Annotated in this window: 35 protein-coding genes and 2 pseudogenes (1 of these 37 running past the window's edge); 20 read left to right on the top strand and 17 right to left on the bottom strand. The window is 61.3% G+C overall.

Going from position 1 to position 41,648, the window contains the following annotated elements:
* Positions 1-190 (top strand): hypothetical protein (locus CAF79_RS29330; RefSeq protein WP_218191880.1); only part of this gene is annotated, 190 nt, incomplete at its 5' end.
* On the opposite strand, the gene CAF79_RS17170 is transcribed toward CAF79_RS29330, so the two are convergent.
* Positions 180-1,136 carry a threonine dehydratase gene (locus CAF79_RS17170; RefSeq protein WP_085698902.1) on the bottom strand — a complete coding sequence of 319 codons (957 nt, stop codon included), beginning with the start codon at positions 1,134-1,136 and terminating at the stop codon, positions 180-182. The genes CAF79_RS29330 and CAF79_RS17170 overlap by 11 nt on opposite strands.
* A 106-nt stretch (positions 1,137-1,242) precedes the next feature.
* Between CAF79_RS17170 and CAF79_RS17165 the strand changes: the two genes are divergently transcribed.
* From CAF79_RS17165 to CAF79_RS17125, 9 genes and pseudogenes are all read left to right on the top strand, one after another.
* On the top strand, positions 1,243-2,085 hold the full coding sequence (locus tag CAF79_RS17165) for an AraC family transcriptional regulator (RefSeq protein WP_139832608.1): 843 nt from the start codon (positions 1,243-1,245) through the stop codon (positions 2,083-2,085).
* Positions 2,086-2,255: 170 nt separating this feature from the next.
* Entirely contained in the window at positions 2,256-3,095 is an 840-nt protein-coding gene (gene yghU / locus CAF79_RS17160; protein WP_085698898.1) for a glutathione-dependent disulfide-bond oxidoreductase, read from the top strand.
* A gap of 230 nt (positions 3,096-3,325) precedes the next feature.
* Positions 3,326-4,825: a glycolate oxidase subunit GlcD gene (gene glcD, locus CAF79_RS17155; protein ID WP_085698896.1), complete on the top strand. Its 1,500-nt coding sequence runs from the start codon at positions 3,326-3,328 to the stop codon at positions 4,823-4,825.
* Entirely contained in the window at positions 4,825-5,889 is a 1,065-nt protein-coding gene (glcE, locus tag CAF79_RS17150; protein WP_085698894.1) for a glycolate oxidase subunit GlcE, read from the top strand. Before glcD ends, glcE begins: the two co-directional genes overlap by 1 nt.
* A gap of 3 nt (positions 5,890-5,892) precedes the next feature.
* On the top strand, positions 5,893-7,125 hold the full coding sequence (gene glcF / locus CAF79_RS17145; protein WP_085698892.1) for a glycolate oxidase subunit GlcF: 1,233 nt from the start codon (positions 5,893-5,895) through the stop codon (positions 7,123-7,125).
* 75 nt (positions 7,126-7,200) lie between these two features.
* A pseudogene (locus CAF79_RS17140) lies at positions 7,201-7,404 on the top strand (helix-turn-helix transcriptional regulator); the annotation flags it as partial.
* Between the two features lie 60 nt (positions 7,405-7,464).
* A pseudogene (locus CAF79_RS17135) lies at positions 7,465-7,719 on the top strand (multidrug transporter); the annotation flags it as partial.
* A 327-nt stretch (positions 7,720-8,046) separates the two neighbouring features.
* On the top strand, positions 8,047-8,652 hold the full coding sequence (locus CAF79_RS17130) for an SCO family protein (RefSeq protein WP_039770777.1): 606 nt from the start codon (positions 8,047-8,049) through the stop codon (positions 8,650-8,652).
* A complete protein-coding gene (locus CAF79_RS17125; RefSeq protein ID WP_085698890.1) occupies positions 8,652-9,128 on the top strand; it encodes a copper chaperone PCu(A)C in 477 nt (158 codons plus the stop codon). Before CAF79_RS17130 ends, CAF79_RS17125 begins: the two co-directional genes overlap by 1 nt.
* An 81-nt stretch (positions 9,129-9,209) precedes the next feature.
* On the opposite strand, the gene CAF79_RS17120 is transcribed toward CAF79_RS17125, so the two are convergent.
* The gene (locus CAF79_RS17120; RefSeq protein ID WP_007956881.1) at positions 9,210-9,626 is read right to left on the bottom strand and encodes an organic hydroperoxide resistance protein; all 417 of its coding nucleotides are present in this window, start codon (positions 9,624-9,626) and stop codon (positions 9,210-9,212) included.
* Between the two features lie 157 nt (positions 9,627-9,783).
* Positions 9,784-10,830: a sterol desaturase family protein gene (locus CAF79_RS17115; RefSeq protein WP_371917930.1), complete on the bottom strand. Its 1,047-nt coding sequence runs from the start codon at positions 10,828-10,830 to the stop codon at positions 9,784-9,786.
* 272 nt (positions 10,831-11,102) lie between these two features.
* On the opposite strand from CAF79_RS17115, the gene CAF79_RS17110 reads away from it, so the two are divergent.
* Positions 11,103-13,313, top strand: a complete 2,211-nt coding sequence (locus tag CAF79_RS17110; RefSeq protein WP_085698888.1) for an LTA synthase family protein — start codon at positions 11,103-11,105, stop codon at positions 13,311-13,313.
* A 49-nt stretch (positions 13,314-13,362) separates the two neighbouring features.
* Here CAF79_RS17110 and CAF79_RS17105 read toward each other — a convergent pair whose 3' ends face one another.
* On the bottom strand, positions 13,363-15,399 hold the full coding sequence (locus tag CAF79_RS17105; protein ID WP_085698886.1) for a TonB-dependent receptor: 2,037 nt from the start codon (positions 15,397-15,399) through the stop codon (positions 13,363-13,365).
* 332 nt (positions 15,400-15,731) lie between these two features.
* Between CAF79_RS17105 and katG the strand changes: the two genes are divergently transcribed.
* Positions 15,732-17,996 carry a catalase/peroxidase HPI gene (gene katG / locus CAF79_RS17100; RefSeq protein WP_085698884.1) on the top strand — a complete coding sequence of 755 codons (2,265 nt, stop codon included), beginning with the start codon at positions 15,732-15,734 and terminating at the stop codon, positions 17,994-17,996.
* Between the two features lie 147 nt (positions 17,997-18,143).
* On the opposite strand, the gene pepN is transcribed toward katG, so the two are convergent.
* From pepN to CAF79_RS17070, 6 genes are read right to left on the bottom strand one after another with little or no spacing between them, the layout of a single operon-like run.
* Positions 18,144-20,801 carry an aminopeptidase N gene (pepN, locus tag CAF79_RS17095; protein WP_085698882.1) on the bottom strand — a complete coding sequence of 886 codons (2,658 nt, stop codon included), beginning with the start codon at positions 20,799-20,801 and terminating at the stop codon, positions 18,144-18,146.
* A gap of 10 nt (positions 20,802-20,811) precedes the next feature.
* Entirely contained in the window at positions 20,812-21,642 is an 831-nt protein-coding gene (locus CAF79_RS17090) for a DUF2797 domain-containing protein (protein ID WP_085698880.1), read from the bottom strand.
* Positions 21,639-21,899, bottom strand: coding sequence for a YeaC family protein (locus CAF79_RS17085; protein WP_085698878.1), 261 nt, complete (start codon positions 21,897-21,899; stop codon positions 21,639-21,641). The genes CAF79_RS17090 and CAF79_RS17085 overlap by 4 nt, the downstream gene beginning before the upstream one ends.
* Positions 21,900-21,929: 30 nt before the next feature.
* Positions 21,930-22,799 carry a rhomboid family intramembrane serine protease gene (locus CAF79_RS17080; protein ID WP_085698876.1) on the bottom strand — a complete coding sequence of 290 codons (870 nt, stop codon included), beginning with the start codon at positions 22,797-22,799 and terminating at the stop codon, positions 21,930-21,932.
* Entirely contained in the window at positions 22,796-23,770 is a 975-nt protein-coding gene (locus CAF79_RS17075) for a metallophosphoesterase (RefSeq protein ID WP_371917933.1), read from the bottom strand. Before CAF79_RS17075 ends, CAF79_RS17080 begins: the two co-directional genes overlap by 4 nt.
* Positions 23,767-24,657: an NAD(+) kinase gene (locus CAF79_RS17070; RefSeq protein ID WP_007956919.1), complete on the bottom strand. Its 891-nt coding sequence runs from the start codon at positions 24,655-24,657 to the stop codon at positions 23,767-23,769. The genes CAF79_RS17075 and CAF79_RS17070 overlap by 4 nt, the downstream gene beginning before the upstream one ends.
* 115 nt (positions 24,658-24,772) lie before the next feature.
* Between CAF79_RS17070 and CAF79_RS17065 the strand changes: the two genes are divergently transcribed.
* Positions 24,773-25,723, top strand: coding sequence for a DUF1853 family protein (locus CAF79_RS17065; protein ID WP_085698872.1), 951 nt, complete (start codon positions 24,773-24,775; stop codon positions 25,721-25,723).
* A gap of 111 nt (positions 25,724-25,834) precedes the next feature.
* On the opposite strand, the gene CAF79_RS17060 is transcribed toward CAF79_RS17065, so the two are convergent.
* Together CAF79_RS17060 and CAF79_RS17055 are read right to left on the bottom strand one after the other, a co-directional pair.
* Positions 25,835-27,118: an arsenic transporter gene (locus tag CAF79_RS17060; protein ID WP_085698870.1), complete on the bottom strand. Its 1,284-nt coding sequence runs from the start codon at positions 27,116-27,118 to the stop codon at positions 25,835-25,837.
* A 174-nt stretch (positions 27,119-27,292) separates the two neighbouring features.
* Positions 27,293-27,850, bottom strand: a complete 558-nt coding sequence (locus CAF79_RS17055) for an NADPH-dependent FMN reductase (RefSeq protein ID WP_007956924.1) — start codon at positions 27,848-27,850, stop codon at positions 27,293-27,295.
* 185 nt (positions 27,851-28,035) lie between these two features.
* On the opposite strand from CAF79_RS17055, the gene CAF79_RS17050 reads away from it, so the two are divergent.
* Both CAF79_RS17050 and CAF79_RS17045 read left to right on the top strand, forming a co-directional pair.
* Positions 28,036-28,272 (top strand): hypothetical protein, encoded by a 237-nt coding sequence (locus CAF79_RS17050; protein WP_007956926.1) that lies wholly within the window; start codon positions 28,036-28,038, stop codon positions 28,270-28,272.
* An 85-nt stretch (positions 28,273-28,357) separates the two neighbouring features.
* The gene (locus tag CAF79_RS17045) at positions 28,358-29,251 is read left to right on the top strand and encodes a LysR family transcriptional regulator (RefSeq protein WP_085698868.1); all 894 of its coding nucleotides are present in this window, start codon (positions 28,358-28,360) and stop codon (positions 29,249-29,251) included.
* On the opposite strand, the gene CAF79_RS17040 is transcribed toward CAF79_RS17045, so the two are convergent.
* The 5 genes from CAF79_RS17040 to CAF79_RS17020 form a co-directional block, all read right to left on the bottom strand.
* Complete coding sequence (locus tag CAF79_RS17040) at positions 29,217-29,831, bottom strand: GNAT family N-acetyltransferase (protein WP_085698866.1); 615 nt, start codon at positions 29,829-29,831, stop codon at positions 29,217-29,219. The genes CAF79_RS17045 and CAF79_RS17040 overlap by 35 nt on opposite strands.
* 14 nt (positions 29,832-29,845) lie before the next feature.
* Positions 29,846-32,101: an Orn/Lys/Arg decarboxylase N-terminal domain-containing protein gene (locus CAF79_RS17035; protein WP_085698864.1), complete on the bottom strand. Its 2,256-nt coding sequence runs from the start codon at positions 32,099-32,101 to the stop codon at positions 29,846-29,848.
* Between the two features lie 154 nt (positions 32,102-32,255).
* The gene (dnaQ, locus tag CAF79_RS17030) at positions 32,256-33,014 is read right to left on the bottom strand and encodes a DNA polymerase III subunit epsilon (RefSeq protein WP_085698862.1); all 759 of its coding nucleotides are present in this window, start codon (positions 33,012-33,014) and stop codon (positions 32,256-32,258) included.
* Between the two features lie 82 nt (positions 33,015-33,096).
* Positions 33,097-33,558: a ribonuclease HI gene (gene rnhA / locus CAF79_RS17025; protein ID WP_003224162.1), complete on the bottom strand. Its 462-nt coding sequence runs from the start codon at positions 33,556-33,558 to the stop codon at positions 33,097-33,099.
* Positions 33,559-33,648: 90 nt separating this feature from the next.
* Positions 33,649-34,407, bottom strand: coding sequence for a methyltransferase domain-containing protein (locus CAF79_RS17020; RefSeq protein WP_085698860.1), 759 nt, complete (start codon positions 34,405-34,407; stop codon positions 33,649-33,651).
* 65 nt (positions 34,408-34,472) lie between these two features.
* On the opposite strand from CAF79_RS17020, the gene gloB reads away from it, so the two are divergent.
* The 5 genes from gloB to CAF79_RS16995 form a co-directional block, all read left to right on the top strand.
* The gene (gloB, locus tag CAF79_RS17015; protein WP_085698857.1) at positions 34,473-35,240 is read left to right on the top strand and encodes a hydroxyacylglutathione hydrolase; all 768 of its coding nucleotides are present in this window, start codon (positions 34,473-34,475) and stop codon (positions 35,238-35,240) included.
* A 99-nt stretch (positions 35,241-35,339) separates the two neighbouring features.
* Positions 35,340-36,815: a transglycosylase SLT domain-containing protein gene (locus CAF79_RS17010; RefSeq protein ID WP_085698855.1), complete on the top strand. Its 1,476-nt coding sequence runs from the start codon at positions 35,340-35,342 to the stop codon at positions 36,813-36,815.
* Between the two features lie 176 nt (positions 36,816-36,991).
* The gene (locus tag CAF79_RS17005) at positions 36,992-38,824 is read left to right on the top strand and encodes an extracellular solute-binding protein (RefSeq protein WP_085698853.1); all 1,833 of its coding nucleotides are present in this window, start codon (positions 36,992-36,994) and stop codon (positions 38,822-38,824) included.
* Positions 38,821-40,662 (top strand): extracellular solute-binding protein, encoded by a 1,842-nt coding sequence (locus CAF79_RS17000; RefSeq protein WP_085698851.1) that lies wholly within the window; start codon positions 38,821-38,823, stop codon positions 40,660-40,662. Before CAF79_RS17005 ends, CAF79_RS17000 begins: the two co-directional genes overlap by 4 nt.
* A gap of 4 nt (positions 40,663-40,666) precedes the next feature.
* A protein-coding gene (locus CAF79_RS16995; protein WP_085686478.1) for a microcin C ABC transporter permease YejB crosses the window boundary here: on the top strand, positions 40,667-41,648 show its 5' portion. It continues 92 nt past the right edge of the window; the window shows 982 of its 1,074 coding nt (coding positions 1-982); its start codon is at positions 40,667-40,669; the stop codon falls past the right edge of the window.

The following is a 41,648-nucleotide window of genomic DNA, read 5'->3' as shown; positions in this document are numbered from 1 at the left end:
CCTACTTAACTCATTGAATCTCAAGGAGTTTTCCGTTTCGACTGCGCCGGAAGTGGGGCGAATTATAGAGACTCAGAATCTGCCGTCAACACTTAATTTGAGTTTTCTATCAACCTTAGGAAAACGCCGCTTCTATATAGACGCGAACGCGATGAGTGCATCCACCGGCAAGTCAGCACTCAACCAATAACCCTCGCATACACCGATCGGTCAATATTCCCCCCGGACAGAATCACCCCGACCTTTTTCCCCTGCATCCTTCCACGCTCCTGCATCAACGCTGCCAGCGCTGAGGCACCCGCGCCCTCTGCAAGGTTGTGAGTGTCGGTGTAATACACGCGCATGGCCTCGGCGATCTCGCCTTCGCTGACCGAAACGATCCTCGCCGCTCCTTCCTTATAGATGTCGAACGCCTGGGCAATCGGCTTGCGCACAGCCAGGCCATCCGCGAACGTATTCGCCGAAGCGGTTTCGCAGATCATGTTCGCGTCGAACGACAGCTTGGCGGCCGCGGCCTCTGTCGATACAACCCCCACCACTTCAGTATTCAGTCCCAGCGCGTCACGGGCAGCGATCACACCACAGATCCCCGATCCGCAACCAATGGGCACGTAAATCGTATCCAGATCCGATGCAGCACCAAACAGCTCCAGCGCATAAGTCGCCACGCCCTTGACCAGTTCAACGTGAAAAGGCGGCACCAGAAAAAGGTCATGTTCCTGCGCCAAACGCGCCGCCTCTTCACGCGCCTCGTCGAAATCGCGCCCGTACTCGACCACTTCACCACCGAAGCCGCGCATGGCGTTGTTCTTTTCCAGCGAATTGCCCTGCGGCACCACGATCAATGCTTTCAGGCCCACCGCCTGCGCTGCCAGCGCCAGGCTCTGACCGTGATTGCCACGCGTCGCAGAGACAATGCCTTTGACAGTGGGATGTTCGCGACGCAGCCAGTGCATGAACGTGATACCGCCACGCACCTTAAAGGCACCGGTCGGCGTGTGGTTTTCATGCTTGACCCAAACTGTGCAGCCCAGCCGTTCTGCCAGCAGCGGCCAACGGTATTGGGCGGTAGCCGGCATCACTTGATAAACCTGGCGGGCAGCGTTCTCGATGTCGTCGCGAGTGAGTGCGTGCATATAAGTGGCTCCTTGGACTTTGGCCCAGTCTAGGCACAGACGCTTCACATCGGCTTTCAAAAAACAGACCTGACTTTTATGCACGCCCTTCACTACTATGGCGTTCATGAGCCATCGAAACCGTCGTCCCGCCATAACCGTCGCCGAGCCGATACGTCGTGTCGAAGCCGGCCCATGGGTGATCGAGTTGCTGCCGGGCGCAGCCTACTCGGCACGATACGTGGCGCCCCAGTCGGCAATCGGCTTTGCCTTCGACAGCCAGCGCGGCGTGCACGCCATTGGTAGTGACCGGATACGCCCCTTCGATGCAATGCCCAATGGCCTGGCGTTTGTTCCGGCTGGCTGTGACGTGTTCTCCGAGTCGCCCATGGGCGGCGAATATCTGCGGGTGATACGCACCGACGGCACAGCATTGGCCGGCGACGAGGCGTTCAACAATCGCATCGACCCGCAAGCGATCTACCTCGCGTCGCGAATGCGCAGCGCACTGCTGAAAACCTCTCTGGAAGATGACTGGGAAAGCTGGGCGCTCAACCTGGCAGAACGGGTTGAAGGTCATGCGACCGCAACGCAGCAAGGTTCAATCACCGGCAGCCGCATGCGCCTGCTGGATGAATTCATCGACGCCGGCCTCGGCAACCCTCTCGGCGTTCCGGCTATGGCGCAACTGCTGGAGTTGTCCGAGGGCTATTTCATGCGCGCTTTCAAACAGGCGACCGGCAAAAGTCCCCACAGTTACCTGATCGACAGACGACTGGCCAAAGCCCGAGCATCGATGCGCGATACAACCGACAGTCTTTCGCAGATCGCCCTCGCCTGTGGCTTTAACTCACAGGCGCATATGACCACAGCCTTCAGGCAGCGTCTGGGCGTGAGTCCGGCGCAACTGCGGACAGATTCGCGCAAAAGCCCTGCCCGCTCTTCTATTAAAGAAGAAGCGGCCACCTGAGACGTCTTGAATGACAAAAGCCCGGCAATGCGTCTGCAGCCGATCAACGTTTTTCAGCGAACCACCAGTGGCATTCAAACGCCCTTGCATGGTGTTCTGTTCGACAAGAGTCTGGCACGCTCGCTGTCCGGCTCAAGTCATTGCGGCATACAACCGATGAGGTCCGTTTCATGAGCAAGGCGCCCTACGCTCCACCCAAGGTCTGGAAACACATCGCTCCGTCCGGCGGCCAGTTCGCCAGCATCAATCGCCCGATTGCCGGGCCGACGCATGAAAAGACGCTGCCGATCGGCCAACATCCGTTGCAGTTGTATTCACTGGCCACGCCCAACGGCGTGAAAGTGACCATTCTGCTTGAGGAGTTGCTGGCGCTCGGACATTCCGGCGCCGAGTACGACGCCTGGCTGATCCGCATCAACGAGGGCGACCAGTTCTCCAGCGGCTTTGTCGATATCAACCCCAATTCGAAAATCCCGGCGCTGCTGGATCGCAGCGTAGAACCGGCCATTCGCGTATTCGAATCCGGTTCGATCCTGCTCTATCTGGCAGAAAAATTTGGCGCCTTCCTGCCCACCGACCTGGCGGCACGCACCGAAACCCTGAACTGGCTGTTCTGGCAGATGGGATCAGCACCTTACCTGGGCGGCGGTTTCGGTCATTTCTATGCGTATGCGCCGGAAAAGCTCGAATACCCGATCAACCGATTCACCATGGAAACCAAGCGGCAGCTGGATGTTCTCGACCGCCGCCTGAGCGAAAGCGCCTTCCTCGCCGGCAACGACTACACCATCGCCGACATCGCGGTCTGGCCGTGGTACGGGCAATTGGTGCGCAACAACGTGTACTCCGCCGCCGAGTTTCTTTCCGCTCACGAATACACCCACGTGCAACGCTGGGCGCAAGAGATTGCTGACCGGCCTGCGGTAATTCGCGGCCAGCGCGTCAACCGGACGTGGGGCGATGAAGCCGGCCAGATTCCGGAGCGGCATCAAGCAAGCGATCTGGACTGAAGTTCGCTGACACCACCCAACGCCCGCACTGCTCGGGCGTTGGGTGGTGTCCCACCCTTCTCAGGCCGTCTGCCGACGCATCGTCGCAATCGCAGTCCTGAAGTAGCGGCATACAGAAGCGCGAGACAACGGACCTCCGGCCGCTACGCTTTACTTCTCGGTATCAGCAGCCCAATGATGGAAAACGGCACCGACCTCGAATAACGACAACGGAGGGTCGTCCAGCGATCATGAACATTCTCTATGACGAACAGGTCGACGGCGTTTTGCCCGATGTCGACAAAGCCGCGCTGTTGCAAGCCCTGCACCACCAATGGCCGGATCTTGAAGTCCTGCATCAGCTTGAAGAACTGAAGCCGTATGAATGCGATGGCCTCTCGGCCTATCGCACTACGCCCCTGCTGGTGGTGCTGCCACGGCACATCGATGAAGTTCAGGGCGTGTTGCGAATCTGCCACGAACGGCGGGTACCGGTGGTGGCACGGGGCGCCGGGACCGGCTTGTCCGGCGGTGCCCTGCCACTGGAAAAAGGCGTGCTGCTGGTGATGGCGCGCTTCAACAATATTCTGCGGATCGACCCCGAAGCACGCACCGCACGGGTTCAACCCGGCGTGCGCAACCTGGCGATTTCCCAGGCCGCTGCGCCGTTCGGGCTGTATTACGCGCCTGATCCTTCCTCGCAAATCGCCTGCTCCATCGGTGGCAATGTGGCGGAAAACGCCGGCGGCGTGCATTGCCTCAAGTACGGCCTGACCGTTCACAACCTGCTCAAGATCGAGATTCTTACCGTGGATGGCGAGCGCCTGACGCTGGGGTCCGATGCGCTGGATTCTCCCGGCTTCGACCTGTTGGCGCTGTTCACCGGCTCCGAAGGACTGCTCGGGGTGATCACCGAAGTCACGGTCAAACTCTTGCCCAAGCCGCAAACCGCCAAAGTGCTGCTGGCGGCGTTCGACTCCGTGGAAAAAGCCGGCCGTGCAGTAGCCGACATCATCGCGGCCGGCATCATTCCCGGCGGCCTGGAGATGATGGACAACCTGGCGATCCGCGCCGCCGAAGACTTCATACACGCCGGTTATCCAGTAGACGCCGAGGCGATTCTGCTCTGTGAACTCGATGGTGTTGAAGCGGATGTCCACGATGATTGCGCGCGGGTTCGCCAAGTGCTCGAACAGGCCGGCGCCACCGAACTGCGCCAGGCCCGGGACGAAGCCGAGCGCGTACGGTTCTGGGCCGGACGCAAGAATGCCTTCCCCGCCGTAGGTCGGTTGTCGCCGGACTATTACTGCATGGACGGCACCATCCCGCGCCGCGAGTTGCCCGGCGTACTGCACGCGATAGCGCAGCTTTCAGCCGAATATGGCTTGCGGGTCGCCAACGTATTCCACGCCGGCGACGGCAACATGCATCCATTGATTCTGTTCGATGCCAATCAGCCCGGCGAACTGGAACGAGCCGAAGCGCTGGGTGGCAAGATCCTCGAATTGTGCGTGAAGGTCGGCGGCAGCATCACCGGCGAACATGGCGTGGGCCGGGAAAAAATCAATCAGATGTGCGCGCAGTTCAACCGCGATGAGTTGACCCTTTTCCATGCCGCGAAAGCAGCCTTCGACCCCGGTGGACTGCTCAATCCCGGCAAAAATATTCCGACCCTGCATCGCTGCGCCGAATTCGGTGCCCTGCACGTACACCACGGGCAATTGCCCTTCCCCGAACTGGAGCGGTTCTGATGGGTGACACCAAAGATTTCGATGACAGCGCCGCACTGCTCGAACAGGTCAACCGGGCACTGGTAAACGCTACGCCGCTGCGCATTCAGGGAGCCAACAGCAAAGCGTTTCTCGGACGCATCGTCGGAGGGGAAATTCTCGATACCCGCGCCCATCGCGGCATCGTCAGATACGACCCGACCGAATTGGTGATCACCGCGCGCTGCGGCACTCCGCTGGCAAAGTTGCTGGCCGTGCTGGACGCCTCGCAACAAATGCTGGCGTGCGAGCCCCCCGCCTTCGCCGACGACGCAACGGTCGGCGGCATGATCGCCACTGGGCTGTCCGGGCCGCGTCGGCCCTGGTCGGGATCGGTGCGCGATTTCGTGCTGGGCACGCGGATCATCACCGGTCATGGCAAACACCTGCGTTTCGGTGGCGAAGTCATGAAGAACGTCGCCGGCTACGATCTGTCGCGCCTGATGGCTGGCAGTTACGGGTCGCTGGGTGTCATCACTGAAGTGTCGCTCAAAGTGCTGCCCAAACCGCGCGCGTGCCTTAGCCTGCGTCTGGAAATGACCAGCGAACATGCTCTGCTGCGCCTGGCCGAATGGGGCCAGCAGCCGTTGCCGATCAGCGCCGCGTGTCACGATGGCCGGCAATTGCACTTGCGCCTGGAGGGTGGTGAAGGTTCAGTGGCGGCCGCCCGTGATCGCCTTGGCGGCGAGCTGATCGACAATTCGTTCTGGGCCGACCTCAACGAACAACGCCTGGACTTCTTCGATGAAGACCAACCGCTCTGGCGCCTGTCCGTACCACTCAACACACCGCCGCTGGACCTGCCCGGCAAGCAGTGGCTCGACTGGGGCGGAGCGCAACGCTGGCTCAAATCGACGGCCGAAGCGTCGGTCATTCGCAAAGCGGTCGGCGACGTCGGCGGCCATGCGACCTGTTATAGCCACGGTTTGATCGACGAACCGTTCCATCCCCTGGCGCCCGCCTTGCTTCACTATCACCGTCAACTCAAACGACAACTCGACCCCCGGGGCATTTTCAACCCCGGCCTTCTGTACGCGGAGCTTTGAGCCATGCAGACCACCCTCAGCCCGCAAGCCCGACAACTGCCCCGCGCCGAAGAGGCCGAAAGCATCCTGCGCACGTGCGTTCATTGCGGATTCTGCAACGCGACCTGCCCGACTTATCAATTGCTCGGCGATGAACTGGACGGCCCGCGCGGGCGCATCTACTTGATCAAGCAGGTGCTCGAAGGCAACGAAGTCACGGCGAAAACCCAGCAACACCTGGACCGCTGCCTGTCGTGCCGCAACTGTGAAACCACCTGCCCTTCCGGCGTGGATTATCACAACCTGCTCGACATAGGGCGGGCGGTAGTCGACGCCGCCGTCCCGCGACCGCCCGGACAGCGCCTTCTGCGAGAAGGACTTCGAAGTGTCGTACCCAATCCACGGTTGTTCAAAGGATTGGTCAATGGCGGGCAGATGTTCCGGTCGCTACTGCCCGATACCTTGCAAGACAAACTGCCACGCAATGCGTTGACGCCTGCATCACGTCCAGTCATCCGCCATGCACGGCAAGTGTTGATGCTGGAGGGTTGCGTGCAACCGGGTTTGTCACCCAATACCAATGCAGCAGCGGCACGGGTGCTGGATCGTCTGGGCGTCAGCGTGATTCCCGTCCGTGAGGCTGGCTGTTGCGGCGCCGTGGATTATCACCTCGACGCCCAGATCACCGGCCTTGACCGCGCCCGCCACAACATTGATGCGTGGTGGCCGGCCATCGAACGGGGGGCCGAGGCGATCGTGCAGACCGCCAGCGGTTGCGGTGCGTTCATCAAGGATTACGGGCATTTGCTCGGCGCCGATCCGGTATACGCCGAGAAGGCAAGACGTGTCAGCACGCTGGCTCGGGATCTCGTTGAGGTGCTGCGCGAAGAACCGCTCGAATCCCTGGGCATCCACGCTGATCAGCGTCTGGCTTTCCACTGCCCTTGCACCCTGCAGCACGCACAGAAACTCGGCGGCGCGGTGGAGTCGGTGCTGAACCGGCTGGGCTTCAACCTCACGACCGTACCGGACGCACATCTGTGCTGTGGCTCGGCAGGCACCTACTCGCTGACCCAGCCAACACTGGCCCGGCAACTGCGCGACCAAAAACTCAACGCCCTGGAGAGCGGCCATCCTGACGTCATCGCAACCGCCAATATCGGTTGTCAGGCTCACCTCGACGGTGCAGGGCGTACGCCAGTCAGGCACTGGATCGAGCTGGTGGATGCCGCATTACCTTCGCTGAACGCGGCATAGACACGGTGACGACGCAAACGACAGGCGGAAAAAATCGCCTTTGCGGGGCTTTTTTTCGGCAAGACTCAGTGTGCGGAGGGTATGGCACTGGGCGACATCACGTTGTCGGTACGAGAAAAAGAAGTCTGCCTGGGCTTGCTGACCGGCGGCACCGTACCGCAGATGGCCGAGAAGCTGAGGGTCAAAAACAGCTCGATCGATACCTACCTCAAGCATGCGGCCGCCAAGCTCGGTGTCAGCGGACGACACGGTCTGGCCAGATGGATGGCCGGCGCCTGATCCGCGCTTCCTTTTATCGGACGCCCGGCCTCCGCTCTTATTCGTGAACAAGGCTGTTTGATGTCCAGGCTCCCGATCTCCCTCCTGTCCGTGGCACTGCTGCTGGGCGGTTGCTCGTTGACTCCCGACTACCAGCGACCGGCATCGCCGAGCGCTGCGCAGTATCCACAAGGTCCGGCGTATGCCGCGCAATCCCCGCGCACACCCCGGGTCGAAGACTGGCGCGCGCTGTTCAATGACCCGGCGTTGCAGCAATTGATCGAAAGCGCGCTGATCAACAATCGTGATCTGCGGGTAGCCGCGCTGAACGTCGATCAGGAGTTGCTGACGCTGGCCCGGGAAACGCTGGCCGCCGACGAGCGAAGCCTGCACCTGACCATCCGCAACCGCGAGGCCGGCAAGGGTTGGCGCAACTGGTCGCGCAAGTGAACCTGTACACCGCGCTGGGCGGTGGCTGGAGCCCGCCCGAGCCGCCTTCGCCATCACCTTGAGTCATTTTTTCTTACACCTTTTGTCGCCCGCTCCGACATTGACGGGTGATCAAAAACCGACCTGCCGGATCATTTTGGTATCATGCGCCGCTTTTACGGTTAACCCGCCCGCCTGTCCTGCCGACTGGCGGGCTCCAAAGGGCGGTATGAAATGACGGCTTTGTTGACTCGCCGCAAGGTGCTTGCGGGAATGGGCGTACTCGGTCTCGGCCTGCTCGCCGGCTGCGACACCCGCGGCGAACTGTCGTACAAGTACGGCAAGGATCTGAGCGACAAGATCCTCGGACGCACCTTCAAGCTCAAGGACACCGAAGGCAACACCGTGACGCTGTCGAGCTTTCGCGGCCTGATGCCGATGATCTTCTTCGGTTTCACCCAGTGCCCGGCGATCTGTCCGACGACGCTGGCCCGCGCCGCGAAAATCAAGAAATTGATGGGCAAGGACGGCGACATCCTGCAAGTGGTGTTCATCACCCTCGACCCGGAACGCGACACCCCGGAAATCCTCGACGCTTACGTCAAGACCTTCGATCCAAGCTTCGTCGCGCTGTATGGCACCCTCGAAGAAACCAAGGCCACCGCCAAGGAATTCGACGTGTTCTACGAAAAAGTCCCGGCCGGCGACACCTATACCCTTTCCCACACCGCCACCAGTTATGTCTACGACACCCGGGGCACGTTGCGTGTGGGCCTGTCTCAATCGCTTTCGGCACAAGAGTGCACGGAAGATTTGCTTACCGTCATGGAGGTCTGCTGATGAATCCTTTTCTGAACAACATCAAACGTGCCGTATTGGGCCTGTCGCTGCTGGGCCTGGCTTTCCAGGTCTCGGCGCAGACCAGGGTCGACGACGCGTGGGTGCGGGCAACCGTGCCGAACCAGTCGGCCAGCGGTGCGTTCATGACCGTCACCGCCGACAGCGACAGCAAGCTGCTCAGTGTTGCATCGCCCGTGGCCAAGAACGTGCAGATTCATGAAATGACCATGAAGAACGACGTGATGAGCATGGGCCCGGTCAACTCGGTCGACCTGCCGGCCGGCAAAGCCGTCAATTTCGATCCGAATGGCTACCACGTGATGCTGATGGGCCTGACTGCTCAGTTGAAAGAAGGCGACAGCGTGCCGCTGACCCTGACCGTCGAAAACGCCAAAGGTGAAAAGGAAACCGTTGAAGTGAAAGCGCCGGTCAAGGCGCTGACCATGGAAGGCCACGATCACAGCAAGATGCATTGATCGCTGATTGACAGATACGGCTTAAAAAAACAAAAGGGGCGGCATGATCGATGATCATGCCGCCCCTTTTGCGTCTGGAGGTCAGACCAGTTTCAATTCGACCTCGATGTTGTTGCGCGTGGCCTTGGAATACGGGCACACCTGATGCGCCGCATCCACCAACTGCTGCGCCGCACCGCGCTCCATGCCCGGCAGGCTTACATTGAGTCGCGCCTGCAGGAGATACCCTCCCGAATTAGTGCCCAGGTCCACTTCGGCATCCACCGCCAGGTCTGCCGGCAGGCTTATTTTCTGCTGCCCCGCCACCGCTTTCATCGCGCCGATGAAACACGCCGACCAGCCTGCGGCGAACAATTGTTCCGGATTGGTCCCGCCGCCACTGGAACCGGGCGACGACAGTTTTACATCAAGGATCCCGTCGGAACTGCGCGATGCGCCGTCACGTCCGCCGGTGGTGTGGGTTTTCGCGGTATAGAGGACTTTTTCAATCTGACTCATGGCGATCTCCTGAATGAAAAACAGCAGATTGTTCACTCGGCGCCTCCCGTCGCAGCTTGAGGTGCGCCACCCGTCTCACACAGCCCTCTCACTATAGACGCGGGTTTAACGCCCATCCGGCAAGCGGACGTGCGGGTTGTTCAACAATGACGAGTATTCAAGGCGTACGCTGGTTGAACCGGGTTTTGAGACCGTCGGCGTTCGACGACAAGCGTTTGGCGGTGTCCACGAACGGCGTGACGATCAGGCTGTACAGCGTCAGGTAGCGGGCGTGGTCCTGCTCGCCCGTTCCGAAGCGCAAGTCTTCGGGCTTTGAAGTGGTGACGTACAGCGTGCCGAACAGCCAGTCCCACAGTGAAAGATTGATCGCGAAGTTCTTGTTGAAATGTCGTGGCGCGTCGCTGTGGTGGATCTGGTGCTGGGCCGGGCTGTTTAGTACATGTTCGACCACTGGCCCGAACGACAGCCAGACATGGCTGTGCCGTAGATTGGAGGCCAGGCTGTTGATGATCAGCGCCAGCCAGGTCACGCCGAACAGCGTATAGCGGCTGACTTCACCACCGCAGGCGTACCAGACCACACCCGCAAACGCGCCAAGGCCGGCGGTGATGACGATCCGTTCAACGATCGATTCGACGATGTGAATCCGACTGGCGGTGGCCGGCACCAGCACCGGCGCCGAATGGTGAACCTTGTGAAACTCCCATAGATAGCGGGAGTGGAAAGCGCGGTGAATCCAGTAATGCAGAAAATCCCTGAACAGGAAAACGCCCAGACCGTAGAACAACGCGATCAGCGGGTGATCCGGAACCTGCTCGCGAGCGCCCCAGAGTTGGGTGAAAAACCGCGCATAGTCGCCCGAACGAAGGATGTGCGGGTCGACGAGACTAACAACCGGCAATACCAGGGCCACCTTCAGAATCGCCTTGATGAAGTAATAACGGTAATCCAGCCAGGCCGAACGATGCCCGTGGACACGACCGCCGCCGACAAATTGCCAGAAGGAGCGGGCCTGTGTCAGGTGTCGGGATTTTCGGTAGCGATAAAGGCCGTACGCCACGCCGTAGGACGTGAGCAGAAACGCCACACCAAGACGGCCGTTCAAATCGAACAGGCCAAGGAACCGTTCGGTGACCGGATCGATCACCCAGCGGCTGAGCTGCGCATGAAGTTGCGTGAGTAAATCCACGACGACCGACTCCATCAGGGGGCGCGCATTGTAAATCGGACTGGTTCGCAAATGCAGCAGCAATGGATCAAAAGCCGGTTAAACAGCCTGAAACAATAAAACCGCTGCCTCGCTCAGGCCGAAAAATCGCCAGGACTGACGCCGATCAAGGCCCAGCCTCGTCCGGGTGGCTCACCGTGGCTTTCAAGATCAGATCACCCTGCCGTTTAAAAAGGCGATCAGACAGCCCACCCTTGGTATGATCGCCCACACTTTTGTGACGATTTGATGGCTGGAAGGTCTTTTTTGTGAGCGCTCTTTGTCAACGGTTGCGGCGCCTGGATGCCCGTCTTCTTTCTCTGGTTTTCCTGGTACTGATCGTGCCGGTGTGCCTGCGGGCGGCACTCGGCTGGTCGAGCCTGTTCGGTTATCTGTCAGATCTGGCCATCGGCAGTCTGTTGATGGTTTTGTTACACCGCCGTCCCTGGTGGCTGGCGCTGCCGGTGCTGCTGTTTTGGGGATTGCTGGCGGTAGCGACCGCGGAACTGGTCAGCGCGGTCGGTCGCCTGCCGACCGTGGCAGACCTGCATTACCTGATCGACCCGCAGTTCGTGGAAAACTCCACCGGCGGTGGCTTCGCCCATCCCGGTGTGGCGGTTGCGCTGCTGGTGGCTCTCGCCCTGTGGCTGCTCAGTCATTGGAATCGACGTGCAACACCGGTTCGCGCTCTGCCCCGCGCAATCTGGGCGATGCCGGTGCTGCTGTTCTCAGCGTACTGGGGCGCGCAACACCTGGCCCCGAGCGATGACGACCCGTGGCGCCTGTACAACTTGCCGCACCAGTTGCTGGCCGCGCAGGTCGCCGATCTTCAGATGCAGACCGAAGAATGGCTGGACGGCGACACTCAGGTCGCTCCTCCGCCCATGGCCGGGCTCACCGATGTTGATCTGAATGGTCACCCGTTGCTGGCGGCCAAGGGCCAGGCGCGCAATGTGCTGATCGTTGCCCTCGAAGGCATTCCCGGCGCTTACATCGGCGCCAATCGCCGGGCCATCGGCAGTCATTATCAGGAAGACCTGATGCCCAACCTCAGCCGCTGGGCCGAGCGCGGCATGAACACTCCGGATTACGTGCTGCACACCCACCAGACCATTCGCGGTCTGTACGCCATGCTCTGCGGCGACTACGACAAACTCGACAACGGCACGCCCAAAGGCGTGGAAATGCTGACCCAGCACGAACGCAATCAAGCCTGCCTGCCGGCACAGCTGCGCCAGCACGGTTTCGCCACGCATTACCTGCAAGGCGCAGGGCTGCGGTTCATGGCCAAAGACAAGATCATGCCGCACATCGGTTTCGACGCGACCCATGGTCTGGAGTGGTTCACCAACGCCAACTATCTCGAGTTCCCGTGGGGCAAGGACGACAAGGCGTTTTTCGAAGGCGCGCTGAAATACGTCGGCGAACTGAAAAAACAGAAACAGCCGTGGATGCTGACCTTGCTGACCGTCGGCACGCACCAGCCCTACTCCGCGCCCGAGCAGTACCTGCAACGCTACGACACGCCCAAGCAGGCCGCCGTCGGTTATCTGGACGATGCGCTGGAGCAGTTTCTCAGTGGCCTGGAACGCCAGGGCGTGCTGAAAGACACGCTGGTGGTTATCACTTCTGACGAATCCCACGGCATCGACGGCGTCCGCCTCGCGTCGTCCTGGGGCTTCAACCTGACCCTCGCGCCGGAGCAGGCGCAATTGCCCCGCCTGAACGCCGGGGTCTACGGTCACGTCGATCTGAGCGCGTCGATCCTGGATTACTTCGACTTTCCGGTGCCTTCCGCCCTCAGCGGCCGCTCGCTGTTTCGCGATTACGATTCGGGCCGCGAAATCATGTCGTTCACCAACGGCAAGCTGCGCTATCACGACGGTCGCGGCCTCCTGACCGAATGCGACATGCCACGCCGTTGCCGCAATTACGCCAGCGAAGGATTCATCGCCGAAAGCGCCACGTTCAAAGGCAACGCCAGCGGCCAGAACGCCCGGGACATCGCCGCCCGCGCCTCGGCCCTGGACCTGTCGCTGTTGCGCACCCCGCTGAACCAGCGCTATCAGTTCGGCAGCACCAACGTTATCCCGCTGCAAGCGCAGATCAAGGACGACTGGGCCGACAACCTGATCGGCGCGCAATACCTGGAAATGCCCAAGGGCTCCCACACCCGCGTACGCCTGACCGTGCGCTCGGTCGATCCACAGCAGGCGGCGTACATTCAGCTCAAGGCCAAGGAGTTCGAACAGGACGTGCAACTGGGACTGCCGACCGAGATGGTCGCCACGGCAGATCAGCCGCTGGAGATGGATTTCAGCTTCGACAACCCGCAACCGCGCAAGGCGTTCTCGTTCCACTTGTTGGGGTATGGGCTGGGCGCCGTGGAGGTCAGTGATTTCAGCGTGATCACAGAACTGCCGGGGCAACAGGATCTGCTGGACGAGATCCCGGAAGAAGACACCGCTCAATCGAGTTGAGATCAACGCCAGCGTCGCAACGACGCTGGCGCCTGTCCGGTGTGAACGATCAGAACGTGGTGCGCAGCCCGACCTGAATGCTGCGCCCTTCTGCCGGCGCAATATCGCGCAGGATCGAGCTGGCGTAACGCACGGTCTGGTTGGTCAGGTTCTCGGCATTGACGAAGGCCAGCCATTTGCTCTGACCAACATCAAAGTGATAACCCACATTTGCCCCCAGCGTGGTGTAGCCGTCGGTGCTGCTTTCGTTGTCCGGCACCCGGTGCTGGGAACTGGCGTGTTCCACATCGATCCGCGCCTGCCAGCGATCCAGCTCCCACAACAAACCGGTGTTCAGCCTAAGCGGTGCGATGCGCGGCAGGTCCTGACCATTGTCGAGGTTCTTGGCCCGGGTGTAGTCGCCCGACAGCTCCAGTGCAAACTTGCCGTAGGCGTTTTCGCCGAGGGTCCAGCGATCCTGCGCTTCGATGCCGCTGAAGCGGGCCCGAACGCCGGAGTAGGTGTACTCGGGAATGCCGTCGGCGTCCCCCTCGCCTTCGTCGTTGAGTGTGCGGCCCGTCCCGAGCAGGCCGATGTAGTTGGAGAAATGGCTATAGAAGACGCCGACGCTGCCCTTGTGCGTACCGTTGTCGAAACGCAGGGCCAGGTCGCTGGAGACGGCTTTCTCTTTCGACAGCCCCGCGTCCCCGACTTCATAGGTGCCGGTGGCGACGTGAGCGCCGTTGGCGTAAAGCTCATAGAACGTCGGCGCGCGTTCGGTGTAGCCGAGCGTGGCAGCCACCGACCAGACCGGCGTCAGCGTGTACACCGCACCGGATGACAGGCTGCCGGCGGTGAAACTGCTGGAGCGATCGGCATTGGCGAAGCGCTCTTTGCCTTTGGCGTCGGGGTCGACCGTGGTGTGTTCAAGGCGTCCACCGAGGGTGAACAGCAGGCGATCCGTGGCTTGCAGCTCTTCGAGAATGAATAGCGCACCGACATCGGTATCGGTGTGCGGCACGAACGCTTCTTCGCCCAACGCCGAGAACTCGTTGCGACTGACTTGCGCGCCAATCACCCCGTTGAACGGCCCCAGCGGCTGATGCCGGGCTTCGACCCGCGCCTCGTAGCCCTTGTTCTTGAACGTGGTGCCGACCTCGCCGCCCTCGATTTCACGGTGCTGGTAATCGGTGTAGCCAGCGTCGAGTTTCACCGAGCTGAACGGGCCGTCGAGGTTGCGGATTTCCGAGGCGAAGGCGTAGTGCTCCTGCTCCATGCGGATGCGCACATCGTCTTCGGCCGGCGAGCCGTAGTTCGAATCGTAATTGCTGTACGACAGCCCCGCGTAACCGTCATCCCAGGTGTACGACCCGCCCACCGCACCGCCGTCCTGACGACCGTCGCTGTTGGCCAGCCGATGCTTCTTCGAATCGCCATCGTCGTTCGCCCGTTCACGACGGGTCTTGGCGTAGCCGGGAATCTTCAGGTCATTGAACTCGCGGGCGCTGGCGTCCAGGTGCAAGGCGAACTGACCGTTACCGGCTTCGAGCTTGCCAGCGCTGCTGCGGGTGGTGTCGGCGCCGCCGTAGCGCAACTCGCCGGCACCGTGAATGCCTTCGATGGCTTCGGTCGGGATGCGGTTGTCGAAGGTGTTGACCACCCCGCCGATGGCACTGCCGCCGTACAGCAAGGCCGCGGGGCCACGGACGATTTCGATGCGCTCGACGTTGACGGGGTCCAGCGGCACCGCGTGATCGTAGGACAGCGACGAGGCGTCCAGCGCGCCGACGCCGTTACGCAGGATGCGAATGCGATCGCCGTCCTGCCCGCGAATGATCGGGCGACTGGCACCGGGGCCGAAGTAGGACGAGGACACGCCCGGCTGCTTGTTCAGGGTTTCGCCGAGGCTGCCTTTTTGCTGCAGCGTCAGGCTGTCGCCGCTCAACACGGTCGAGGGCGAGGCCAGGTTCTGACTGCCCAGCGGATTGCCGGTGATGACTTGCGGTTGCAGCTCCAGCGGGTCGGCGGCGAATGTCGGGGAAGCGATCAGCAGCGCAGAGGCCATGAGCGTCAGGCGGGGTTGGAAGGAGTGGAAACGGGAAGGCATTTCAGGAATCCGTCAGGCAGAAAAGTGAGGATCAATGCCGGCGAGACAGAGTGCGTGTGACCGGCATCAATCAGATGAAATCATTTTTATGTTATACAATAACATTTCCAATGGCCATCACGTTTCTTCCACACATTGGCAAACCATCGCTCAAGCACGGGCATTTCAGCGCCCTGCCCGGCGCCGGCGCCGGCGCCCGACAGTTCACGTAAGAGACTGCGCCTATCAGGCACCAATAGTCGGCCTATTAGCTGACTCTCCGAGTCGGGTCTAGCCTTACTACTCCGAAGTCGGCACGAGCCGGCCGCAGATGACCTGATAAGGACCCGAACATGGCAAATGAATCGAAATGCCCGTTCAATCATGCCGCCGGCGGTGGCACGACGAACCGCGATTGGTGGCCGAATCAACTGAACCTGAAAATCCTGAGTCAGCACTCGCCCGCGTCCGATCCGCTGGGCAAGGACTTCGACTATGCCAAGGCTTTCAAAAGCCTGGATTTCCAGGCCCTCAAACGCGATCTGACGGCGATGATGACCGACTCCCAGGAGTGGTGGCCAGCGGACTTCGGCCACTACGGACCGCTCTTCATCCGCATGGCCTGGCACAGCGCCGGCACCTATCGCACCGCTGACGGTCGTGGTGGCGCCGGCTCCGGCCAGCAACGCTTCGCCCCGCTCAACAGCTGGCCGGACAACGTCAGCCTCGACAAGGCCCGCCGCCTGCTGTGGCCGATCAAGCAGAAATACGGCCGCAACATTTCCTGGGCCGACCTGATCGTTCTCACCGGCAACGTCGCGCTGGAGTCCATGGGCTTCAAGACCTTCGGTTTCTCCGGCGGCAGGCCCGACGTCTGGGAACCGGATGAAGACGTGTACTGGGGCTCGGAAAACAAATGGCTGGGCGGCGACAACCGCTACGGCAAGGATCCGCAATCCATGCAGCCGCCGGGCGAAGGCACGCTGGTGGCCGAGCCCGCCGAACACGGCAATGAAGAAAGCCGCACCAATCAGGGCGAACGCAACCTCGAGAACCCCCTCGCCGCCGTGCAGATGGGCTTGATCTATGTGAACCCGGAAGGTCCGGAAGGCAATCCGGACCCGGTGGCCTCGGCCAAGGACATCCGCGAAACCTTCGGCCGCATGGCCATGAACGACGAGGAAACCGTCGCCCTGATCGCCGGCGGCCACGCTTTCGGCAAGACACACGGCGCGGGCCCGGCCGATAACGTCGGCCCGGAACCGGAAGCCGCCGGCCTTGAAGAACAAGGCCTGGGCTGGAAAAGCACCTTCGGCACCGGCAAGGGCGCCGACACCATCACCAGCGGCCTGGAAGTGACCTGGACCACCACCCCGACAAAGTGGAGCAACAACTATCTGGAAAACCTGTTCGGCTTCGAGTGGGAACTGACCAAAAGCCCGGCCGGCGCCCATCAGTGGAAACCGAAAAACGGCGCCGGGGCCGGCACCATTCCCCACGCCCACGACCCGAACAAACGCATCGACCCGACCATGCTTACTTCCGACCTGGCCCTGCGTTTCGACCCGGCCTACGAGAAGATTTCGCGGCGTTTCCTGGCCAATCCCGATCAACTGGCCGACGCCTTCGCCCGCGCCTGGTACAAGCTGATTCACCGTGACATGGGCCCGCTGTCGCGCTACCTCGGCCCGGAATTGCCTCAGGAAGAACTGCTGTGGCAAGACCCGATTCCCGAGGCCAGACATCCACTGGTGGACGACAGCGATATCAGGGCGCTCAAAGACAAAGTGCTGGCATCGGGGCTGTCCGTTTCGGAACTGGTCTCCACTGCCTGGGCGGCCGCATCGACCTTCCGGGGTTCGGACAAACGCGGCGGCGCCAATGGCGGGCGTCTGCGTCTGGCGCCGCAAAAGTTCTGGCAGGCCAATCAGCCGGAGCAACTGGACAAGGTGCTGAAAGTCTACGAAGGCATTCAGAACGAGTTCAACGCCGGGGCATCCGGCAAGCAAGTATCGCTGGCGGATCTGATCGTGCTGGCTGGTAATGCCGGGGTCGAGCAAGCGGCGAAAAACGCCGGGCACACGGTGACCGTGCCGTTCAATCCGGGGCGCACCGATGCGAGTCAGGAGCAGACCGACGTCGAGTCGTTCGGTTTCCTTGAGCCGCACACCGATGGCTTCCGCAACTACGCTGCCACCACCTATCGCGTGCCGGCCGAAGCGTTGCTGATCGACAAGGCGCAACTGCTGACCCTTTCGGCACCGGAAATGACCGTGCTGATTGGCGGCCTGCGCGTACTGGACACCAACGTCGGTAAAACCAGACACGGGGTGTTCACCGACAAACCCGGCACCCTGACCAACGACTTTTTCCGCAACCTGCTAGACATGGGCGTGGAATGGAAACCGACGTCCAAAACCGAGTTCGAAGGTCGTGACCGTAAAACCGGCAGCGTGAAATGGACGGCGACCCGGGTCGATCTGGTGTTCGGTTCCAACTCGGTACTGCGGGCGCTGGCCGAGGTGTATGCCAGTTCCGATGCGAAGGAACAGTTCGTCAACGACTTCGTTGCCGCGTGGGCGAAGGTGATGGACCTGGACCGGTTTGATCTGAAGTAACTGAGGAAACGCAAAACAACTGTGGGAGCGAGCTTGCTCGCGAAGAGGGCGTATCAGACACGCAGATGTCGTCTGAACTACCGCATTCGCGAGCAAGTCGAATCGTCGCACCGTCGCCCCCACAGTTTTAAGCGGTGCTATCCCAGCTTACGCCAGGCTTTTGCTGACCACTTCATACACATCACTGGACAGCTGACCCGACGCCAGAATCCGCTCCAGCTCCGCCTTCATCAGCGCCTGACGAGCACCGTCATACTTGCGCCAGCGAGTCAGCGGCGCCAGTTGACGCGAAGCGATCTGCGGGTTGAAGCCGTTCAGCTCGATCACCAGATCCGCAAGGAAGCGATAGCCCGAACCGTCCGCCGCGTGGAAGTTGATCAGGTTCTGCCCGGCAAAGGCGCCGACCAGCGCACGCACCTTGTTAGGGTTCTTGATGTTGAACGCCGGGTGCTGCATCAGCGCCTTCACACGTTCCAGACCGCCCGGCAAGGTGCTGCCGGCCTGCACGCTGAACCACTGATCCATGACCAGCGGGTTGTCCTTGAAGTGCTCGGCGAAACTGGCCAGCGCCTTGGTTTTCTGTTCGTCGAACGGCGAGTTGACCAGCACGGCCAGCGCGGTCAGGCGCTCGGTCATGTTGTCGCAGCTGTCGAACTGTTCGAGCGTCGCCGCCAGCACTTCCGGCTTGCCGCTGAGCATCAGGTACGACAGCGCGATGTTCTGCAACGCGCGACGGGCGAAGTGCTCGGCTTCGGCCACGTACGGGGTTTGTTTCGACAGGTCGCGGTTGGCCTGATAACGCAGCCACAGCGCCTCGAACAGGTTGTCCGCCAGTTGCTGACGGGCGAATTCGCGGGCGGTGTGGATCGCCTCCACATCGGCGATTTCGCTGATTTCGGTCAAATAGGCTTCGCTTGGCAGCGAGAGCATTTCCGCGACCATCGCCTGATCCAGCGACTCGTCCGACAGCACGGTACGCAGCGCGGAAACCAGACGCGGGTCGAGCACCAGACTTTCGCCCTTCTGCTGCTGACCGATCAACTCTTGCAACACCTGCACCGACAATTGCTGGCCGGCATCCCAACGGTTGAAACCGTCGGTGTCGTGCTGCATCAGGAACATCAACTGATCGCGGTTGTACGGGAAGCTCAGTTTCACCGGCGCCGAGAAGCCACGCAGCAATGACGGCAGCGGCTGTTCGGCGATGTCGATGAAGGTGAAGGTCTGCTCGGCTTCGGTCACCGAGATCACACGAGTGGTGCCTTGAGCAGCGCTTTCGCCAGCCAGACGCAGGGCGATTTCGTTACCTTGGCTGTCGAGCAGGCCGAGTTCCACCGGGATCACGAACGGCAGTTTTTCAACCTTGTCCGGGGTTTCCGGGCAGCTCTGGCGGAAGGTCAGGCTGTAGGTTTTCGCGGCGGCGTCATAAGACTCGCTGACCGCCAGTCGCGGTGTACCGGCCTGGCTGTACCAGCGCTTGAACTGGGTCAGGTCGACGCCGTTGGCATCTTCCATGGCCTTGATGAAGTCATCGCAGGTCACGGCCTGGCCGTCGTGGCGTTCAAAGTACAGGTCGCTGCCCTTGCGGAAGCCTTCGGCGCCGAGCAGGGTGTGGATCATGCCGACCACTTCCGAGCCCTTTTCGTACACGGTCAGGGTGTAGAAGTTGGAAATCTCGATGAAGCTGTCCGGGCGCACCGCGTGGGCCATCGGGCCGGCATCTTCGGCGAACTGGTGGGTACGCAGGTACGCCACGTCCTGAATGCGCTTGACCGTGGCCGAGTTCATGTCGGAGGAGAACCCGGCGTCGCGGAATACCGTGAAGCCTTCTTTCAGCGACAGCTGGAACCAGTCGCGGCAGGTCACGCGGTTGCCCGACCAGTTGTGGAAGTATTCGTGGGCGACGATCGCCTCGACCCGCTGGTGCGCAGCGTCGGTGGCGGTTTCGGCACGGGCCAGTACGGCACTGGAGTTGAAGATGTTGAGGCCCTTGTTCTCCATGGCGCCCATGTTGAAGTCGTTCACGGCGACGATCATGAAGATGTCCAGATCGTACTCGCGACCGTAAACCTCTTCATCCCAGCGCATCGACTTCTTCAGGCTGTTCATGGCGTGCTGGCACTTGTCGATGTTTTCCGGCTCGACATAAATGCGCAGCGCCACGTTGCGGTTGGTCATGGTGGTGAAAGAGTCTTCAACGCACCACAAGTCACCGGCCACCAGCGCAAACAGGTACGCCGGCTTCATGAACGGGTCTTCCCAGGTTGCCCAATGACGGCCGTCTTCGCCGGGGCCGCTGGCAATCGGGTTGCCGTTGGACAGCAGCACCGGATAGCTGTGCTGCTCGGCCACTACGGTGGTGGTGAACTTGCTCATCACGTCCGGGCGGTCGAGGTAATAGGTGATCTTGCGGAACCCTTCGGCCTCGCACTGGGTGCAGAACATCGTGCCGGACTTGTACAGGCCTTCCAGTGCGGTGTTGGTTTCCGGGTGGATCCTGACGCTGGTGTCGACCGTGAATGTTTCGCTGGCCGGTTGCAGGGTCAGGTGGTTTTCCGTCAGCTGGTAGTCGGCGGCGCTCAGTTCCTGGTCTGCCAGGGTCACCGACAGCAGTTCCAGCTGTTGGCCGTCGAGCACCAACGGCGGCAGGCCCGGGCCACGGGCCGGGTTGCGGCGCATCACCAGTTGCGCGTGGACCAGACTGTGGTCCTCGAACAACTCGAAGGTCAGGTGTGTTTCATCGATCAGGTACTCGGGCGCCTGATAGTCCTTCAGGTAAATCATCTTCGGTTGTTCGGTGCGCATGCTGAAGTCCTTATTGATGCACGGCGAGCTGATAGGCCGTGTACTTGCGAATGTTGATCACGCCGGTGTCGAAGATCAGGTACTGGCCCTTGATCCCCAGCAGCGTGCCTTCGGCAATCGGGTTCTTGTCCAGGTTGAAGCTGACGATCTTGGCCGGGTACTGCTCGACCGGGTAGCGGATTTCCAGCGGCTCGACGTCGGCGATGGTCTGAATGGCCTGCAGACCGAATCGCTCCTGCAAACCTTGCAAACCCGGGGCGCAGCTTTCGAACAGCTGATCGCGCACCTGCGCCAGATCCACCGCCGCCGCGTCGCCCTTGAGCAAGGCGCGCCAGTTGGTCTTGTCCGCCACCTGACTGCGGAACAGGTCTTCGACGAAGCCCGATTGCTGGCGCGTGGAAACGCGCATGATCGGCAACGCTTGACTGGCGCCCTGATCGAGCCAGCGGGTCGGCAACTGGGTGGCGCGGGTGATGCCGACCTTGATCCCCGACGAATTGGCCAGGTAGACGATGTGGTCGGTCATGCAGAACTTCTCGCCCCACTCAGGCTCCCGGCAGGTGCCGGCCTCGAAGTGGCAGCGCTCCGGGCTCATGATGCATACATCGCATTGGGCCAGTCTGGTCATGCACGGGTAGCAATAACCCTGACTGAAACTGGTCTTGGTCTTGCGCCCGCAATGGGTGCAGTGAATCGCCCCCAGGTATTCCAGACGCACCGTGCTGCCGATCAACGGATTGACCGGCACCTCGACGTCATCCAGACGAAACGCGTACTGCACGTTCGGCCCGTCCAGGCGCGCCGACATTTTGCTGATTGCACCGCGGCCGATCTCGATCAATGGATGGCGTCCGACTTGAACAGGATGTTCGGCACTTCGATCGACTTCGACGCACATTCCTGCGGGCCCATGTAACCGGTGCGCTCTTCCTCGGGCAGGTTCTGGATTTCCCAGGCGATCATCGCCTGCAGCGACAGCTCACGCTGTTCGGCGGTGAGCTTGCCACCGTCCGACCATTTGCCGATCTCTACGGCCAGTTTCAGGCTCTGGTAGATGTCCGGGGTGATGTTCTTGATCAAATCGTTAAAAGAGGACATCAGGGTCTCCGTGCTCTTTATTCAAAAAATTCAGGCGGCCAGTTTACGGCGGTTGTACAAACCGCCCAACAAACCGGTGAAGCATCCGATGAGTAACCCGCCGACGTGGGCGGCATTGGCGATTTCGCCGAAACCGATCATCGAGATCAGCCCCGACATGCACACCAGCAACCACACCAGCATCATCACCAGCACACCGCGCGGCAGGCGATAGGCCGGGTTCGGCGCCAGCAGCTGGAAGATCCAGCAGTGACCGAGCAACCCGTAAAGTACGCCGGACAGACCGCCGAACAGGCTCGGACCGCTCCAGGCGAATTGCGCGTAGTTGGACACCAGGCTGAACAGCAGCGTCAGGCCGATCAGGTTGACACTGCCCTGGCGCGACTCGATGCGCCGCCCCAGCTCCCAGTACCACATGCCGTTCATGGCCAGGTGCAGGATGCCGAAGTGGATCAGCATGGGGGTGAACAGGCGCCACCATTGCCCCGCCGCCAGGCTGTCGGCCAACGGTGTGAAGTGGATGTAGTCGCCGACCACGCGAAAATCGAGGAAGGTCAGCCAGCGCATCGTGTCGAGGTTGTCGCCCAGATACGTCAGCCCCGCTACCAGCAGGCTGAGCAACAGGATGAAGCCGGTGGCCCTGGCATGTTTCAGTTGCTCGGCGAAGCTCGGACGCTTGAAGGTCGGCGCCACCGGAATGTCCAGTTGCTGATCCGGATCACCCGCCGGAAAGCGCTCGTATAGCGAACGCACGTCTTCGCTGATTTCCGACGGCACCCACAACACCTGCTCGCCCGACTCTTCGCTGACGCGGTGAGGCACCTGCATGCGTTGCAGCAGTTTGACGAAACCGCTCAAGTCCGCCGCCAGTGGCAGACGCAATACCGCTACCGCGCTCATCGCAGCACCTCCGGCCGCTCGACGTCGACCCAGACAAATTTATGCGGATCGAGGCGGGTTTCCTGATCCAGACGATAGGCCACCAGTTTGCCGTACAGCACCGCGCTGTAATCCAGGCAGGCGAGGTTCGGCCGGATGGGCGCCGGTTTGCCGCTGCGCCAGTAATGACCGACGAACAGCAATGGCTCATCGATGCCATAGCGCAGCAGGGAATTCTTTTCGCTGGAGGTCAACGGCTTTTGCGCCACCGGTTCCGGCAGTGCATCGGGCTGGAACACGATGTCGCCGTAAGTCTGCGGATCGTCTTCCCAGAATTTGGTGCGGAAGAATGAACGCACCAGGCCGTCGCCGCTGGTCATGGTCAGGCCATCCGGCAGGCGCATGTCGGTGCCGCGCAGCAGGCGATCGAACACGGTACAGGCGAAACTGCCCGGCACCGCCGATGCCTGGAGAAAGTGCTCGTCGACGCAGCCATCAGGGAACAATGCGCGCAACGGCTCGATCAGGCCGGCATCCCAACAGGCATGCACCACCCGGAAGCGACCGGCGTCGACGAACAGCGGCAGCTCATAGAACCATTGCTGGAAATCGTGCCAGTCACCGGGATGCCGTTCGAACTGGGTCAGGGTTTCATGCAGCAGCCGGGCATGGCGCGGCGTGTGCTCGCGCACGAACTGCTTGCCGCTGCCGGGCGGTGCCGGTGTACTCCAGCCCAGCGCGTTGAATTCGTGGTTGCCCATGATGCACAACGCCTGACCGGCCTCGACCATGTCGTGGACGATGTGCAGCGCCTCGCGAATCCGCGGGCCACGGTCGATGATGTCGCCGACGAACACGGCCATGCGCGATGGATGCCGCCAGACCCCGCCCTGCTTGTGGTAACCAAGACGGTCCAGCAGGTGTTCCAGGGTCAGGGCGCATCCGTGCACGTCACCAATCAGGTCATAACTGCGCGCGGGATCGAGCATCAGTCGCCTCCACCACCCAACTTGCTGCCCCAGCCGAGCTTGGTCCGGCAGACTTCGTAGTAGTTGTGGTCGAGCGGATGGATCAGCCGCAACTTCTGCGCTTTCTTGCTGACGGTGATGGTGTCGCCCGGCGCGCAGGTGAAGTGGTTCTGCCCGTCGCAGGAGACCTGCGGGTAGATCTGCATATCTTTGGACACGACGATTTTCAGCTCACTGTTGCCATCGACCACGATCGGTCTGCCCGACAAGGTATGGGGGTACATCGGCACAATCACAATAGCGTCAAGCTTGGGATGCATGATCGGGCCGCCGGCAGACAGTGCGTACGCGGTGGAGCCGGTCGGGGTCGACACGATCAGGCCGTCGGCCTTCTGGCTGCAGACGAACTGGCCGTCGATGTACAGCTCGAACTCGATCATCCGCGTCGATTTGCCGGGGTGCAGCACCACGTCGTTCAGTGCATCGCCCTGGCCAATGGCTTCGGCGTGGCGACGGACTTCGGCTTGCAGCAGGAAGCGGTTTTCCACCAGATAGTGGCCGTCGAGCACTTCGGCGACCTTGATTTCCAGCTCGTCGGGGCGGATATCGGTGAGAAAGCCGAGGCTGCCACGGTTGATCCCGAGCACCGGAATATTGTGCTTGGCCAGTGCCCGTGCCGCGCCGAGCAGGCTGCCGTCACCGCCGACCACGATGACCATGTCGCAGACCTCGCCAAGCATCTTGCGCGACGAGGTTTGCAGGCCATGGCCCGGCAGGACTTCGGCGATGGTGTCTTCGAGAATCACATGCAGGTGACGATCGAGCAGGAAGCGTTTCAGTCGGCGGACGGTATCCAGCACCTGGGAACTGCCCAGGCGACCGATGATGCCGATATTACGAAATTGCTCCATGGGACTCCTGCGGGGGACTGAGACGGCGAAAAGCACGATTATGGGCGAAAGCGCCGGATAGACAAAATCCTTTCAGCCCCGAGGAGGCCGCGGTGTTTGAGGCTATGCTCGCAAGATGATCCTATTTCCCGATTTGTTGCAGTTGCCCCACCAGTTGCGCCACCCCGAGGTGCGTGATCTGGCGTGGGTGATCCTCGCCCCGCCGATGCTCGCCGCCACCCCGTGGCCGCAGCGCCATCCGCTGGCGGGCAGCGACTGGGTCAGCGACCCCGAGCGTCTGGAACACTGGTTGCGCCAGCTCGACCGCGACAGTTACGGACTGCTGCACTGGCTGTCCCAGGCTCGCACCCGGCGCCTGGGTCTGTATTACGAGCGGTTGTGGCAATTTGCGGTGGAACACGCGCCGGGCATTGAGCTGATCGCCGCCAACCTGCCGATCCGCCGCGAAGGCCACACCCTTGGCGAATTGGACATGCTGCTGCGCGACCGCGACGGCGTGCATCACCTGGAACTGGCGATCAAGCTCTACCTCGGCCCGCAGAACGGCGACGGCCATGATCCGGCGTCGTGGCTGGGGCCGGGTTGCCATGATCGACTGGACCGCAAACTGGCGCATTTGAGCGAACATCAGCTGCCGATCTCCGCGCGCCCGGAGAGCCGCGAAGTGCTGGCGGCGCTGGATGTGGGGTCTTTGAGTGCGCAATTGTGGCTTGGCGGGTACTTGCTGTACCCGTGGCCCGGTCAGTCCGCACCTCCCAACGGCGCCCACCCGCAACATTTGCGTGGCAGCTGGCTGCATCAGAAAGACTGGCCGGCCTTCGTCACCCAGCGCCCGGACGGACGCTGGCAACCCCTGCCCCGCCACGCCTGGCTGGCGCCGGCGCACTACCCGGCAGACCAGACCTGGAGCAACGGCCACTTGCAGGCCTGGCTCGACGAACTCGAACCGCTGGCCCCGGCGCAACTGATGGTGCGCCTGACCGAAAATGCCCGGGGCGAGTGGGAAGAAGCCGAGCGGCTGTTTCTGGTGTCGGATCTGTGGCCGAATGTGCCCGGCCAATCCTGATTTCTGTGGCGCCTGATCTGGCCCCTTCGCGAGCTAGCTCGCTCCCACAGGTTCAGTGTTCACCGCATCACCCGTGGGAGCGAGCTTGCTCGCGATTGAAGCCAACCTGTTCTAAAGGGATAACCGCACGGCGAGTGCCGCCAGGGTAACCAACAGAACCGGCACGGTCAGCACGATCCCGACCTTGAAGTAATAACCCCAGCCGATCTTGATGTTCTTGCGCTCCAGCACATGCAGCCAGAGCAGGGTCGCAAGACTGCCGATCGGGGTGATTTTCGGCCCCAGGTCGCTGCCGATCACGTTGGCGTAGATCATCGCTTCCTTCACCACGCCGCTGGCCTGGCTGGCATCGATCGACAGCAACCCGACCAGCACCGTCGGCAGGTTGTTCATGATCGATGACAACAACGCCGTCAGCACCCCGGTGCCCATCGCCGCGCCCCATACGCCGTAGCCGGCGAACACATCGAGCCAGCCGGCGAGATAATCGGTGAGCCCGGCGTTGCGCAGGCCGTAGACCACCAGGTACATGCCCAGCGAGAAAATCACGATCTGCCACGGCGCCTCTTTCATGACTTTGCGCGTGGAAATCTTGTGTCCGCGCGCGGCAATCGCCAGCAGCAGCGCCGCACATACTGCCGAGATCGCGCTGATCGGAATCCCCAGCGGCTCCAGCGCGAAGCAGCCGATCAACAGAATCAGCAACACCGCCCAACCCGCGTAGAACGTGGCTTTGTCGTGGATGGCGGTTTCCGGGTGCTCAAGCTGTTCCGGGTCGTAACTCTTGGGAATGTCTCGGCGGAAGAACCACAGCAACATGCCCAGCGTGGCCGCGACGCTGACGAAGTTGACCGGCACCATCACCGCTGCATAGCGGTTGAAACCGATGTGGAAAAAGTCGGCCGAAACGATGTTCACCAGGTTCGACACCACCAGCGGCAGGCTGGCGGTGTCGGCAATGAACCCAGCGCCCATGACGAACGCCAGGGTCGCCGCCGGGGAAAAACGCAGGGCCAGCAGCATGGAAATCACGATCGGCGTGAGGATCAGCGCCGCGCCGTCATTGGCGAACAGCGCCGACACCAGTGCGCCGAGCAGCACCATGAAAGCAAACAGCCTGCGCCCACTGCCCCGCCCCCACCGCGCCACGTGCAACGCGGCCCAGGCGAAGAACCCGGCCTCGTCGAGCAGCAGGCTGATGATGATCAGCGCCACGAACGTGCCGGTGGCGTTCCAGATGATTTGCCACACCAACGGGATGTCGCTCAGGTGCACCACACCAAAAATCAGCGCAACGATGGCGCCGAACGTTGCACTCCAGCCGACCCCGAGGCCTTTGGGTTGCCAGATCACCAGGGTAATGGTCAGCAGGAAAATCAGTGACGCAGCGAGCATTCGCGACAGCCTTCAATAAAGTTTTGGGGGAAATCAAACCACACGAAAAAACCTGTGGGAGCGAGCTTGCTCGCGATTGCAATGTGTCATTCAACTGATGTGTCAGCTGATACACCGCTATCGCGAGCAAGCTCGCTCCCACAAGGTCGATATCTTGTCAGAAAAAACGGTGGATCACTTCTTGTGCTGTGCCACCCACTCTCCAAAGGCATTGATGAAACTTTGCAGGAAAGGTTTCACCGATTCGTTCAGCTTGCCCGCCTCGTCGAACGCGGTGCCCGCGCCGCCCAGATAGGCTTCCGGCTGCTGCATGCATGGCACGTTGAGGAAAACGAAGGACTGGCGCAGATGCTGGTTGGCGCCGAAACCGCCGATGGCGCCCGGCGAAACGCTGATCACCGCCCCCGGTTTGCCACTCCAGACACTCTTGCCATATGGCCGCGAACCGACGTCGATCGCATTCTTCAACGGCGCCGGCACCGAGCGGTTGTACTCCGGAGTGACAAACAGCAGAGCGTCGGACGAACCCACTTTTTGCCGGAAAGTGCTGTAGGCTGCCGGCGGTGAATCGCCGTCGATGTCTTCGTTGTAGAGTGGCAAATCGCCAATTTCGACAATGTTCAGCTTGAGATTGGCCGGTGCCAGTTCCGCCAGCGCCAGGGCAACCTTGCGGTTGATGGACGCTTTGCGCAGGCTGCCGACCACTACTGCGACGTTATAGACATTGCTCATTGGAGGACTCTCGACTGTCCGTGGGAGGAGCCAGTAGTTATAGATGATCCGGCGACGATTCCACCAGACGCTGAAGGTAATTTCCTGCGTCTGGAATATTTTTTTCCTGTAGGAAAACTTACCAAGCTTGATGACGGTCTACCAAGCCGCAAATCAGGCGTTTTATCTCCAGAGGTTCTAAGCAGATGGCAGCAGTACTCGTCGGTCAGTTCCATGCAAGAGATGCGGAAGGCCGCGTTTATTCCGTGCATGAGTTCCAGGAATCCAACCCGTCGGCAGACGGTTTCACCGGCACGGAGCCCGTTACCACCTACAAACTGGCGATTGGCGACCGCGTCAACAAGATCGACGACAACGAGTTTTTGCTGGTTCAGTCGGGCATCACCCTGATCCGCGAACCCGAGCCATCGGTCGCTTCATAACCGATCGTTATGAGCAGAAGTCATCCGCGCCGAGTTGGGGTAGGATTCAGCCACTGACCCCAACGGCCGGACATGGACTTCACGCATGCGTTTACGTCATATCGAAGTGATTCAGGCGCTTTTGCAGACCGGTCACGTGGGCACCGCCGCCGAATGGCTGCAACTGGCGGCACCCGAGGTCGAGGAGCGTTTGCGCGAAGCCGAGAGCCAGCTCGGTTTCATGCTGTTCGCCAGCGTACGCGGACGACTTCAGCCGACCCCGGAGGCCCGGGCGCTGCAAGTCGAGATCGGTCACATCTATGAAGCGCTGGAGCCGGTGCAACGGCTGGCCAGCAGTCTCAAGCAATACCTCGCCCCGCCCCTGCGGATCATCGGCACCCCGCCGCTGGCCCAGCAACTGCTGCCGCAAAGTCTCGCTGCCCTGCGTCGGCGTCTGCCCGACGTGCCCTGCACCCTGCTCAGCGAACCGACCCGCGACATCGTCCGTCACCTTCTGCTGCGCGACAGCGATCTGGGCCTGAGCCTGCACGATCCACAGCACCCCGATATTCATTGCCAGACGCTGGCCCAGGGCAAGCTGCAATTGCTCGCGCCCCACGGCTGGCTGCAACCGAAGCAGAAGTACATTTCCCTGCAGGATCTGGCCGGCCAGGCGATGGTCGGCCTCGAAGGCCAGGACCCGCTGAGCCCGGCCCTGGAAAACAAGCTTCAGGCCCTGCGCCCGGCGCCTACCATCCAGACCCGGGTGCAAACCCACCAGATGATGCGCGGCATGGTCGAGGCCGGCGAAGGTCTGGCGATCGTCGACCCGTTCACCGCCCTCGGCGCGCGGGCGGGCGGTCTTGATGTCTGCCCTCTGTCGCCGGCGGTGCCGATCAGCCTCTATGCCCTGACCTTCAAACACGCCACGCCGTCGGCGGCGATTCAGACGCTGCTCGCAATCGTCACGGAACAAGCCGAGGCGATGCTGGCGAGCTGATCGGGTGCTCCAGCGGGTTATCGAACAATCGATACCAGAACAGCGCCACTTCGGCGGTATTCGGATCGATACCGCGATAACGCAGGTGGTCGATGCCGCCAATCACATAACCGCAACGCTCATACAGGCGACAGGCGCCAAGGTTGTTGTTCTGGGTTTCGAGCATGATCCCCGGCAGCTTTTTCTTGCGACTCCAGAACTGCGCCACGTCGAGCAAGGCCTTGGCCACGCCATGGCGCCGCGCCGGCGCGTGCACCGCCAGTTCATCGATATGGGCGAAACCGTTCCAGTTGGTACTGATCACCAGATGACCGACCGGCTCGTCCTCCAGATACGCCATGAATATTGCACTGTCGGCGGCATCGCGAAAGCTGCTGAATTCCTCCGGATCGATGCCGTAGCACTTGCGATACGGCACGATAGGTGTCACGCCCCATTGCGCCACGGGCTTGCCGATTTCGGCCGTGCCGTAGGCGGCCACCTCGAAACTGAAATCGCTGCCCCAGATATATTCAGCAAAACCCTCGTCGGCGACCCGCACCGACAGCCCTGGGTATTTCGGATTCATGACCGGTTGCATACTCGGAAAAGCCCTCATTCCTTGACGCAATCGACGGTGTAATGCCGTCCATTGCCCTCATCTTCGTGTTGCAGACCGTGCACATCGACCACGAACCCCGGAAACATTGCGTCGAACGTGCGAGCAAACCTGAGGTATTCGATGATCGAGCGCGTGGATTCGGTAAAACGCTCGCCGGGCATGATCAGCGGAATGCCCGGCGGGTACGGCACCAGCATCACCGCCGCTACCCGGCCTTCCAGTTCATCGATCGGCACCGCCTCGACTTCGCCGCGCACCAACTGGTCGTAGGCGTGGGCCGGTTTCATGGCGATTTCCGGCAGCACCGTGTACATGCGCTTGAGGTGTTTGGCGGTGGCATTGCTGCGATAGCAGGTGTGGAGCTGATCGCACAGATCGCGCAGACCCATGCCCCGATAGCGCACAGGATCTTCCTGGGCAACGCATTTCAGGCAGGTGACGAGGCTGACGTTGGCGTCGTAACTGCGCTTGAACTCCAGCAGTTCGGTCAACAGCGTGCTCCACTTGCCCTTGGTGATGCCCATGGAGAACAGCACCAGAAACGAATAGAGCCCGGTTTTCTCCACTACCAGTCCGCGCTCCCAGAGGAAACGGCTGACCACCGCCGCCGGAATGCCCTTGTCGCTTAACGCACCGCCGGCGGTCAGGCCCGGCATGACCAGGGTGACCTTGATCGGGTCGAGCAGGACGTAGTCGTCGCTGACTTCGCCGAAACCGTGCCAGTCCGCCTCGGGCTTCAGCAGCCAGTCCTCGGTCTGTACCCGGTCAATCCCCTCGACGCCCGGCGGCTGCCAGATCGAGAACCACCAATCGTCAGCCGCGATGTGCTGGCGCAAATTGGCCAGGGCCCGGCGAAAACTCAAGGCTTCGTCGAAGGTTTCCTGTAGCAGCGAGCGGCCGGCCGGCCCTTCCATCATTGCCGACGCCACGTCCAGCGAGGCGATGATGCTGTACTGCGGCGAAGTCGAGATGTGCATCATGAACGCTTCGTTGAACCGGTCGCGATCCAGCTGCCGCGCGCCGCCGTCCTGCACATGGATCATCGAGGCCTGGCTGAACGCCGCCAGCAGTTTGTGGGTGGAGTGGGTGGTGAACACCAGCGGACTGTCATCGCTGCGCGAGGTGGCCATGCCGTAACGGCCGGCAAAGAATTCGTGAAACGCCGCGTAGGCATACCAGGCTTCGTCGAAATGCAGGACTTCGACGCTGTTGCCCAGACTCTGCTTGATCAGCTCGGCGTTATAGCAAAGGCCGTCGTAGGTCGAGTTGGTGATCACCGCCAGTTTGACTTTCGGTTCGCGGCCCTTGGTCAGCGGGCTGGCATCGATCTTGGCCTGGATCGATTCGCGGCTGAATTCACTGAGCGGAATCGGGCCGATAATGCCCAGCTCATTACGCTCCGGGCACAGGTACAGCGGAATCGCGCCGGTCATGATGATCGCGTGCAACACCGACTTGTGACAGTTGCGATCCACCAGCACCAGATCATCGCGCCCGACCATCGAGTGCCAGACAATCTTGTTGGCGGTCGAGGTGCCGTTGATCACGAAAAAGGTGTGATCGGCGCCGAAATTGCGTGCAGCCCGTGCTTCTGCCTCGGCCAATGGACCGGTGTGATCGAGCAGCGACCCCAGCTCCGGCACCGAGACCGACAAGTCCGAGCGCAGAGTGTTTTCACCAAAAAACTGATGAAACGCCTGCCCCACCGGACTCTTGTGATACGCAACCCCGCCGCCATGGCCGGGGGTGTGCCAGGAGTAGTTGGAATCGGCGGTGTGCTGCACCAGCGCCTTGAAGAATGGCGGCAACAGGCCGTCCAGATATTTGCGCGCCGCCCGCGCCACCTGCCGGGCGAGAAACGGCACCGTGTCTTCAAACAGGTAGAGAATGCCGCGCAACTGGTTGAGCTCGGCCATGGCATCGGCCGGGGCGTTTTCCAGGGTGACTTGCTCGCCGAGGGCAAAGATCGGCAGATCCGGCGCCCGCACCCGGGCCAGACCGATCAGTTCGGCCATGTTCTGCAACAGATGGGAATTGGTGCTGGCATCTTCGGCAGCGATCAGCATGCACGCCAGACCATGGTGGGTCGACGCCACCAGCCGGCCCTCGGTGTAGTCCGTGGCCGAAACGATACTGAAACCTTCCTGCTCCAATTCATGGGCGATGCCGCGAATGCGTTCGCCAGCAACCGTATCGGCCTTGATGTCGCGGTGAACGATCAATACCGGGAACTTCAGATCTTTGTACATGGGGCTCAGTGTCCTGAGGCGGCGGAGAGTGATCTGCCAATGTCCTCAGGGTAGAGGGTCGGAGCGGATGTGGCGAGGGTGGCCAGTTGTCAGTACTGCCAAAAACAAAGGATCGCCCGAACACGGCTGGTATGTTCGGGCGATCCTCTTTGCTTTACGCCTGAGCTTCGGCTTCCAGCAGTTGAGTCCACAACGCCGGGGCGCCGGCCGATTTGGCGATGATTTCCAGGCGCACCTGGTGTTCGGCCAGTTCGGCTTCGGTTGCGCGAATGATTCGCCCCGGCTGACGATCTGCCGGCAGACGCCGGATTTCGGTGGCGGAATTGTCCGCGCCCTCGCCCGTGCCATTGCCGTCGGAGGCATTGCCAGCCAGCGACAGGCTGGTCTGGCCGCCGGTCATGGTCAGGTAGACGTCGGCGAGAATCTCCGAGTCGAGCAGTGCGCCGTGCAGCTCACGGCCGGAGTTGTCGACGCCGTAGCGTTTGCACAAGGCATCGAGGCTGTTGCGCTGACCCGGGTGACGCTCCCGGGCCATTATCAGGGTATCGAGGATCGTGCAGTGCTGCGTGATATCGGCACGATCGTGCTGCCCCATCAGGGCGAATTCGTTGTTGATGAAACCAACGTCGAACGCCGCGTTATGGATGATCAGCTGCGCGCCGTTGATGAACTCGAAGAATTCGTCGGCCACTTCGGCGAAACGCGGCTTGCCGACCAGGAATTCATTGGTGATGCCGTGGACGCCGATCGCGCCTTCGTCACTCTCGCGGTCCGGTTGCAGGTAAACGTGAAAGTGCCGGCCCGTCAGGCGTCGACCGATCAGCTCGACACAACCGATTTCGATAATCCGGTGGCCGTCGGTCACCGGCATGCCGGTGGTTTCGGTATCGAGTACAACGGATCTGGTGGCCATCAGTGTTCAGCTCTCAACGGGGTCAATCGTGCAAAAGCGGCGATGTTAACACGCTCGCCGGAAGGGTTTCAGTGCCAAGGGCTCAGCTCTGCTTGTAACCGCGAACCTCATCCACTCCGCGGTTGGCCAACTGGTCGGCCCGTTCGTTGCCGTGGTGGCCGATGTGGCCGCGGACCCATTTCCAGGTGACCTTGTGGCGGTTGACCTGCTCGTCGAGCTCCTTCCACAGGTCGGCGTTTTTCACCGGCTCCTTGGCCGCGGTTTTCCAGCCGCGCTTTTTCCAGTTGGCCATCCACTCGTTGATGCCTTTCATCACGTATTGCGAGTCGGTCACCAGCAGCACTTCGCACGGACGCTTGAGGGCTTCCAGGCCGCGAATCGCGCCGAGCAGCTCCATGCGGTTGTTGGTGGTGTTGGCTTCGCCGCCCCACAGCTCCTTTTCGACGCCCTTGCACACCAGCAAGGCGCCCCAGCCGCCCGGGCCGGGGTTGCCCTTGCAGGCGCCGTCAGTGAACAGTTCTACGCTATCGACGCTTTCGCTCATGCCACTCTATCCAGAAAAATGCCTGGCCTCGCCGATCAAGGATCGACAACGGCCCGGGCCGGGACAGACCCGGCCACAATAAAAGAAGGTTTACGGTTCGATGCGGCGCCGATTGACCTTGGCCATCGGCAGCGGAATCAGCTTGCCCATCGGCTCGCGGCGCTCCTGCCGCACCGGACGCAGGCCGACCACGATCTTGCGTGCGACCAGTAAATAGAAGCCGCCGCCCGACAATTGCCAGTCACCGGCCTTGCGTTCCCAGCCGGCCAGACGGGCCTGCCACTTGGGTGACGCGAGCGGCGGACGATAGCACCCGAAGCGGCGTTTCTCCAGCGCGAAGCCCAGCAGATTGAGCCAGTCCGCCACACGTGACGGCGAGATGCAGCGCGCCTTGCGCAAGGCATCATGGGCGAACACATGGCGCAGTCCCCAAGTGCTCCAGGGGTTGATGCCGACGATCAGCAGATGCCCGCCGGGGCGCACGCTGCTGGCCGCTTCGCGCAAAAGTCCGTGGGGCGACAGACAGAAATCCAGACCATGCTGCAACACCACCACGTCGGCGGCGTGCTCGCTCAATGGCCAGGCCTGTTCTTCGCAGACGATCTCCACGCCCGGCAACGGCGCGCCCAGCCGCACATTGCGCTGCACTTGCGGCGCCGACGGCGGCGTCTCGGCGGACGGACCGTAATGCACCAGATAGCCGCCGAAGAACCGGCCCAGTTCGTCTTCGAGCATGCGCCGTTCTTCGTCCAGCAGAAATTGCCCGAGGGGGCCGGACAGCCATTCACGGGCTGCACCGATCAGCGCGAGCCAGTCAGGATCGGCCTGAGCGAACGCTTTATCGATCATTGCATTCTCCAACACGCCAGGAACCTCTAAGATGCGCCAATGTTACCCGCTTGGCGAATTCGACGATGATACAGATCAGTGCCCTGCCCGCCTTCACCGACAACTACATCTGGTTGTTACAGGATCATTCCACCCGGCGTTGCGCAGTGGTCGATCCGGGAGATGCCGCCCCCGTACAGGCGTGGCTCGACGCACATCCGGGCTGGGTGCTCGGCGATATCCTTATCACTCACCATCACCACGACCATGTCGGCGGCGTCGAGACGCTGAAAAAGGCCACCGGCGCCACGGTCTACGGACCGGCCAGCGAGAGCATTCCGGGGCGGGACGTGGCACTCAAGGACAACGACACGGTGCGCGTGCTCGGCTGGGACTTCGACGTCCATGCCGTGCCCGGCCACACCCTGGGACATATCGCCTACTACCATCACGGCCTGCTGTTCTGTGGCGACACCCTGTTCGCCGCCGGTTGCGGCCGTCTCTTTGAAGGCACGCCGCAACAGATGCACCAGTCACTGAGCCGTCTGGCAGCGTTGCCGGAAGACACGCTGGTCTACTGCACCCACGAATACACCCTGAGCAACCTGAAATTTGCCGCCGCCGTCGAGCCGGGCAACCGGGACATCGCCGCCCGTCTGGAAAAAGTCACCCAGCAACGTGCGAACGGCGTCATGACCCTGCCCTCGACCCTTGCACTGGAAAAGCTCACAAACCCCTTTCTGCGCACCAGTGAAATATTAGTTACACAAAAAGTGGACGAACGGAACGGCCCTCAAAACCGGGCGCCGAGTGAGGTTTTTGCGGCTCTGCGGGCATGGAAAGATACGTTCTAAGCAGCGCACCGCTTGGTTCAAAAGTTCTGAATGGTTGACCGCAGGGGGTGCGCTTTCTAGAATCGCCCGACATTTTTGCCCGGAACTTACTTCCAGCCAATGTCGTCATCCATACGTAAGTCCGTCAATTCAGATGCATTGACCCGCCTGGCGCAAGCCATCGCGGTGGCTGTGTCCGCCACACTGGCGGGTTGTTCCAGCCATGCTCCGCAGACTGAAGCGACGCATACGCCGAACATTGCTGCGCGAGCCAAGCAGAAGCCTATCTGGTTGTCGGAAAAGCCCAGCCCGCAGGTGCCCCAGGACATCTGGGAGCGCATGCGCAGCGGTTTCCAGCTGCAGGAAGGCCTGGGCGTGAACCCGCGCATCGAGCAACAGCGCCTGTGGTTCGCCAGTAACCCTTCCTTCCTCGAGAACGCCGGCGAACGCGGCAGCCTCTACATTCATTACATCGTCGAGCGCCTCGAAGAACGCAACATGCCGCTGGAACTGGCGCTGCTGCCGGTCATCGAAAGCGCCTACAACCCGATGGCCTATTCCCGGGCCGATGCGGTGGGCCTCTGGCAGTTCATCCCTTCCACCGGGCGCTACTTCAACCTGCGTCAGACCCGTTTCTACGATGGCCGTCGCGACATTACGGCTTCGACCACCGCAGCGATGGACTACCTGACCCGTCTGCACGACATGTTCAACGGTGACTGGCTGCTGGCACTGGCCGCGTACAACGCCGGTGAAGGCACAGTGAGCCGCGCCATCGAGCGCAACGAGAAGCTCGGCCTGCCGACCGATTACTGGAACCTGCCCCTGCCGGCGGAAACCCAGGCTTACGTGCCGAAACTGCTGGCACTCTCGCAAGTGGTTCTGACCCCTGAAGCCTATGGCGTGAACCTCAACCCGATCGCCAACGAACCGTATTTCCAGGTCGTCGAAATCAACCAGCGCATGGACCTCTCCAAGGTCGCGGCGGTGGCCAACATAGACGAAGACGAACTGTTCCAGCTCAACCCGGCGTTCAAGCAGCGCACCACCATCGATGGCCCGCAGCACCTGCTGGTGCCGACCTCGAAGGCGCAACTGCTGACCGCCAGCCTGCAAACCATGCGCCCTGAAGAGCTGATCAGCCCGCGTTCGCTGAAACCAGTGTTCGAAGGTGCCGATCCGAGCGAAATCGCCCAGGCCAAGCGCGCCTATCGGGTCAAGCGTGGCGACAACCTTGGCTCCATCGCCAAGGCCAACAAGGTCGAGGTCAAGGACCTGCAACGCTGGAACAAGCTGACCGGCAAGAACCTCAAGGTCGGCCAGACCCTGGTCATGCAGGACACCACCAAACGTACGCCGGTACGCAAGAGTGGCGGGCGCATCAATACGGTCATCGCCGCCAACAGCAAGACCAGCAGCAAGACCAAAGACAACGACGACGGCAAGCAGACCCAGTACAAGGTCAAGCGCGGCGACACCCTGTACGTGGTGGCCAAGCGTTTCAACGTCGAGATGCAGCACCTCAAGCGCTGGAATCCGGGCGCTGGCAAGGCGCTCAAGCCTGGGCAAATGCTCACGGTCTACCAGCCGCACTGACAAGGAGCCCCTGCTTTTCAGGGGCTTTTTTTCGTCTGTCATTTTTTTGATATTTGCGTAGATCGGCGCAGACGGCTCCCACAATTAACCGCGCATTAAGCCCCTGTCTTTTTCCTGTCCATACAAGCTGTTACTGTACGGCCCACAAAGCCCAAGCCGCCTGGATCGGATCTGACTTGAAGCGTCCCCTCCTCCTGCTCCTGATCAGCCTGGCCTTGAGCTCCCCCGTCAGCGCGACGATCACCGAAAGCCACGGTTATGCGCAGTTCGGCACGCTCAAGTACCCGGCCAGATTTACCCACTTCGACTGGGTCAACCCGCAAGCGCCCAAGGGCGGCACCTTGCGGGTGATGGCGTTTGGCACCTTCGATACGCTCAATCCCTACACCTTCAAGGGCACCAGCCCGGTCACCACGGCGAACTTCCTCCAATACGGCATCAACGAGCTGAACGAGCCGCTGATGGTCGGCACCGGGCAATACGCACCGTCGGGGGACGAACCAGCGTCCAGTTACGGTCTGATCGCCCAATCGGTGGAGTACAGCGAAGATCGCAGCTTGGTGGTGTTCAATCTGCGCCCGCAGGCGCGCTTCCACGACGGCACGCCGATCACCGCGTACGACGTGGCGTTTTCCTATCGCCTGCTGCTCAAGGAAGGTCATCCGCTGTACCGCACCGCCCTTCAGGAAGTGCTGCGCGTCGATATCCTCAACCCGCAACGTATCCGTTTTGTGCTCAAGCGCAGCGGCAATCCGTTGCTGATCCTGCGCCTGGGCGAATTACCGGTGCTGCCCCAGCATTACTGGAAGGGTCGCGACTTCAAGGCCACCACCTTCGAGCCACCGCTGGGCAGCGGGCCGTACCGCATCACCTCGGTCACGCCGGGGCGGCAGTTGATTTTCGAGCGGGTCAAGGACTACTGGGGCAAGGATCTGCCGGTCAATCGCGGCAAATACAACGTCGATCGCATGGAAGTCGAGTTTTATCGCGACAGCGATGTGGCCTTCGAGGCGTTCAAGGCCGGCGAGTTCGACATCTATATCGAGCATCAGGCCAAGAACTGGGCCAACGGTTACAACTTTCCGGCGATCCGTCGCGGCGACGTGATCAAGGCACAAATCCCCCACCAGATCCCGACCCAGAGTCAGGGCCTGTTCATGAACACCCGGCGCCCGGCCTTTGCCGATATCAAGGTGCGCGAAGCGTTGGGCCTGATGTTCGACTTCGAGTGGACCAATCGCGCACTGTTCAGCGACGCTTACAAACGCACCACCAGCTACTACCCCAACAGCGAGTTCAGCGCCGTCGGCCTGCCGGTCGGCCATGAATGGCTGATGCTCAAACCCTACAAGGATCAACTGCCGGCGCGCCTCTTCACTGAGCCATTCACGCTGCCGCAGACCGACGGCCGCGGCATCCCCCGGGAAACCATGCGCAAAGCGTTGGCCCTGCTGGCCGAGGCCGGCTGGAAGCTCAACGGCCAGCGTCTGCAGAACGCCGCCGGCCAGCCGCTGCGTTTCGAGCTGCTGCTGGTCAATCCGAACCTGGAGCGAATCCTCCAGCCGTACATTGAAAACCTCAACAGCATCGGCATCGACGCGCGCCTGCGCACGGTGGACCGCGCCCAGTACAAACAGCGTCTGGACCAGTTCGATTTCGACATGATCCTGATGACCCTCAACCAGACCCTCAGCCCAGGGCTGGAACAGTGGCAGTACTTCCACTCCAGCCAGGTCGGGGTCAAGGGCAGCAAGAATTACGCGGGCATCGCCAACCCGGTGGTCGACCACTTGCTCGAGCAACTGCTCGCCGCCCGTACCCGCGATGAACAGGTCGCCGCCGGCAAGGCGCTGGACCGCGTGCTGCTCTGGCAGCACTACAGCATTCCCAACTGGTACCTCAATTATCACCGTCTGGCGTACCGCAACCGGTTCGCCTTTGTCACTACGCCGCCCTACACCTTGGGCCTGAGCGCGTGGTGGCTGAAATCTTCGGAGAAAGATCGATGAAGCCTATCCGCGCCCTGCTCGTGCAGGCCAGCGGTCTGCTGTTCGCCGGGCTGGCCTTTGCCGCCCCGCAACACGCCGTGACCCTGTACAACGAGCCGCCGAAATACCCCGCCGACTTCAAGCACTTCGATTACGTGAACCCCGACGCGCCCAAGGGCGGGATCTTCCGCCAGGCCGGCTTCGGCGGGTTTGACAGCCTCAACCCTTTCATCAGCAAGGGTGTGCCGGCGGACGATATCGGCCTGATCTACGACACTCTGGCCAAACAGGGTCTGGACGAGCCGTTTACCGAATACGGCCTGATCGCCGCCAAGATCGAAAAGGCCCCGGACAACAGCTGGGTGCGCTTCTACCTGCGCCCCGAAGCGAAGTTTCACGACGGCCACCCGGTACGCGCCGACGACGTGGTGTTCAGCTTCCAGACCCTGACCAAGGAAGGCGCGCCGATGTACCGCGGCTACTACGCCGACGTTGAAGAAGTGATCGCCGAAGACCCGCTCAAGGTGTTGTTCAAGTTCAAGCACACCAACAACCGCGAGCTGCCGCTGATCCTCGGTCAGTTGCCGGTGCTGCCGAAGCACTGGTGGGCCGATCGTGATTTCAACAAGGGCAACCTGGAAATCCCGTTGGGCAGCGGTCCTTACAAGGTCACAGAAGTTAAGGCCGGACGCTCGGTGCGCTATGAGCGGGTCAAGGACTACTGGGGCAAGGATCTGCCGGCCAACCGCGGTTTCTACAACTTCGATGTGATGACCACCGACTATTACCGTGACAATACCGTCGCGCTGGAGGCGTTGAAGGCCGGGCAGTTCGATTACTGGCTGGAAATGGCCGCAAAAAACTGGGCCAACGCCTACAACGTGCCGGCAGTGAACGAAGGGCGGCTGATCAAGGAACAGATTGCCAACAGCAACCCGACCGGGATGCAGGGTTTCGTCTTCAATCTGCGCCGCCCGGTGTTTCAGGACGTTCGGGTACGACAGGCTCTGGGCTTGTTGTTCGACTTCGAATGGACCAACAAGCAACTGTTCAACGGTGCTTATGCGCGCACCCGCAGTTATTTTGAAAACTCGGAAATGGCCGCCACCGGCCTGCCTGATGCCGAGCAGGTGGCGATCCTTGATCCGTTTCGCAGCAAGCTGCCGGCGCAGGTGTTCAGCGAAGCCTTCGAAAATCCGAAAACCGACGCCAGTGGCATGATCCGCGCGCAACAGCGCGAGGCGTATCAGTTGCTGCAAGAGGCCGGCTGGAAAATCGTCGACGACAAAATGGTCGACGCCACCGGCAAACCGGTGGTCATCGAATTCCTGCTGGCGCAGACCGAGTTCGAACGCGTGCTGTTGCCGTTCAAGCGCAACCTCAGTGACCTCGGCATCGATCTGGTGATCCGCCGTGTCGACGTCTCGCAATACGTCAATCGCGTGCGATCGCGGGATTTCGACATGATCGTCGGCAGCTTTCCGCAGTCCAACTCGCCGGGTAACGAACAACGCGAATTCTGGATGAGCGCGGCCGCCGACAAGGCCAGCAGCCGCAACTCGATGGGCCTCAAGGATCCGGTGGTCGATCATCTGGTGGAAAGCCTGATCAACGCCGATTCGCGCAAAAGCCTGGTGGCCCACGCCCGCGCCCTCGACCGCGTGCTGCAATGGGGTTACTACGTGATTCCGAACTGGCACATCAAGACCTGGCGCGTGGCGTACTGGAACCACATCGGCCACCCGAAAGTCTCCCCCAAGTACGACATCGGCATTAACACCTGGTGGGTCAAACCCGATGCGAAACCGGCGGTAGAAGTCGAAACCCAACTGCAAGCCGACCCTGCGGGCACGGAGTAATCAGATGCTGGCGTACATTTTTCGGCGACTGCTGCTGATCATCCCGACCCTGTTCGGCATTTTGCTGATCAACTTCGTGATCATCCAGGCCGCGCCCGGCGGGCCGGTGGAGCAGATGATCGCCAAGCTCGAAGGCTTCGAAGGCGCCACCAGCCGCATTGCCGGCGGTGGTGCCGAAGTGTCGGTGGCCGGTTCCTCCTATCGCGGTGCGCAGGGTCTGGACCCGGCGCTGATCAAGGAAATCGAAAAGATGTACGGGTTCGACAAGTCGGCCCCGGAGCGTCTGTGGATCATGGTCAAGAACTACGCCCGGCTGGATTTCGGCGACAGCTTCTTCCGCGACGCCAAGGTCATCGACCTGATCAAGGAAAAGATGCCGGTGTCGATCTCGCTCGGATTGTGGAGCACGCTGATCATGTACCTGGTGTCGATCCCGCTGGGGATCGCCAAGGCCACGCGGCACGGCAGTCATTTCGACGTCTGGACCAGTTCGGCGATCATCGTCGGTTACGCGATCCCGGCGTTCCTGTTTGCGATCCTGCTGATCGTGGTGTTTGCCGGCGGCAGTTATCTGGACTGGTTTCCCTTGCGCGGCCTGACGTCGAACAACTTCGATGAACTGAGCCTGGGCGGCAAGATTCTTGATTACTTCTGGCACCTGGCGCTGCCGGTGACGGCACTGGTGATCGGCAACTTCGCGACCATGACCCTGCTGACCAAAAACAGCTTCCTCGACGAAATCAACAAACAGTACGTGGTCACCGCCAAGGCCAAAGGCCTGACCCGCAATCGCGTGCTCTACGGCCACGTATTTCGCAACGCGATGCTGCTGGTGATCGCCGGGTTCCCGTCGGCATTCATCGGCATCTTCTTCACAGGTTCCCTGCTGGTGGAAGTGATCTTCTCCCTCGACGGCCTCGGCCTGATGAGTTTCGAAGCGGCGATCAACCGCGATTACCCGGTGGTGTTCGGCACCCTGTTCATAT

Origin of the sequence: Pseudomonas sp. B26(2017) (genome assembly GCF_002113045.1) — a bacterium.
GTDB lineage: Bacteria > Pseudomonadota > Gammaproteobacteria > Pseudomonadales > Pseudomonadaceae > Aquipseudomonas.
This window is presented reverse-complemented; position numbering and strand designations above follow the sequence as displayed.

What these genes read in the sequence shown, in the direction of transcription:
- CAF79_RS17170 (WP_085698902.1), bottom strand. Translation starts at nt 1,136, where the DNA reads ATGCACGCACTCACTCGCGACGACATCGAGAACGCTGCCCGCCAGGTT.
- CAF79_RS17165 (WP_139832608.1), top strand. Translation starts at nt 1,243, where the DNA reads ATGAGCCATCGAAACCGTCGTCCCGCCATAACCGTCGCCGAGCCGATA.
- yghU (WP_085698898.1), top strand. Translation starts at nt 2,256, where the DNA reads ATGAGCAAGGCGCCCTACGCTCCACCCAAGGTCTGGAAACACATCGCT.
- glcD (WP_085698896.1), top strand. Translation starts at nt 3,326, where the DNA reads ATGAACATTCTCTATGACGAACAGGTCGACGGCGTTTTGCCCGATGTC.
- glcE (WP_085698894.1), top strand. Translation starts at nt 4,825, where the DNA reads ATGGGTGACACCAAAGATTTCGATGACAGCGCCGCACTGCTCGAACAG.
- glcF (WP_085698892.1), top strand. Translation starts at nt 5,893, where the DNA reads ATGCAGACCACCCTCAGCCCGCAAGCCCGACAACTGCCCCGCGCCGAA.
- CAF79_RS17130 (WP_039770777.1), top strand. Translation starts at nt 8,047, where the DNA reads ATGACGGCTTTGTTGACTCGCCGCAAGGTGCTTGCGGGAATGGGCGTA.
- CAF79_RS17125 (WP_085698890.1), top strand. Translation starts at nt 8,652, where the DNA reads ATGAATCCTTTTCTGAACAACATCAAACGTGCCGTATTGGGCCTGTCG.
- CAF79_RS17120 (WP_007956881.1), bottom strand. Translation starts at nt 9,626, where the DNA reads ATGAGTCAGATTGAAAAAGTCCTCTATACCGCGAAAACCCACACCACC.
- CAF79_RS17115 (WP_371917930.1), bottom strand. Translation starts at nt 10,830, where the DNA reads ATGGAGTCGGTCGTCGTGGATTTACTCACGCAACTTCATGCGCAGCTC.
- CAF79_RS17105 (WP_085698886.1), bottom strand. Translation starts at nt 15,399, where the DNA reads ATGCCTTCCCGTTTCCACTCCTTCCAACCCCGCCTGACGCTCATGGCC.
- katG (WP_085698884.1), top strand. Translation starts at nt 15,732, where the DNA reads ATGGCAAATGAATCGAAATGCCCGTTCAATCATGCCGCCGGCGGTGGC.
- pepN (WP_085698882.1), bottom strand. Translation starts at nt 20,801, where the DNA reads ATGCGCACCGAACAACCGAAGATGATTTACCTGAAGGACTATCAGGCG.
- CAF79_RS17085 (WP_085698878.1), bottom strand. Translation starts at nt 21,899, where the DNA reads ATGTCCTCTTTTAACGATTTGATCAAGAACATCACCCCGGACATCTAC.
- CAF79_RS17080 (WP_085698876.1), bottom strand. Translation starts at nt 22,799, where the DNA reads ATGAGCGCGGTAGCGGTATTGCGTCTGCCACTGGCGGCGGACTTGAGC.
- CAF79_RS17070 (WP_007956919.1), bottom strand. Translation starts at nt 24,657, where the DNA reads ATGGAGCAATTTCGTAATATCGGCATCATCGGTCGCCTGGGCAGTTCC.
- CAF79_RS17065 (WP_085698872.1), top strand. Translation starts at nt 24,773, where the DNA reads ATGATCCTATTTCCCGATTTGTTGCAGTTGCCCCACCAGTTGCGCCAC.
- CAF79_RS17060 (WP_085698870.1), bottom strand. Translation starts at nt 27,118, where the DNA reads ATGCTCGCTGCGTCACTGATTTTCCTGCTGACCATTACCCTGGTGATC.
- CAF79_RS17055 (WP_007956924.1), bottom strand. Translation starts at nt 27,850, where the DNA reads ATGAGCAATGTCTATAACGTCGCAGTAGTGGTCGGCAGCCTGCGCAAA.
- CAF79_RS17050 (WP_007956926.1), top strand. Translation starts at nt 28,036, where the DNA reads ATGGCAGCAGTACTCGTCGGTCAGTTCCATGCAAGAGATGCGGAAGGC.
- CAF79_RS17045 (WP_085698868.1), top strand. Translation starts at nt 28,358, where the DNA reads ATGCGTTTACGTCATATCGAAGTGATTCAGGCGCTTTTGCAGACCGGT.
- CAF79_RS17040 (WP_085698866.1), bottom strand. Translation starts at nt 29,831, where the DNA reads ATGCAACCGGTCATGAATCCGAAATACCCAGGGCTGTCGGTGCGGGTC.
- CAF79_RS17035 (WP_085698864.1), bottom strand. Translation starts at nt 32,101, where the DNA reads ATGTACAAAGATCTGAAGTTCCCGGTATTGATCGTTCACCGCGACATC.
- dnaQ (WP_085698862.1), bottom strand. Translation starts at nt 33,014, where the DNA reads ATGGCCACCAGATCCGTTGTACTCGATACCGAAACCACCGGCATGCCG.
- rnhA (WP_003224162.1), bottom strand. Translation starts at nt 33,558, where the DNA reads ATGAGCGAAAGCGTCGATAGCGTAGAACTGTTCACTGACGGCGCCTGC.
- CAF79_RS17020 (WP_085698860.1), bottom strand. Translation starts at nt 34,407, where the DNA reads ATGATCGATAAAGCGTTCGCTCAGGCCGATCCTGACTGGCTCGCGCTG.
- gloB (WP_085698857.1), top strand. Translation starts at nt 34,473, where the DNA reads ATGATACAGATCAGTGCCCTGCCCGCCTTCACCGACAACTACATCTGG.
- CAF79_RS17010 (WP_085698855.1), top strand. Translation starts at nt 35,340, where the DNA reads ATGTCGTCATCCATACGTAAGTCCGTCAATTCAGATGCATTGACCCGC.
- CAF79_RS17000 (WP_085698851.1), top strand. Translation starts at nt 38,821, where the DNA reads ATGAAGCCTATCCGCGCCCTGCTCGTGCAGGCCAGCGGTCTGCTGTTC.